This window comes from Magnetospirillum molischianum DSM 120 (assembly GCF_000294655.1).
GTDB lineage: Bacteria > Pseudomonadota > Alphaproteobacteria > Rhodospirillales > Magnetospirillaceae > Phaeospirillum > Phaeospirillum molischianum.
Window position 1 is genome coordinate 1 of sequence record NZ_CAHP01000010.1, and the last position, 57,332, is coordinate 57,332.

The 57,332-nt window shown below is 62.6% G+C and carries 54 protein-coding genes, 1 other RNA gene and 2 pseudogenes (1 of these 57 running past the window's edge); 17 read left to right on the forward strand and 40 right to left on the reverse strand.

Annotated elements, in window-relative coordinates:
* Positions 1-63 precede the first annotated feature (63 nt).
* Genes PHAMO_RS02165 through PHAMO_RS02175 form a run of 3 tightly spaced genes read left to right on the forward strand, consistent with a single transcriptional unit; the run spans position 64 to position 4,480 of the window.
* A complete protein-coding gene (locus PHAMO_RS02165) occupies positions 64-2,124 on the forward strand; it encodes a PAS-domain containing protein (protein ID WP_456085320.1) in 2,061 nt (686 codons plus the stop codon).
* A complete protein-coding gene (locus tag PHAMO_RS02170; RefSeq protein ID WP_002725970.1) occupies positions 2,121-3,335 on the forward strand; it encodes a response regulator in 1,215 nt (404 codons plus the stop codon). Before PHAMO_RS02165 ends, PHAMO_RS02170 begins: the two co-directional genes overlap by 4 nt.
* Positions 3,336-3,337: 2 nt before the next feature.
* Positions 3,338-4,480, forward strand: a complete 1,143-nt coding sequence (locus PHAMO_RS02175; protein ID WP_002725972.1) for an HD domain-containing phosphohydrolase — start codon at positions 3,338-3,340, stop codon at positions 4,478-4,480.
* Between the two features lie 20 nt (positions 4,481-4,500).
* On the opposite strand, the gene PHAMO_RS02180 is transcribed toward PHAMO_RS02175, so the two are convergent.
* The 18 genes from PHAMO_RS02180 to PHAMO_RS02265 form a co-directional block, all read right to left on the reverse strand.
* On the reverse strand, positions 4,501-7,059 hold the full coding sequence (locus PHAMO_RS02180) for a penicillin-binding protein 1A (protein WP_002725974.1): 2,559 nt from the start codon (positions 7,057-7,059) through the stop codon (positions 4,501-4,503).
* Positions 7,060-7,155: 96 nt separating this feature from the next.
* Positions 7,156-8,115 (reverse strand): tol-pal system protein YbgF, encoded by a 960-nt coding sequence (ybgF, locus tag PHAMO_RS02185; RefSeq protein ID WP_002725976.1) that lies wholly within the window; start codon positions 8,113-8,115, stop codon positions 7,156-7,158.
* Between the two features lie 191 nt (positions 8,116-8,306).
* Entirely contained in the window at positions 8,307-8,804 is a 498-nt protein-coding gene (gene pal, locus PHAMO_RS02190) for a peptidoglycan-associated lipoprotein Pal (protein WP_002725978.1), read from the reverse strand.
* A gap of 163 nt (positions 8,805-8,967) precedes the next feature.
* On the reverse strand, positions 8,968-10,314 hold the full coding sequence (gene tolB / locus PHAMO_RS02195; RefSeq protein WP_002725980.1) for a Tol-Pal system beta propeller repeat protein TolB: 1,347 nt from the start codon (positions 10,312-10,314) through the stop codon (positions 8,968-8,970).
* Entirely contained in the window at positions 10,311-11,291 is a 981-nt protein-coding gene (locus tag PHAMO_RS02200) for an energy transducer TonB (RefSeq protein ID WP_002725981.1), read from the reverse strand. The genes tolB and PHAMO_RS02200 overlap by 4 nt, the downstream gene beginning before the upstream one ends.
* Before the next feature lie 8 nt (positions 11,292-11,299).
* A complete protein-coding gene (gene tolR / locus PHAMO_RS02205; RefSeq protein WP_002725982.1) occupies positions 11,300-11,746 on the reverse strand; it encodes a protein TolR in 447 nt (148 codons plus the stop codon).
* Positions 11,746-12,471 carry a protein TolQ gene (tolQ, locus tag PHAMO_RS02210; protein WP_002725983.1) on the reverse strand — a complete coding sequence of 242 codons (726 nt, stop codon included), beginning with the start codon at positions 12,469-12,471 and terminating at the stop codon, positions 11,746-11,748. The genes tolR and tolQ overlap by 1 nt, the downstream gene beginning before the upstream one ends.
* A gap of 6 nt (positions 12,472-12,477) precedes the next feature.
* Positions 12,478-12,894, reverse strand: a complete 417-nt coding sequence (ybgC, locus tag PHAMO_RS02215; protein WP_002725985.1) for a tol-pal system-associated acyl-CoA thioesterase — start codon at positions 12,892-12,894, stop codon at positions 12,478-12,480.
* Positions 12,894-13,937 carry a Holliday junction branch migration DNA helicase RuvB gene (gene ruvB, locus PHAMO_RS02220; protein ID WP_040566080.1) on the reverse strand — a complete coding sequence of 348 codons (1,044 nt, stop codon included), beginning with the start codon at positions 13,935-13,937 and terminating at the stop codon, positions 12,894-12,896. Before ruvB ends, ybgC begins: the two co-directional genes overlap by 1 nt.
* A gap of 46 nt (positions 13,938-13,983) precedes the next feature.
* Positions 13,984-14,619 (reverse strand): Holliday junction branch migration protein RuvA, encoded by a 636-nt coding sequence (ruvA, locus tag PHAMO_RS02225; protein WP_002725989.1) that lies wholly within the window; start codon positions 14,617-14,619, stop codon positions 13,984-13,986.
* Positions 14,616-15,116 carry a crossover junction endodeoxyribonuclease RuvC gene (ruvC, locus tag PHAMO_RS02230; protein WP_002725991.1) on the reverse strand — a complete coding sequence of 167 codons (501 nt, stop codon included), beginning with the start codon at positions 15,114-15,116 and terminating at the stop codon, positions 14,616-14,618. The genes ruvA and ruvC overlap by 4 nt, the downstream gene beginning before the upstream one ends.
* 29 nt (positions 15,117-15,145) lie before the next feature.
* Complete coding sequence (locus PHAMO_RS02235; protein WP_002725993.1) at positions 15,146-15,898, reverse strand: YebC/PmpR family DNA-binding transcriptional regulator; 753 nt, start codon at positions 15,896-15,898, stop codon at positions 15,146-15,148.
* Between the two features lie 142 nt (positions 15,899-16,040).
* A complete protein-coding gene (locus PHAMO_RS02240; protein ID WP_002725995.1) occupies positions 16,041-16,856 on the reverse strand; it encodes a TIGR00282 family metallophosphoesterase in 816 nt (271 codons plus the stop codon).
* Positions 16,853-17,437 (reverse strand): 5-formyltetrahydrofolate cyclo-ligase, encoded by a 585-nt coding sequence (locus PHAMO_RS02245; protein ID WP_002725997.1) that lies wholly within the window; start codon positions 17,435-17,437, stop codon positions 16,853-16,855. The genes PHAMO_RS02240 and PHAMO_RS02245 overlap by 4 nt, the downstream gene beginning before the upstream one ends.
* 20 nt (positions 17,438-17,457) lie before the next feature.
* Positions 17,458-17,615: non-coding RNA, 6S RNA (ssrS, locus tag PHAMO_RS18825), on the reverse strand.
* 15 nt (positions 17,616-17,630) lie between these two features.
* On the reverse strand, positions 17,631-17,957 hold the full coding sequence (locus PHAMO_RS02250) for a cell division protein ZapA (protein WP_002726001.1): 327 nt from the start codon (positions 17,955-17,957) through the stop codon (positions 17,631-17,633).
* Between the two features lie 3 nt (positions 17,958-17,960).
* On the reverse strand, positions 17,961-18,197 hold the full coding sequence (locus PHAMO_RS02255) for a hypothetical protein (protein ID WP_235720771.1): 237 nt from the start codon (positions 18,195-18,197) through the stop codon (positions 17,961-17,963).
* Between the two features lie 440 nt (positions 18,198-18,637).
* Entirely contained in the window at positions 18,638-21,439 is a 2,802-nt protein-coding gene (locus PHAMO_RS02265) for an ATP-dependent DNA helicase (protein WP_002726004.1), read from the reverse strand.
* Positions 21,440-21,631: 192 nt separating this feature from the next.
* Between PHAMO_RS02265 and PHAMO_RS02270 the strand changes: the two genes are divergently transcribed.
* The 3 genes from PHAMO_RS02270 (at position 21,632) to PHAMO_RS02280 (ending at position 25,689) form a co-directional block, all read left to right on the forward strand.
* Positions 21,632-22,321 carry an ABC transporter ATP-binding protein gene (locus tag PHAMO_RS02270; RefSeq protein WP_002726005.1) on the forward strand — a complete coding sequence of 230 codons (690 nt, stop codon included), beginning with the start codon at positions 21,632-21,634 and terminating at the stop codon, positions 22,319-22,321.
* Positions 22,318-24,864 (forward strand): ABC transporter permease, encoded by a 2,547-nt coding sequence (locus PHAMO_RS02275; RefSeq protein WP_002726006.1) that lies wholly within the window; start codon positions 22,318-22,320, stop codon positions 24,862-24,864. Before PHAMO_RS02270 ends, PHAMO_RS02275 begins: the two co-directional genes overlap by 4 nt.
* 102 nt (positions 24,865-24,966) lie before the next feature.
* Positions 24,967-25,689, forward strand: a complete 723-nt coding sequence (locus tag PHAMO_RS02280; RefSeq protein WP_002726008.1) for a Bax inhibitor-1/YccA family protein — start codon at positions 24,967-24,969, stop codon at positions 25,687-25,689.
* 89 nt (positions 25,690-25,778) lie between these two features.
* On the opposite strand, the gene PHAMO_RS02285 is transcribed toward PHAMO_RS02280, so the two are convergent.
* Positions 25,779-26,774: an RluA family pseudouridine synthase gene (locus PHAMO_RS02285; RefSeq protein ID WP_002726010.1), complete on the reverse strand. Its 996-nt coding sequence runs from the start codon at positions 26,772-26,774 to the stop codon at positions 25,779-25,781.
* 196 nt (positions 26,775-26,970) lie between these two features.
* Between PHAMO_RS02285 and PHAMO_RS20345 the strand changes: the two are divergent.
* Positions 26,971-27,300, forward strand: a pseudogene (locus PHAMO_RS20345) (PAS domain-containing protein); the annotation flags it as partial.
* Between the two features lie 165 nt (positions 27,301-27,465).
* A pseudogene (locus tag PHAMO_RS02290) lies at positions 27,466-29,133 on the forward strand (methyl-accepting chemotaxis protein); the annotation flags it as partial.
* A 21-nt stretch (positions 29,134-29,154) separates the two neighbouring features.
* Here the strand turns inward: PHAMO_RS02290 and PHAMO_RS02295 are convergent.
* From PHAMO_RS02295 to PHAMO_RS02315, 5 genes are all read right to left on the reverse strand, one after another.
* Positions 29,155-30,057, reverse strand: a complete 903-nt coding sequence (locus tag PHAMO_RS02295) for a hypothetical protein (protein ID WP_002726014.1) — start codon at positions 30,055-30,057, stop codon at positions 29,155-29,157.
* 40 nt (positions 30,058-30,097) lie between these two features.
* A complete protein-coding gene (locus tag PHAMO_RS02300) occupies positions 30,098-30,916 on the reverse strand; it encodes a cell envelope integrity EipB family protein (protein WP_002726016.1) in 819 nt (272 codons plus the stop codon).
* 120 nt (positions 30,917-31,036) lie between these two features.
* Positions 31,037-31,498: a diheme cytochrome c gene (locus PHAMO_RS02305; RefSeq protein ID WP_002726018.1), complete on the reverse strand. Its 462-nt coding sequence runs from the start codon at positions 31,496-31,498 to the stop codon at positions 31,037-31,039.
* An 11-nt stretch (positions 31,499-31,509) separates the two neighbouring features.
* Entirely contained in the window at positions 31,510-32,367 is an 858-nt protein-coding gene (locus PHAMO_RS02310; protein WP_002726020.1) for a DUF1924 domain-containing protein, read from the reverse strand.
* A complete protein-coding gene (locus PHAMO_RS02315; RefSeq protein WP_002726022.1) occupies positions 32,364-32,654 on the reverse strand; it encodes a hypothetical protein in 291 nt (96 codons plus the stop codon). Before PHAMO_RS02315 ends, PHAMO_RS02310 begins: the two co-directional genes overlap by 4 nt.
* Before the next feature lie 115 nt (positions 32,655-32,769).
* Between PHAMO_RS02315 and PHAMO_RS02320 the strand changes: the two genes are divergently transcribed.
* From PHAMO_RS02320 to PHAMO_RS02330, 3 genes are read left to right on the forward strand one after another with little or no spacing between them, the layout of a single operon-like run.
* Positions 32,770-33,090 (forward strand): PepSY domain-containing protein, encoded by a 321-nt coding sequence (locus PHAMO_RS02320; RefSeq protein ID WP_002726024.1) that lies wholly within the window; start codon positions 32,770-32,772, stop codon positions 33,088-33,090.
* A complete protein-coding gene (locus tag PHAMO_RS02325; RefSeq protein WP_002726025.1) occupies positions 33,087-33,758 on the forward strand; it encodes a response regulator transcription factor in 672 nt (223 codons plus the stop codon). Before PHAMO_RS02320 ends, PHAMO_RS02325 begins: the two co-directional genes overlap by 4 nt.
* A gap of 7 nt (positions 33,759-33,765) precedes the next feature.
* Positions 33,766-35,109, forward strand: a complete 1,344-nt coding sequence (locus PHAMO_RS02330) for an ATP-binding protein (protein ID WP_002726027.1) — start codon at positions 33,766-33,768, stop codon at positions 35,107-35,109.
* Between the two features lie 66 nt (positions 35,110-35,175).
* Here the strand turns inward: PHAMO_RS02330 and PHAMO_RS02335 are convergent, their stop codons facing one another.
* From PHAMO_RS02335 to PHAMO_RS02375, 9 genes are all read right to left on the reverse strand, one after another.
* Positions 35,176-35,484: a hypothetical protein gene (locus PHAMO_RS02335; protein ID WP_002726028.1), complete on the reverse strand. Its 309-nt coding sequence runs from the start codon at positions 35,482-35,484 to the stop codon at positions 35,176-35,178.
* Between the two features lie 280 nt (positions 35,485-35,764).
* Positions 35,765-36,262, reverse strand: a complete 498-nt coding sequence (locus tag PHAMO_RS02340; protein ID WP_162136936.1) for a periplasmic heavy metal sensor — start codon at positions 36,260-36,262, stop codon at positions 35,765-35,767.
* Between the two features lie 8 nt (positions 36,263-36,270).
* Positions 36,271-36,573 (reverse strand): hypothetical protein, encoded by a 303-nt coding sequence (locus PHAMO_RS02345; RefSeq protein ID WP_002726032.1) that lies wholly within the window; start codon positions 36,571-36,573, stop codon positions 36,271-36,273.
* The gene (locus PHAMO_RS02350) at positions 36,570-37,172 is read right to left on the reverse strand and encodes an RNA polymerase sigma factor (protein WP_002726034.1); all 603 of its coding nucleotides are present in this window, start codon (positions 37,170-37,172) and stop codon (positions 36,570-36,572) included. Before PHAMO_RS02350 ends, PHAMO_RS02345 begins: the two co-directional genes overlap by 4 nt.
* Positions 37,173-37,327: 155 nt before the next feature.
* Positions 37,328-37,948 carry a hypothetical protein gene (locus tag PHAMO_RS02355; protein WP_002726036.1) on the reverse strand — a complete coding sequence of 207 codons (621 nt, stop codon included), beginning with the start codon at positions 37,946-37,948 and terminating at the stop codon, positions 37,328-37,330.
* A gap of 95 nt (positions 37,949-38,043) precedes the next feature.
* On the reverse strand, positions 38,044-38,658 hold the full coding sequence (locus PHAMO_RS02360) for an NUDIX domain-containing protein (protein WP_002726038.1): 615 nt from the start codon (positions 38,656-38,658) through the stop codon (positions 38,044-38,046).
* Positions 38,659-38,687: 29 nt separating this feature from the next.
* Positions 38,688-39,332: a ParA family partition ATPase gene (gene parA / locus PHAMO_RS02365; RefSeq protein ID WP_002726040.1), complete on the reverse strand. Its 645-nt coding sequence runs from the start codon at positions 39,330-39,332 to the stop codon at positions 38,688-38,690.
* Between the two features lie 81 nt (positions 39,333-39,413).
* Positions 39,414-40,202 (reverse strand): hypothetical protein, encoded by a 789-nt coding sequence (locus PHAMO_RS02370; RefSeq protein WP_002726042.1) that lies wholly within the window; start codon positions 40,200-40,202, stop codon positions 39,414-39,416.
* A gap of 113 nt (positions 40,203-40,315) precedes the next feature.
* Positions 40,316-41,488 (reverse strand): GNAT family N-acetyltransferase, encoded by a 1,173-nt coding sequence (locus PHAMO_RS02375; RefSeq protein ID WP_002726044.1) that lies wholly within the window; start codon positions 41,486-41,488, stop codon positions 40,316-40,318.
* Between the two features lie 98 nt (positions 41,489-41,586).
* Between PHAMO_RS02375 and PHAMO_RS02380 the strand changes: the two genes are divergently transcribed.
* Entirely contained in the window at positions 41,587-43,197 is a 1,611-nt protein-coding gene (locus PHAMO_RS02380; RefSeq protein ID WP_051002349.1) for an FAD-binding oxidoreductase, read from the forward strand.
* Between the two features lie 92 nt (positions 43,198-43,289).
* Here PHAMO_RS02380 and PHAMO_RS02385 read toward each other — a convergent pair whose 3' ends face one another.
* From PHAMO_RS02385 to ndk, 4 genes are all read right to left on the reverse strand, one after another.
* Complete coding sequence (locus PHAMO_RS02385; RefSeq protein ID WP_002726048.1) at positions 43,290-44,045, reverse strand: RNA methyltransferase; 756 nt, start codon at positions 44,043-44,045, stop codon at positions 43,290-43,292.
* Positions 44,042-45,691, reverse strand: coding sequence for a citramalate synthase (gene cimA, locus PHAMO_RS02390; RefSeq protein WP_155801501.1), 1,650 nt, complete (start codon positions 45,689-45,691; stop codon positions 44,042-44,044). Before cimA ends, PHAMO_RS02385 begins: the two co-directional genes overlap by 4 nt.
* A gap of 183 nt (positions 45,692-45,874) precedes the next feature.
* Complete coding sequence (gene rpoH / locus PHAMO_RS02395; protein ID WP_002726053.1) at positions 45,875-46,747, reverse strand: RNA polymerase sigma factor RpoH; 873 nt, start codon at positions 46,745-46,747, stop codon at positions 45,875-45,877.
* A 472-nt stretch (positions 46,748-47,219) separates the two neighbouring features.
* The gene (ndk, locus tag PHAMO_RS02400) at positions 47,220-47,642 is read right to left on the reverse strand and encodes a nucleoside-diphosphate kinase (RefSeq protein ID WP_002726056.1); all 423 of its coding nucleotides are present in this window, start codon (positions 47,640-47,642) and stop codon (positions 47,220-47,222) included.
* A gap of 177 nt (positions 47,643-47,819) precedes the next feature.
* Between ndk and PHAMO_RS02405 the strand changes: the two genes are divergently transcribed.
* Together PHAMO_RS02405 and PHAMO_RS02410 are read left to right on the forward strand one after the other, a co-directional pair.
* Entirely contained in the window at positions 47,820-49,700 is a 1,881-nt protein-coding gene (locus tag PHAMO_RS02405) for an ABC-F family ATP-binding cassette domain-containing protein (protein WP_002726058.1), read from the forward strand.
* A gap of 68 nt (positions 49,701-49,768) precedes the next feature.
* Positions 49,769-51,502 carry a sensor histidine kinase gene (locus PHAMO_RS02410; RefSeq protein ID WP_040566082.1) on the forward strand — a complete coding sequence of 578 codons (1,734 nt, stop codon included), beginning with the start codon at positions 49,769-49,771 and terminating at the stop codon, positions 51,500-51,502.
* Between the two features lie 66 nt (positions 51,503-51,568).
* Here PHAMO_RS02410 and PHAMO_RS02415 read toward each other — a convergent pair whose 3' ends face one another.
* The 3 genes from PHAMO_RS02415 to PHAMO_RS19225 all read right to left on the reverse strand — a co-directional run bounded on the left by PHAMO_RS02415 (position 51,569) and on the right by PHAMO_RS19225 (position 54,366).
* On the reverse strand, positions 51,569-52,036 hold the full coding sequence (locus PHAMO_RS02415) for a DNA polymerase III subunit chi (RefSeq protein WP_002726062.1): 468 nt from the start codon (positions 52,034-52,036) through the stop codon (positions 51,569-51,571).
* 261 nt (positions 52,037-52,297) lie between these two features.
* Complete coding sequence (locus PHAMO_RS02420) at positions 52,298-53,035, reverse strand: response regulator (protein ID WP_002726064.1); 738 nt, start codon at positions 53,033-53,035, stop codon at positions 52,298-52,300.
* Positions 53,032-54,366 carry an ATP-binding protein gene (locus PHAMO_RS19225; RefSeq protein WP_002726066.1) on the reverse strand — a complete coding sequence of 445 codons (1,335 nt, stop codon included), beginning with the start codon at positions 54,364-54,366 and terminating at the stop codon, positions 53,032-53,034. Before PHAMO_RS19225 ends, PHAMO_RS02420 begins: the two co-directional genes overlap by 4 nt.
* Positions 54,367-54,577: 211 nt before the next feature.
* Here PHAMO_RS19225 and PHAMO_RS02430 point away from each other — a divergent pair, with 211 nt between their 5' ends.
* The 3 genes in view from PHAMO_RS02430 to PHAMO_RS02440 are tightly spaced (at most 21 nt apart) and all read left to right on the forward strand, a layout consistent with a single transcriptional unit that may run on beyond the window.
* Positions 54,578-55,018 carry a FixH family protein gene (locus PHAMO_RS02430; RefSeq protein ID WP_002726068.1) on the forward strand — a complete coding sequence of 147 codons (441 nt, stop codon included), beginning with the start codon at positions 54,578-54,580 and terminating at the stop codon, positions 55,016-55,018.
* A 21-nt stretch (positions 55,019-55,039) separates the two neighbouring features.
* Complete coding sequence (locus PHAMO_RS02435; protein ID WP_002726070.1) at positions 55,040-56,350, forward strand: TolC family protein; 1,311 nt, start codon at positions 55,040-55,042, stop codon at positions 56,348-56,350.
* Positions 56,347-57,332 carry the 5' portion of an efflux RND transporter periplasmic adaptor subunit gene (locus PHAMO_RS02440; RefSeq protein ID WP_002726072.1) on the forward strand. It continues 412 nt past the right edge of the window, so 986 of the gene's 1,398 nt are visible here — the first part of the coding sequence; the start codon lies at positions 56,347-56,349; its stop codon lies beyond the right edge, outside the window. Before PHAMO_RS02435 ends, PHAMO_RS02440 begins: the two co-directional genes overlap by 4 nt.

Sequence of the window (57,332 nt, forward strand, 5' to 3'; positions counted from 1 at the left end):
GAGGCCCAGGCCGAATTCCGCGCCCAGCGNGCCCAGCAACAACTTGTCGATGCGCTGGAGAGTCTGGCTGACGCGATCGCGGTCTATGATTCCAACGATCATCTGGTGATTAGCAACGCTGCTTATCGCGGCTTGTTGAAGATCGACCAGGAAACGGCGGAAGGCGACGTAACCTTCCGCGACGTCATCACTTATGCCTACGATCACCGCTTGTTCAACATCGGCGGGCGGAGTTTCGATACCTGGATCGACGACCGGGTTCACCGCCACCGCGATGCCAACGGCGAGGCATTTATCATCCAGACCAACGATGGCCGCTGGTTCCAGAGCCGTGAATTTCCGACACGCGAGGGCGGCGTGGTTTCTGTTCGCACCGATATCACCGAGTTGAAGCGGCGCGAGGAGGAGCTCGACATATTGAGGCGGCGCTATGCCCTGATCCTGGGGGCCGCCGGTGAGGGGATTCTGGGGCTGGACCGCGATGGGATGGTGACCTTCGCCAATCCAGCGGCGACGTCCCTGCTCGGTTATCCAGACGAGACGATAGCCGGTTCCGGCCTGCTCGACCTGATGGGCGAGACCGCCCTTGCGGGCGAGACTGCCGCCGCCCCCGGCATCGTCGCTGCATGCCGCGACGGCCGCACCGAGACCGGATACGGCCACACCATTATACGGGGCGATTCCCACCCTCTCGCAATCGATTATTATGTCGGGCCGATCGTCGAGTCCGGGAGGATCGACGGGGCCGTTCTCCTGGTCCGCGATGCCACCCTTCGCCTGCAATACGAATGGACCCTGGCCAACCAGCAGAAAGAGCTGGAACGTCAGGTTGCCGAACGTACCGCTGAACTGGTCCGCGCCGTCGAGGTCCGAACCCTTGCCGAAGCCGCGTTGCGCTCCTCACGCGGACGGATGAAGGGAATCACCGATAGCCTAGTCGAAGGCGTGGTGGTAACCGACCGTCACGGACAGCTCGTCTTCGCCAATCCTTCGGCGCGGCTTTTGTTGGAATGCGGCGATGTCACCGACATCGAAGGCTATCCGCTCGATTCCTTCGTACGGCTGGGCACCGCCGAGGGCGTGGTCGATTTTTCTCAATCTCCGTTCCGCAATGTTCTGGACGGCGAAGTTGTTCCGTCGGACAACGACGCTCGCTTTGTCCTGGCCAGCGGTCGAACTCTGCCGGTCGCCTATTCCTGTGCCCCTCTGACCGATGACGAGATCGGACGCGGGGTGATCTTGTCGTTCCGCGATATCGGTGTCCTGAAACAGGCCCAACACGAGACGATGCAATCGGCTCGGTTGGCCAGTATTGGACAGCTTGCCGCCGGGATCGCCCACGAGATCAACACCCCTATCCAGTATATCGGCGACAATCTGCGCTATCTCGACAGCGCCCTGACAAAGCTGAAAAGTGTGGTCGAGGCCGGACGCGATCTGGCGACCCAGGCCGCCACCGCCCCCGGTCTCGCCGAGGCTGCGGAGCGGTTCGAGCAAACTGCGGCCCGCGTCAAAGTCACTCGGCTGCTGACCGAACTACCCGATGCGGTCTCGGAATCACTGGACGGCGTGGGACAAATCGGTCGCATCGTCCTGTCGATGAAGGAATTCTCTCATCCCGGAACATCGGCCAAGACCGCCACCGACATCAACCGCGCCCTGGAAAGTACCCTGACGGTCTGTCGCAACAACTGGAAACATGTGGCGAAGATCGAGCGGGATTTCGATGCCGATCTCCCCCCCGTCAACTGCCATGCCGGTGAAATCAATCAAGTCTTTCTCAACCTGATTCTGAATGCCGCTCAGGCGATTGAAAGCTCGGGCAAACCTCTGCCGGGACAGATCGTTATATCGACTCGCCGCGACGGCGACTGGATTGAAATCCGCATCGCCGACAGTGGCACGGGAATCCCCCTGACGATCCGCGACCGGCTTTTCGACCCGTTCTTTACGACCAAACCGGTTGGTAAGGGGACCGGGCAAGGTCTGGCGATCTGCCGCGACGTAGTAACGGTCAAGCATGGCGGCACCATCGAGGTCGGCGGCGACCCCGGCACCGGAGCGGTCTTCACCATCCGCCTGCCGCTCGGCGTCGCCTCGGTCGCCGAGGAGAGTGCGGCATGACCCTCCCACCAACCCGGATCGCTTTCGTCGATGACGACCCTCACGTCCTGCGCGGTATCCGCAGGGCGATGGCGGATCAAGAAGACTCTTGGGAAATGGAGTTCTTCGCCTCGGGTGAGGAAGCGCTGGTCGAAATCCGCCGCCAGCCCTTTGACGTCGTAGTCTCGGACATGAGAATGCCGGGAATGGATGGGGCCACCTTGCTTAGCCATGTCCGCGCCCTCAATCCGGCGACGATCCGGGTGATTCTATCGGGCTATGCCGATGCCGATGCAGTACTGCGAACGGTTGGGCCTGCCCACACCTACCTCGCCAAGCCCTGCGATGCCGAGACCTTGCTTAAGGCTCTGCACCGCCAGATCTCTTTGCGCTCGCTGCTTGATACCCCCGCCTTGCATGCCACCCTGGCCGGATTGACCAACCTGCCCAGCCTGCCCGAGATCTATGGGCGGCTCCAGGCGGAATTGATCTCTCCCGATTGTTCGCCAAAGACGGTCGCCGACATCATCGCCCAAGACATGGCGATGACGGCCCAGGTTCTGAAGGTAACCAACTCGGCCTATTTCTCTGCCGCGAGCAGAATCACCACGCCGTTGCACGCGGTTCGGATGCTGGGGATCGAAGTGATCCAGGCACTGGTGCTGCAAGCCGGGCTGTTCCGCCAGTTCGCGGGCAAACCGGATCTGGCGCCGCTCCTGGAGGCCTTGACCAAGCGCGGCCTTGAGATCTCGGCGCTGGCAGAGCGAATCGCCGCCACCGAGGGCGGTGATGTCGCCACGGCCAAATCAGCCCAGATTGCGGCAATGTTGGCCGATATCGGCGGCATCGTGCTGCTCGACGCTCACCCCGCCGAATATCAGGTGATGTTGGCTGGTCTGACACCGGATGAGACGCTCCACCAAGCCGAGATCGCGACCTTTGGAGCCAGTCACGCCGCAATCGGCGGCTATCTCCTTGGATTATGGGGATTTTCCGACCTCGTGGTCGAAGCCCTGGTTTATCATTGCGCCCCGTCGGCTTGTCCCGGTCGTGACAATCTTGCCCTGACAGCCCTTCACGCCGCCTCTGTCCTGGGGCCGCCCTCGCCGCTGCTCCCACCCGGCAGCCGAATCGACCGCAAACTCGACATGACCTATCTTATCGAGGCCAGACATGACGGCCACATCCCCTTGTGGCGAGATCTGGCAGGGAAAGATCATAACGGGGATTGAAAATGACAGAGCGCGTTCTTCTGATCGACGACGATTCCCATCTTTTATCGGCGCTCCGCCGCCAGTTCGACGATGAATTCGATCTCGTCACGGCAACGGAAGGAGCTGCCGCTATCGAAGCCGTGCGAACCGGGGCGCCATTCGCCGTAGCGATCTCTGACATGCGGATGCCTGGCATGGATGGGGTCGAAACACTGAAGGCGATCCGCGCCTTGGCCCCCGATACGGTGCGGATGATGCTAACCGGCAATGCCGACCAAACCACCGCGATTGATGCGATTAATCACGGCGCGATCCTGCGCTTTTACACCAAGCCCTGCCCCACCGATCAGTTGCGCGAAGGAATCCTGGCTGGTATCGAGCAGTACCGCCTTATTACCGCCGAGCGCGATCTGCTGGAAAAGACTCTAACCGGCAGCCTGAAGGTTCTGGTCGATGTGGTCTCGATGAACGACCCGGTTGGCCATCAATTGGCGGTGCGGCTGCGCGAATGGGTGCGATTGCTGGCGGTCGAGATGCGGATGTCAACCCGCTGGCAGCTTGAAATTGCCGCGACCCTGATCGGGATCGGTCAAGTAGCGATCCCGACCGAAATCACCGCCCGTCTGCGCGCAGGGGAGGATCTGAGCGAAATCGAACGTCAGATTGTCGAACGCGCCCCCGAGGCGGCGCGTAATCTCGTGTCAAACATCCCCCGCCTCGAAAAGGTAGCGGAAATTCTCTACTATCAGGATAAGGGCTTCGATGGCAGCGGATTCCCCCCCAACGGCCCGTCTGGCGATGAAATCCCCTTCGATGCACGGCTGTTGCGGGTCTTGAAGGATCTCGCCGTTGCCAGTGCCGGAGGACCGCTTTCCCGTGCCGCTTTCACGGCGCTGGAAGCCCATCGCGAACGCTACGATCCGCGCCTGCTGGCCGGAGTCCGGATGGCGCTGGAAAAGACTCTATCGACCGAAGCGCCGACAGTGATCGAAGTCCCTCTTGCCTCGTTGCGAGTGGGACAGACGATCCTCTCCGACATTCGTCAGACCAACGGGCATTTGATTCTTGCCGCGAACAGCCAGATTTCCAATCTCCAGCTTGAACGCCTGCGCAATCTGCGCCGGATCGTCACCTTCATCGAGCCGATCAAGGTCCGGGCTTAGGACAAGCCCGGACCTGAGTCTCAGTACAGACCGCCTGCGGACGGAGCCGCCGATGGCGCGGTCATAACGGGGGCCGATGGCTCAAGAGGAGACGCTGGAACAGTCGGGTCGGCTCCGGGAACAACTTCCATCGGCTCCGGACTGGCGCCTTCCTCGGCCCCAAGATAGGGGGCGAAGCTGAAGCCGCCATCGGCGGACCCATCGCCTTCCAAAACGCCTTCATCGTCGCCGGGCATGCGATCGGCGCCCTTGAACGCCTCATAGATCGATCTCGTGTCGCCCGGCATCGTCGGACGTCCGGTACGGGGATCGACCCGGACCAACCGAACGCCGGAAGGCATACGGAACGGAGTCGCGGGCTTGTCCTTCAGCGCTTCCATCATGAAGTCGCGGAAGATCGGCGCGGCGACCGAACCGCCGGTTTCCTTTGGCCCCAACGAAGCTGGATCGTCAAAGCCGACGAAGACACCGACAGCCAGATCGGGCGAGAAGCCGACGAACCAGACGTCGTTCGAATCGTTCGAGGTGCCGGTCTTGCCGGCCAGCGGCTTGCCGACCGCCTTGACCGAAGAGCCGGTGCCGCGCTGGACAACGCCTTCGAGGATGCTGACCATCTGATAGGCCGAAACCGGATCGACCATCTGTTCGCGGATATCCGGCAAAGATGGCATGTCCTGTCCCGAATAGCGCGGGGCCGAGCAGCCTTCGCAGAAACGCAAATCGTGGGAGAAGATGGTCTTGCCGTTACGGTCCTGGATACGGTCGATCAGGGTCGGGCGCAATTTCTTGCCGCCATTGACCAGCATCGCATAGGCGGCGGTCAGGCGGAGCGGCGTGGTCTCGCCCGCTCCAAGCGCCATCGCCAATTGATGCGGCAAATTGTCATAGATGCCGAAGCGCTCTGACATATTGGCGACTTTTTCCATCCCCAACGCCTGGGCAAGACGGACGGTCATCAGGTTTCGCGACTTTTCGAGACCAACGCGAAGAGTGGTCGGCCCCAGGTAATCGTTGTTGTAGTTCCTGGGCCGCCACATCGGAAGCCCCGGCCCTTGCGACAGGGCGACCGGGGCATCAAGCACCAGCGAAGACGGGGTGTATCCGCTTTCTAGCGCCGACAAATAGATGAACGGCTTGAACGACGAGCCGGGTTGGCGCATCGCCTGACTGGCGCGATTGAACTGGCTTTTCCCATAAGACCAGCCACCGATCATCGCCAGAACACGACCTGTATGAGGGTCGATCGCGACCAACGCGCCTTCGACCTTGGGCACTTGGCGCAGGGTATAGCTCGCCGCCCCATAGGGCCGACCGTCGTCGCTTTTGCCGACAGCTTCCACCAGGATGACGTCGCCTGGAGCCAGGATATCGCTCGGACGGCGCGGCACCGGCCCGAGGCTACGCTTGTCCAGAACTCGGCGGGCCCATTTGAGTTCGGTGATCGGCAAGTGACCGGCGTGACCGTCAGCCAGGGTCAGGACCGCCTCGGAATCGGTCACGGCGGTAACAACCGCCATCTCCCAATCCTCGGCCCCACCGGGGCGCGGGATCGTTGCCAATGCCCGCACCGGATCGGTTCCTGACGGGATACGGCCAAGCGGGCCGCGCCAGCCGTGGCGGCGGTCATACTGCAACAGCCCGCGCCGCAGAACCCGCGTGCCCATGGCCTGAAGCTCGGCATCCATCGAGGCGCGCACCACCAGCCCGCCACGATAGAGCGCGGCCTCGCCGTATTTGGCCTGAAGCTCGCGGCGAATATCCTCGGCGAAATAGTCCGCCCCTTGAGTCGCCTGCATCTCTTTGCGGGAGCGGACGTCAAGCGGCTGGGCCAGAGCGAGCTGATATTCCGACGCCGTGATCTTACCGTCCTCGGCCATTCGCCCCAGCACCCAGTCGCGGCGTTCCCGCGCGGCCTGGGGGTGACGGAACGGATTATAATTGTTAGGCGCTTTCGGCAATGCCGCCAGATAGGCGGCCTCGGCCGGGGTCAGTTCGTCCAACCCTTTGTCGAAATAATTAAGCGCCGCCGCCGCCACGCCATACGAGCCAGAACCTAGATAGATTTCATTGAGATAGAGTTCGAGGATGTGATCCTTGGTGAAAGCGCGTTCGATCCGAAGTGCGAGAATCGCCTCCTTGACCTTGCGCTCGATCGACACCTCGTTGGTCAACAAAAAGTTCTTGGCGACCTGCTGAGTGATCGTTGAGGCACCGACCGGACGACGGTCGGCCCCGATCCCCTTGTTCCGCACATTGACGACGATAGCACGGGCGATGCCGACCGGATCGATGCCGGGATGGGTATAGAAGCTCTTATCTTCCGCAGACAGGAAAGCGTCCTTCACCATCTGTGGAATCGCCGGAAGCGGCACGAACACACGCTTTTCGACCGCATATTCCGCCACCAGCCGACCGTCGCCGCCATAGACCCGCGTCGTCACCGGCGGATCGTAATTGGCCAATTGATGGTAGTCGGGCAGATCGCGTCCGAAATGCCAGAACGCGAACAGCACTCCCCCCGTCATCGTGATGGCAAGCAGCAAGACCAGACTGATGACGGCGAGCAGGAAACGGAACATCGGAAACGAAACCTCCGGCAGCCGGTCCGGACGGCCGGACCTCGCGGGTGGTGACACCTGGGGAACATACCCAACAGGCGCGGGGGCGCTGCCCCCTTACTTGCAGCCTAAACGCTGGCGGTCGGCACTGGCGGCCCGCTTGACCCGGTCGGGCATGGTGGGATGCTCGGCAAACAGCAGGGCATAAGCCCGGCAAGCCTGATCCTTCATGTCGAGCTGACCGAACGATGCGCCCAGCTTGTACAGCATGTCCGGAGCCTTGCTGTGCTTGGGATACTTCTTATAGGCTTCGCCGAACAGCCGCGCCGACTGGGCGAAATCCTTGCGCTGGGAAAAGGCGATATCGCCCAGCCAATATTGAGCGTTCCCAGCCAAGGCATGAGTGGGATAGGTCTTCAGGAAGGTCTGGAAGGCACGCTCGGCCTCGTCATACTCGCCCTTCTGCGCCAACCCATACGCCTCGTCATACGCGGATTGCGGATCTTTGGGAGCAGCCGGAGCCGGAGTGGCCGGAGTAGCAGCCGCCTTGGTGGCCGGCATCTGCCCCAGCAGCGCAGGACCGGGCGCAGGACCGGCATTGCTGGCCGCGTTGGTTCCCGGAGCCACGGCGCCCTTGGGCGGGATCAGAACGGGAGCGCCCGCGGCGGTCGTCGGGGGTAACGGCGGAGCCGCAGTCCCCGTGGCAGCCGGCATCGACATTTGGGCGCCCTTGTTACCTCCCTCTTGAAGCTCCTTAAAGCGCAAGTCAATATCGGCCTGCATCCGCTCCAGTTGCTTGGCGAGTTGTGCCGCCTTGAAATTGGCTTCCTCGACCTTGCCGGTCAGCTGGCGGTTAAGATCTTCAAGTTCATTGATACGGTCTTCCAACCGCGATGCCTGCCCACCCGACAAAGGCGCATCCGAACCGGACGACGAGATCACGCCCCCCCCCATCGCCGGGGAACGGATCACAGTGCCGCCATAGCCTCGGGTGTCGCTTTGCGCCAGGGCCACCGCCGGAACCACGCCGACGCAGATCAGAACGGACAAGGCGGAAAAAAGGATCTGACGTCGCAAGGGATCCGACCTTCGATAAGACGTTGCGCTCGCGGCAGGGCGAAGCCCGGGCCGGAACCGGGACAAACCACCGCGCGAAGAACGATGGCGGAACGGATAGATAAAAAAGGGAAGGCGCCCGTCCGACCCGCCGGTCCAGGACCAGACGGACGGCGGGCGCCCCCTTACTCACACGTCGTGAGATATCCTGATTAGTTCAGGACGGTCACGCCGCGACGGTTCTGAGACCAGGCCGCCTCGTTCGAGCCGAGGGCAACCGGGCGCTCCTTGCCGTAGCTGACGACCTTGATACGCGAAGCGGCAACGCCGTTCGCAATCAGGTATTCACGCACGGAATTCGCACGACGCTCGCCGAGGGCAAGGTTGTACTCACGAGTGCCGCGCTCATCAGCGTGGCCTTCGATGGTGAACGAGTAGTTCGGGTAGCTCTTCAGCCAGGCAGCCTGCTTGTCCAGGGTAGCCTTGGCATCGCCACGCACGGACGACTTGTCGAGATCAAAGAAAACCCGATCGCCGACATTGGCGATGAAGTCTTCCTTGGACCCCTTGACGAGACCAGCCGGAGCCGTACGAGCCGGCGGCGGAGCGGAAACGCCACCGCCAGAAGCGGCACCGGTGTTTTCAGGGGCGGATTCGCAAGCCGCGACCAGGGCGGCAGCGGCAACGATGCTGAGGAAACGCAGTTTCATATTTGAGGACTCCCCCTCAATGCGACGGGAATTGAATTCCAAGATTGAGCCTTAGAGAGCACTGCCGACGGGGGTCGGCAAGCTTCCAAAATGACGCCGACCACATTGGGCGCGGCGCCATGAGGAACAAACCCTAATCGGCGCGGACTATACAAACATAATCCTAGGGAATCAAGGGGGACCACGCAGGATCCGACCCATCTACAGGGGTAATCATCACCCGTTCGTTCACACCGGTTAGATCAATGGTGTACAGACGCACGGATTGACCGCGTCCCCGCTCATCCGAGGGAGAATCACGCCAAAACGCCAAGACACGACCATTGGGAGCCCAGGTTGGTCCTTCGACCAGGAAGCCTTCTGCCAGGAGCCGCTCGCCCGAACCATCGGGACGCATGACACCTATGAAGAAACGCCCTCCCTTCTGCTTGGTGAATGCAATCAGATCTCCACGCGGACTCCACACCGGAGTCGCATAGCGTCCGTCGCCAAAGCTGATGCGATTGGCTCCGCCGCCACCCACGCCCATGACATAGAGCTGCTGCCCACCGCCACGGTCGGACTCGAACACGATCTGCGAGCCATCGGGAGCATAGCTTGGCGCGGTATCGATCGCCGGATTGTTGGTAAGCCGGACCTTGCTCCGGGTCATCAGGTTCATCTCATAGATTTCGGTATTCCCGTCCTCGGCCATGCTAAAGATGACCTTGTTGCCATCGGGCGAGAAACGGGGCGCGAAGGTCATGCCGGGGAAATTGCCCAGGGCTTCGCGCCGTCCGGTATCGAGATTGAAGATATAGACCCGCGGCACTCCCCTGAAATAGGACAGGTAGGTGATTTCGCGGGCGCTGGGCGAGAAACGGGGCGTCAGGACCAACTCGCCACCTTCGGTCAGGAAGCGGTGATTCTCGCCGTCCTGATCCATGATCGCCAACCGCTTCTTGCGGTCGTTCTTCGGACCGGATTCGGCGACATAGACGATCTGGGTGTCGAAATATCCATCTTCGCCGGTCACACGCTTATAGATCGCGTCCGCGACCTTGTGCGACAGCCGCCGCCAATCCGCAGGCGAAGAAGACAGAGTCCAGCCGGTCATATAGGCTTCGGACATCACGTCCCACAGCCTGAATTCGACCCGGATACGGCCGTCTGGACCGATCTCGGCCTTACCCTGAACCAGGGCCTCGGCGTTGATCGCTTTCCAATCGGGGAAACGCGGCTGGATTTGCAGCGACGCTGGCGTCTGGATAAAGGCGCGAGGATCGATCGGCTTGAACAGACCGGATCGTTCCAGATCGGCGGAAACAACTCGGGCGATATCGCGCCCGACCTGCGTTTCCTGGCCGCTGCTCCCGGCGAAATCGGGGATAGCGATGGGCAAGGGACGCATCTGTCCATTGGTGATGTCGATGCGCACCTCGGCGAGGGTCGGACTGGCAAAAGCCGCCAGGCCGAGGATCAGGGTGACGGCCACTGCCGCCAGCAAGCGGATGCGAGACATGAATATCATCTTCCTGCCGCGAATTTCGGGTTGAAGGCGAGAGTGAAGTCTTTGAACTGGTCGTATTTGTTGGCCGGAATCGGCAACGGACTGGCGGCGCGCACGGCGCGGCGAGCGCTGTCGGCGGCGGCCTGATAATACGGGTTCAACATCTGGACGGCATCGAGAACGATCTGGGCATCCGTGACCGTTCCGTCAGGCAGCACCGAGACGCGAACCAGCACGATCAGCTTGTCGGCGTCCTTGGCTCCAGCCGGAACGTTCCAGAACCGCTCGACATGGGCGCGGATCGCGTCCTTCTCCGTCATAGAGACCGGCTCGTTGGGATTGTGCATACTGGACCCCCGCACCGATTGCGGCTGCGGTTGCGTCGCCGATTTGGCCTCTGGCGTCGAGGGTTTACTCAGCTTCTCGGCGGACTTCAAAAGCTTGTCCAGTTCGTCCTGCGGCTGTTGCGGCTTTTTCTTGTCAACCGACTTCAGCAGCGAATCAAGCTCGTCCTTGACATCCTTCTGCGGCTTGGGCGGTTCGGGACGAGGCTTCGGCGGCTCGGGCTTGGGCTCGGGACGCGGTTCGGGCTTGGGCACCGGCGCAGGCTCTGGCTCAGGTTTCGGCTCAGGCTTCGGCTCCGGTTTTGGTTCGGGCTTCGGCTCGGGCTTCGGGGGCGTCGGAGCAGGAGGAGGTGGTGCCGGAGCCGGAGCCGGTGTGGGCGGCGGCGGCGGCGTCGGTTTGGGTTCAGGCTTGACCGGCTCGGGCTTGGGCGGCTCGGGCGTCGGATCGGCGGTCTTCTGCGGTTCGGGTTGGGGCTTGTTGTCGCGCAACGGCGGCGGATTGGTCTTGGCCCCGATCGGCACGATGTCCACGACCATCGGAGTCTCCTCAATCGGCGGCTCACGCCAGAATTGAGGCAGCCCGAAAATCGCCAACAGCACTACCAAGAAGTGCAGAAGGCCGGAATAGATATAGCTTTCCCGCCGGATTTCCATGACGCGCCCTAGCGTTTCGCCTTGGCGCCGTCGGCGCCCCGGACCTCTGTGACCAGGGCAACCTTGGGGAAGCCGGCGGCACTCAATACCCCCATCACCTCCATCACCCGACCGTAATCGATGGTTTTATCGCCACGAACGAAGATGCGGGTCTCAGGCTTTTGCGAGGTGATCGCCTGCAAGCGGGGGGCAAGATCCTCCAGCTTGACCTCGGTTTCCTGAATCCAGATCTTGCCGTGGGCATCGACCGTGACCGACAGAGGCGTATCGTCACCTTTCAGCGGCGCCGCCTGGGTCTTGGGCAGATCGACCTGGACCCCGGCAGTCAGCAACGGTGCCGTCACCATGAAGATGATCAGCAGCACCAACATCACGTCGACCATCGGCGTCACGTTGATCTCGGCCATTGGCCGGAATTTGGCCTTGCCCCGGCGGTTGCCGACGGAAGCACCCATCAGATCTTCTCCTCCAGTTGACGCGACAGGATCGCGCCGAACTCGCCGGCGAAGTTTTCGAGCCGCTTACCGTAGCGGTCGAGATCGGTGGAGATTTTGTTATAGGCGATAACCGCGGGAATAGCGGCGACCAGCCCCAGCGCGGTGGCGAACAACGCCTCGGCAATGCCAGGAGCGACGACGGCAAGAGACGTGTTCTTCGTGGCTGCAATCGATTGGAAGCTGTTCATGATGCCCCAGACGGTGCCGAACAACCCAACGAACGGTGCGGTCGAACCAACCGAAGCCAGGAAGCCCAGTCGGCGTTCCAGCAAGTCCATCTCGCGGCCAAGCGTTACGTTCATCACGCGGTCGATCCGCTGGGGCAAACTGGCCCGAGTGGTATCGCGATCCGTCAGCCCCTTAGCTGCGGTTCGACGCCATTCCCGCATCGCGGCAACGAACACCGACGACATCGGGTCGAGCGGACGCGAACCGATTCTGTCGTACAATTCTTCGAGCGAGCCGCCCGACCAGAACGATTCCTCGAACTGATCGGCACGCTGAGTTAGCTGACGCACCTTCAAGATCTTGTCGAAGATGATCGCCCAGCACCAGAACGAGGCGCCGATCAGCGCCAGCATCACCATCTTGACGATAATGTCGGCGCGCATGAACAGCGCCCACATCGACAGGTCATGCTGCATGGCCGCACCCGCGACCGCCGCCGTCTGCGTTGGATCCATGATATCTTACTGCCTTTCGCTGATCCAAGTCCCGAACAGGTCGCGCATCGCGGCCGGAAGCCGCGTCGGCCTGCCCGACAGGGTGATATAGCCCAGGCGGACTTCGATGCGCACTAACTCCGTGCCATCGTCGTTGCGCCGGATTGTCTGAGCAAGGTCAAGACTGGCTCCGCCAACCGAGCATAATTCGGTCTCGACCGTCAGAAGGTCGTCCAGCCGCGCCGGGCGCAAAAAGTCAACAACAGCGCGGCGCACAGCGAAGGCAGTGCCCTCTTGCAACAGGCTCTGCTGACTGATTCCAAGGTCGCGCACCATCTCGGTGCGAGCGCGCTCTGCGAAATTCAGATAGCAGGAATGATAGACGATACCACCTGCGTCCGTGTCTTCATAATACACCCTGATCGGGTGGAGATGACGAGGCATCACTCGTCCTCCGATGGGATGGCCAGCAAATCGAGCTGCGCCGGGAGGTCGCGCGGCGGCGTCAGACCCAAATGACGATAGCCGCTTGCCGACAGCATCCGGCCACGCGGCGTGCGCTGAAGCAGGCCCTGTTGCAGCAGATAAGGCTCGACCACCTCCTCCAGCGTATCGCGACTTTCCGACAGCGCCGCCGCCAGGGTCTCCACCCCGACCGGCCCACCGGCATAATCGCTGGCGATTCGGCCGAGATAGCGGCGGTCCATCGCGTCCAAACCCATCCTATCGACTTCCAGCCGCCGCAACGCGGCGTCGGCGATCGCGGCATCGACGGGCAACCGCCCGGCGACGGTGGCGAAGTCGCGCACCCGGCGCAACAACCGCCCGGCCACCCGAGGCGTGCCGCGAGAACGCCGCGCCACCTCTCCGGCTCCATCCTCGGTCATCGCCAATCCCAACACTCCGGCACCGCGCCGCACGATCGCTTCCATTTCCTCAGGCAGATAAAAATTCATCCGGCACGGAATCCCGAACCGCTCGCGTAACGGAGTGGTCAGAAGACCCGAACGGGTCGTCGCTCCCACCAGGGTAAAACGGGGCAGATCGATCCGTACCGACCGGGCTGCCGGACCTTCGCCGATAATCAGGTCGAGCTGAAAGTCCTCCATTGCAGGATAGAGGACTTCCTCTATGGCAGGATTAAGGCGATGGATTTCATCGATGAACAGAACGTCGCGGGGTTCCAGGTTGGTCAGAAGCGCGGCCAGATCGCCCGCCCGCTGGATCACCGGCCCCGACGTCGCCCGGAATCCCACCCCCAATTCGCGCGCAACGATCTGCGCCAACGTCGTCTTGCCTAGTCCTGGCGGGCCATGGAACAGCACATGGTCCAACGCCTCGCCCCGCGCCCGCGCCGCGTCGATAAAGACCTTCAGATTATCGCAAACCCCGCGTTGGCCGATAAAATCGTCCAACACCAAAGGCCGCACCGACGCCTCGCTATCCTCGGGCGCGTGCTGAGGGGAAACAACGCGCGACTCGGTCATGCCGTCCTCGCCACGAAACCGATGCGGAGCCAGCAAAAGTCAGCGCTCATCGTAGCATGTCCCGGCCCAGCCGCTTCAGCGCCGTGCCGATCAGGGCAGGAACCTCGGCGGTTTCGCCCAACTCAGCCGCGACAATTCCAACCGCTTCGAATGCCTCAAGCCTGCGATAGCCAAGGTTGACCAGCGCCGACACCGCATCCTCGATCGGTCCCGATGCAGGAGGGGCGAAAGTTCCACTCCCACCCGCCGACGCGGTGACCGTTCCGGGGGGAACGCTGGCGATACCGCCCGCCTTGTCCTTCAACTCGGTCAGAATGCGAAGCGCCAGCTTTGGCCCGACGCCGTTGGCGCGGGTCAGCCCGGCTTTGTCCCCAGCGGCAAGAGTGCGCAGAAGTTGATCCGGGGGCAGCACCGATAGGATCGACAACGCGACCCGCGCCCCAACCCCTTGCACCGTGGTCAGCAAACGGAACCAGTCACGCTCGCCGCTTTCGGCAAAGCCGTAAAGCTGGATCGCATCCTCGCGCACATGGGTTTCGACCAACAGCACCACCCCGGTACCAAGAACCAGCCGGGCCAGAGTGCGCGCCGAGCAGGACACCAGATAACCGACGCCGCCGACATCGATCACCGCCCAATCCTCGCCGACCGAATCGACGGTTCCGCGTAGACGGGCGATCATGACCGCACCGCCTGGTCGAGACGGTTCCGGGTGCCGAGATGATGGGCGTGGCAGATCGCGACCGCCAGGGCATCGGCTGAGTCGGGCGTTTCGGCCAGGCAACCGGGCAACAAGGTGCGAACCATCATCCCGACCTGCTCCTTGGCGGCACGTCCTGTTCCCACCACTGCCTGCTTGATCCGGGTCGGCGCATATTCCCCCACCGCCAGACCGGCACGGGCCGGGACCAACAGAGCGATGCCGCGCGCCTGCCCCAGCTTCAGGGTACTTTCGGGGTTCTTGTTGACGAAGGTTTCCTCGACCGCCGCCGCCTCGGGCGAAAAGGTGGCAATGATCGCGGCGATACCGTCGTGGAGCTGGACCAAACGTTCGGCCAGACTGAGGGCGGCATCCGACCTGACAACACCGTCCGCGACGTGACGCAGGCGGTTATCGGTCATGTCGATGATGCCCCAGCCGGTCTGGCGCAAGCCCGGGTCGAGACCCAGCACTCTCATAAACTGAAGTCTCCCGTGGCCTCGACGGATCAGCCGCCCAGGCGCTCCATGATCGCGTCGGGAATCTCGAAATTAGCCTGAACCCGCTGGACATCGTCATTGTCCTCCAGCGCTTCAAGCAACTTCATCAGAGTCTTCGCGGTGTCCTCATCGCTCACCGGCACGGCCGTCTGAGCCTTCCAGTCCAACCGGGCGTATTCCGGCGTGCCGAAACGGGCTTCCAAAGCATCGCGAACCACCGCCAGCGCATCGGGAGCGCAAGTGATCTCGTGACCTTCGTCATCGGTCTCGACATTATCGGCTCCGGCATCCAGGGCGCCTTCAAACATCTGGTCCGCCGAAGCGGTCGAAAGCGGAAAGCGGATCGCGCCAACACGGTCGAACATGAACGACACCGAATTGGTCTCGCCCAGCGCACCGCCGTTCTTGGCGAAAGCCGAACGAACTTCCGAGGCCGTGCGGTTACGGTTGTCGGTCAGACCTTCAACGATGATCGCGACCGAGCCGGGGCCATAGCCCTCGTAACGCACTTCCTCGTAATTGGTATCGTCACCGCCGCCACTGCCGCGCTTAATCGCTCGGTCGATGGTGTCCTTGGACATATTGGCACCGCGTGCCGCCATCACCGCCGCCCGCAAACGCGGGTTCGACGCCGGGTCGGGCAGACCGGACCGCGCCGACACCGTCAACTCGCGGATCAGCTTGGTGAAGATCTTGGCGCGCTTGGCGTCCTGGGCACCCTTACGGTGCATGATATTCTTGAACTGCGAATGACCGGCCATGGTCCCGTGCGAGTCCTCTGATGAAATGGAGAATGGGCCGTGCCCAGGCCACAAACGGTGGCGGGCGACGGCCGAGATGCCCCGATTACGCCAAAGCCGACGACATGGCAAGACCCGCGCATGCGCCGACCCTCTGTTTTGTTTATCCCGGCCAACACTCCTGTAGCCGTGGTCCCAGCCGTAACGGCGCGACGCGAACCGCCTGCCCGCTACGGTCGTCGGTATCGACCATCACCCCGCAGATCGTGCCGGGGCCTTCGGACGGCGACAACCGTTCGCCCGGCACCTTGCGGACGAATTTGTGGATCGCCGGCCCCTTTTTCATCCCGATCACCGAATCGTAATCGCCACACATCCCGGCATCGGTCAGATAGGCGGTACCGCCCGGCAAGATCTGAGCGTCGGCGGTGGGGATATGGGAATGAGTGCCGACCACCAAACTGACTCTGCCATCGAGAACGTGGCCCAGAGCCATCTTCTCGCTGCTGGCCTCGGCATGAACGTCAACGATGATGGCGTCAACGCCGCCCGGCCCCATTCGCAGCCGGGTCAACTCGCGCTCCAACCCGGCAAAGGGGCAATCGAGCGGGTCCATGAACAGCCGCCCCATCACCTGGATCACCGCGACCCGCCGCCCGCGCGCCAGGGCATAGACCCCACTGCCCCGACCCGGCGTTCCGGCGGGAAAGTTCAGCGCCCGCAGCAAGCGGGGTTCGGAATCGATATAGGGCAGAATCTCGCGGTGATCCCAGGCATGGTTGCCCAGTGTCACCACATCAACTCCGGCGGCATAGAATTCGTCGCAGACCTTCGGTGTCAGTCCGAAGCCGTGTGCGGCATTCTCGCCATTCAACACGACGAAATCGGGCGATAGACGGGTCCGAATATCCTTCATCCGCGCCAGAACGGCGTCACGGCCGGCGCGGCCGACCACGTCACCCAGGAAAAGCAATCTCATGCGCGCACCACGGTGAGCAATCCCTCCTCGGTGAAAACCATGTCTAGCGGCTGATCCCACGGCTCCGACGGTAAAGCAGGAGACTGCTGGGCGGCAAAAGCCAGACCGGCGGCAACCACGCCGCCGCCCCGACGCAGGGCGTCCAGGGTGCGGTCATAGTAGCCGCCGCCGAAGCCGAGACGGAATCCTTTTGCATCGAAAGCCAGCAAAGGCACCAACACCAGGGTCGGCGATAAGAGAGGTGCGGCGGCGGCAGGATGAAACGTGCCGTGCGGACCAGACTCCAACGGATCGCCGGGGCACCAGGCGCGAAAGATCAAGGGGGCGTCGGGCGCGGTCACCATCGGCAGAGCCAGGGACGCGCCGCGTGCCGCCAGTGTCGCCATCAGCGGACGGGGATCGACTTCGCCGGGCAGAGGCCAATAACCACCGACAATCGTTTGCGGCCCGACCTCCAATGCGTCGGCGCGCGCAGCCAGCGCCAGGGACGCCGCCACCCCCAGCCGGGCGGATTCGCCACGGCGGAGTTGCAGCGCCTCGCGGCGTAGGGTCTGTTTCAGCAAAGCGGGGGAAGACGTCATATAAAAAAGCTTCAAGCGGGAGCGGCGCCACCTCGGCCGTTGACGTGCATGTCCTCTGTGGCCTGCTTACGCAGGTGGGTGGCCATATGCCGGAACCACGATTCCGGCAGGGACAGCCCCCGAGAGGTCGTTATTGGCCCCAGGGACGTAGGCTGTCTGACGCACCGCGCAGCAAACCGCTCCCATTGGCAGACTAGGCTCTTTCCAGGCGGGTCGCAATGGACTCGATTCGATCCGCCAGTTGCCCGACAACCGCGGCCAGACTGGCGTCACAATCATCACTTACGGTCGGAGCCGGAGGCGTCACGGATTGGTTATTATGGGCCTCGGACAGTTCGTCGGCCAGCAACAGACACAGCATCACCAGCAGACGGGAATCGCTGACCACACCGACAGCGGACAACAAAGCTTGAGCACGGGTATCGATTTCGCGTCCCAAAGCCTGGACCCGGCTGGATTGATCGTCCTCACAGGCAATATCGTACAAACGGCCATTGATAGTGATGGTAACGACGGCCAAACTCTATTCCTCCAACAGGCCGCGCAAACGGTCGATGGTGTCGTCGAGACGACCGGCGACGATGCGGACGGTTTCGTCCAGACGCTCGAAATCCTCACGGGATTCGCGCAACTCGCCAGCCAGCAAAAGATCGCCTGCCCCGACCCGCGCCGCAGCACCTTCAAGACGGTCGATAGCCGCCCCCAGACGCTGCATCGCTTCTTCCGTTCGCTGCAAGCCAATGGCCCGACGTTGTTCCACGCCCGGTTTCCCTTTCCGTTCGGATTTGCCTCGAGGGTATGGCCGAAGTCCGGGCAAGTCAACGCGCCTTGCTCGACCGCGCCACCCTCTATCCGGTGTGAGCAGGCATCACCGGCTAAACTGACGCCCATATTCACTCAACAAAGCCGCGCCGAGAATAGTGCAGCAATCGGCGTCTCTACATTCACGCCGTCTGCAACAACCAAGCAGATCGTGCGCAAAACCAGCCATCTTGGAGATATCTCCCGTCGCGACCAGCCCACGTTCGACCTCCGACACGACTCGGAAAGAGCATGCCTCGCTTGTCAACACCATGATCGCAAACGCCAGACCAGCGCCCCACAGCATCCAGCTCCATTTCGGAACTTTTCTGAAAAGAAGGTAGAAATATATTGGGAGTTACTTCAACAAAATAAATAGGGCGAAATCAAAAAATCGTCTCACCCCTGGCGAAAGAGGAAGGCGGCAGTACGTCTGACCGCCTCGGCCAGACCAACCCGCTCGGGAATAACGCCCTTGGGGAACGCACCGAACAGTCGGGACGGCATCATCGGATCGAGCAGCACGAACACGCCGTGATCGTCGGCGCGACGAACCAAACGGCCAAACGCCTGCTTCAGCCGCAGACGGGTAATGCGGTCGTCATAGAACCGCCCGCCGAAACAATCGCGCCGGGCACGGTGCAGGATATCGGGACGCGGCCAGGGCACCCGGTCGAACACGATCAGCCGCAGCGAACGGCCGGGCACGTCAACACCATCGCGCATCGCGTCGGTGCCCAACAGACAGGATTCCTGTTCGGCGCGGAAGATATCGACCAAGGTGGCGGTGTCCATCGCATCGACATGCTGGGCCAGCAGCGGCAGACCGGCATCTTCCAGCGGCCCACCGATGCGGCGATGCACCTCGCGCAGGCGCGAGATCGCGGTGAATAGGCCGAGACCGCCACCGCCCGCGGCCAGAAACAATTCGCGATAGGCCGCCGCGACCTGATCCATGTCATCCTTGCGGACATCGGTGACAATCAGGACGCGGGTGCTGGCGGGGTAATCGAAGGGCGAAGTCACCGCCGCCCGCAGCGGCGCAGAAGACAGATGAGAACCGCCGATCCGCCGTTCGGCGGCACGCCAATCGGCCTCTGGCTCGCCCGAGCCGTCGCGCAGCGTCGCCGAGGTGATCACGACCCCATGTGCCGGAGCCATCACGGCACGGGCAAAGGGAAAAGACGGGTCAAGCCAGTGGCGATGAAGTCCGATATCGACCTCGCGCCCCTCGATCCGCTCGACCGCCAGCCAATCGACATAACGGTCGGGATAAACAACGGGGTCCGCCTCATTCTTCGCCGTGTCCTGACTCGCTTCGGCGGCCTCTGGCGCACCGGCAAGAGTCGCCAGCATGTTCTTCCAACCGCCAAGCGGCATCACGACCCGGCGTTGGATGCCTCGACAAATCCCTTCGATCCGCGAGCGGGTCGAACTGTCCAGTTCAGCCGCCTCGTCGTCCAGCAGCGCGGCCAGAGCCTTCGCCAGCACTTGCAACGGCTGCTCCAACCCGACCAGCGCCGCCGCCAGTTGCTGCGCCGCAACCGCCAGCCCCTCGACCGGCGGCTGCGTCGCTGTCTCCAGGCTATAAGCGGAATCGGGAGCTTCGGAACGGGCCATCACCTGACGACGGACCTGAGCCAGGAAAATCTCGGCCGGGCCTTGCGGCTCCTCGACCGACAACCGCTGTACCCAGCCAGGGCCGGGCAGAAGACGAGCTGCGGCCAAAGCCTGATCCAGCGCCAAAGCCGCCTCTTCCGAACCACCGACCAGATCCTCGGCGCGGCGAGATAGACCTCGTGCCCGCGACCGCCCACCGTCACCTTCCGGTCCCAGCAGCCAGCGGCGCATTTCGACACCCTCCAGCCCGGTCAGGTGCATCGAAAAAGCCGAATCGGCAACATCGAAGACATGATGGCCTTCGTCGAAGACCAACCGGGTTGGCACCGCTCCGTCGTCCAGCCCGCCCAGCGCCGCCTGAATCATCACCAAAGCGTGGTTCGCGACCACGATGTCGGCACGACGGGCACGGCGCACCGCCCGCTCGATAAAGCATTTGCGATAATGAAAGCAGGCCGAGAACACACACTCGCCCCGCCGGTCGGTCAGCCCCAGCGTCGAGCCACGCCCCAACAAATCGACCAGCCATCCGGGAAAATCGCCCCCCACCATGTCGCCATCGCGAGTCGACCCGATCCAACGCGCCACCAAACCGACGGCAACAGCGGCACGAACATTGTCGCGCAGTGCGAATTCCTCGTAATTCAGCAGGCAGACGTAATTTTCGCGGCCTTTGCGGATCACCACCTTCCGGGCTTTCTCCACCGGATCGGGATAAAGCCGATCCAACTCGACATCGAGCTGGCGTTGCAGATTGCGGGTATGGGTCGAGATCCACACCGGCGCGCCGTTGCGCTCCGCCCACAGGCTGGCCGGAGCGATATAGCCCAGGGTCTTGCCGGTGCCGGTTCCCGCCTCGGCCAGAACCAGATGCGGCTCTCCCGCATCGTCACGGGGCAGGAACGCCTGCGATACCGCCGAAGCGTAATCGGCCTGCCCCGAACGCTGCTCTGCCCCCTCGCCCAGCATCGCCGCCAGCCGCGCCCGCGCCTCTGCCGGAGCGACCGGCAGCGATCCGGCCGGAGGCTCGGGAGCGGACTCGTTCCATTCCGGCAGTCGCTCCCACACCCGGATCGCGGCAATGCCGCGCCCGCCTTCCCCCTCAACCCCCAGAGCCGCCAGCACCGGCGCCCCCCAATTCCAACCGCCGCGCGCCATCATCCAGGCCAGACCGCGCACCTCGGCCACCCGGCGCGCCGAAGCGACAGCCAGACCGGCGGACAAATCCTCCAGCAGGCGGCGACAGGCGACCCGAAGCGTCTCGGCCTCGTCCTCGGGAGCGAGCGGTGTCAGCAACCCCAACGCCTCGGCCACGCCACGCGGGGTCGGCAAACAGAACCGAGCCGGACGGACGAAGGCGAACAGTTCCAGAATGTCATAGCGGTCGAAACGGTCGATCCGCAGCCGCGCCGCCACCGCCGGTCCATGACAAACCAACGGCATATCGCTCCGCGCCCGCTGTGCCGCCTGCGACGGTGAAAGGCGGAGACATTCCCCGTCGGTTTCAAGCAAAACGGATCCGCGCAGCCCGGCGACCAGCACCGGAACCTGGGGCATGAGGATACGGGGAGAGGCTGTCATCCCCCGAGATTACCCGGATGTTCCTGGTTTGTCACCTGAACCTCGGTCGCTCCGCTTCGGTTCATAGCCTCAATCGCCGGCGCTCACTCCGTTCGCTTGGCTTTCGCGCGGATGGCCGCGTTGATTGACTCCCGACAAGCATTCCCCATATCGCAATCTCCATCTTCCCGTTCAGAAAGTCCCCTCCCCGCCATGACCGACGCCGCCACTCCCGACCAACCGCTTGTCGTTCTGGACTCGGTCACCCTCAGCCTGAACGGGGCTGCTGGAAGGGTCGATATTCTGCGCGGGATCGATTTATCGGTCGCCGCGGGGGAAACCCTTGGCATTGTCGGCCCGTCCGGCTCGGGCAAATCGACCCTGCTGATGATCCTGGCCGGGCTGGAACGCCCAACCTCTGGACGTATCGCCGTCGCCGGGCAGGATTTCGCCGAACTGGACGAAGACGGACTGGCCCGGCTTCGTCGCGACCACATCGGCATCGTTTTCCAGGCGTTTCACCTGATCCCAACAATGACCGCGCTGGAAAACGTCGCGGTTCCCCTTGAACTGGCCGGACGCGCAGATGCCTTCGAAGTCGCCGCCGAGGCACTGGGGACGGTTGGGCTGGCGGCCAGACAGGGCCATTATCCTGGCCAGATGTCAGGCGGCGAGCAGCAGCGGGTTGCACTGGCCCGCGCCATCGTCGCCCGGCCCCGCCTCCTGCTGGCCGACGAACCGACCGGCAATCTTGACGGCGCGACTGGACGCGGCATCGTCGAACTAATGTTCGATCTGAACACCCGCCTCGGCACCACTCTCATTCTGGTCACCCACGATGACGGACTGGCGGCACGTTGCCATCGCACGGTTCGGGTCGAAGACGGTCGGATCGGCTCATGAGTACCCTCCGCCTCGCCATCCGGTTCGCGCTGCGTGAAATACGAGGCGGCCTGAAGGGTTTCCGCCTTCTAGTTGCCTGTCTGGCCCTCGGGGTAGCGGCGATCGCCGCCGCAGGCAGCCTGCGCGCCGCATTCGAAACCGCCCTTTCCGAGCAATCCCGCACCCTGATCGGTGGCGACCTTGCCTTTGCCCAACCAGCCCAGCCGCCTGGACCGGAACAGATGGCAATGCTGTCCTCGATGGGGGCGGTCACCAGTGGAATCGAGATGCGAGGAATGGCCTCGCTCGATGGCAACCGCGACCGCACCCTGGTCGAAGTCAAGGGCGTCGATTCCGCCTATCCCCTGATCGGACAGGTCGAACTGTCGCCCGCGCTGCCGCTGGCCGAAGCCCTGGCCCTCCGCAATGGCCGGTGGGGTGCCGTTGCCGATCCCAACCTTCTCAGCCGGTTGGGACTATCGCCCGGAGACCGGCTTCACCTGGGCGATGCCGAACTTGAAGTCCGCGCCATTCTGGTGCGCGAACCCGACCGTATCGCCAACGCGATGGGCTTTGGTCCACGCCTGATGGTCGCCGACGATGCCTTGACCGAAACCGGACTTGTCCGCCCCGGCAGTCTGATCCGCCACACCGTGCGGGTAGCGCTATTCCCAGGAAACGATGCCGCCGACGTGCGCCATTTGTTGGCAGAGCGCTTTCCCGACGCACCCTGGCAGATCCGCGACACGGCGGAACCGGCACCGGGTCTCGGCCGCTTTCTCGACACCGTGGCGGCATTCATGACTCTGGTTGGGCTGACCGCATTGCTGGTCGGAGGCATCGGCGTCGCCAATGCCGTTCGCGCTTATCTCGACAGCCGCACCGACACCATCGCCACCCTGAAATGCCTGGGCGCTCCCGCACGGCTGATCCTTGCCACCTATCTTCTGCTGGTCGGCCTGATGGCGGGACTCGGCATCCTGATCGGACTGACCCTGGGCGCGGCTCTGGTGCCGCTGGCGATCGCCTTCGCCGGAGACGCCCTCCCCCTTCCCGCCAAAGCCGGACTGTTCCCCGCCCCTCTGGCCGTCGCCGCTGGATTCGGTGTGCTGTCGGCGCTGGTGTTCACCCTGGCTCCATTGGGCCGTGCCCGTCGTGTCCCCGCCGCGATGCTGTTTCGCCAGCGGATCGCGCCGAACGGCTCTGTCGCCGGATTATGGTCCGACCGCCCCACATTGCTGGCGCTGGGGCTGGCCTCGGCAGGGCTGGCTGCGTTGACAGTGCTGTCCTCGGGCAGCAAGCCGCTGGCCGCCGGGTTCGTCGTCGTCGCCATCGCCGTCCTCGCGCTGTTCCGCGCTCTGGCCTGGGCATTATCGTATGTCGCCGCGCTGGCGACCACCCGCCACGGCAGACTGATCGGGCCGGAATGGCGAATGGCGTTAGCCAACCTCCACCGCCCAGGCTCGGCAGTGGTGGGAATGGTGCTGTCGCTGGGATTGGGATTGTCGGTGCTGGTGACAATCGCGCTGGTCGAAGGCAATCTGGCCGACCAGTTTGGCCGCCGCCTGCCCCACGTCGCCCCCAGTTATTTCTTCATCGACGTTCAGCCCGATCAGGTCGAACCTTTACGGCAGACCGTCGCCGCTACCGATCCCTCCGCGATATTAGAGACCGCGCCGATGGTGCGGGGCCGGATCAGCGCAATCAAGGGCGTCCCGATCGAGGCCGCTCATGTTGCTCCCGATGTCGCCTGGGCAGCACGGGGCGATCGCGGCCTGTCCACCGCGATCGTGCCGCCGCCGGGCACCCGGCTGGCCAAGGGAACGTGGTGGCCTGCCGATTATAACGGCCCACCGCTGGTTTCGGTTGATCGCACCGTGGCAAAAGGATTTGGCATCTCGGTCGGCGACCGCGTTGGGCTGAACGTATTGGGGCGAGAGATCGAGGCCGAAGTCGCCTCATTGCGAGACATCGATTGGAGCAGCCTGTCGATGAATTTCGCGTTCCTGATCTCGCCGGGGGCGCTGGACGGCGCTCCCTATACCGTGATCGCCACCTTGCGCGGCGGCAGTGGCAACGATCTTGCCATTGAAAAGGCGGTCACCGACCGCCTGCCTAACATCTCGGCGATCCGGGTCAAGGAAGCGCTGGAGACGGCGCGGAACGTCATCAATCAGGCCGATCTGGCGGTACGAGCCGCAGCAGCGGTTACCCTGGCCGCCGGAGCGATGGTTCTGGCCGGAGCGGTGATGGCCGGTCACCGCCGCCGGGTCTGGGAATCTGTGGTGTTGAAAGTACTGGGAGCCTCCCGTGCCCAAATCCGCCGCGCCTATCTGATCGAATTCGGCCTGATCGGTTTAGGAACCGGGCTGGCGGCGGCGGCGGTCGCTCAGGGCGCATCTTGGGCGTTGCTGTCGCTGGTGATGAAGATGAACTGGGTCTTCCTGCCCGGCCTGACGATCTCCACCCTGGCCGGATGCATGGTCGCCGCCTTGATCGCAGGCTATGCTGGAACTTGGCAGGCATTGCGGGTCAAGGCCGCGCCGCTCCTGCGAGAGGAATAGTGCCGACGATGTAAACGGTGTATGCAATTACCGTAACTTGATTCGTTTTGAGACTCGCCCATATTTAGGCCAGGATCAACCTCACCCGTCAAAGGAACGACAATGTCCTTCGGAACAGACCGCAGATATATGACCCCCGCCCAGGCCCAGGCGGCCCAGATCGATGTGGGCCTGCGGCAGTACATGCTCCGGGTCTACAATTACATGGCCTCGGGGCTGGCCTTGACCGGTATCGTCGCCTTGTTGGTGGCCTCGACCCCCGTGTTGACCCAGGCCATCTTCGGCACCCCGCTGAAGTGGGTGGTGATGCTGGCCCCGATCGGCTTCGTGTTCTTCCTCAGCGCCCGAATCGAACACATTCGGGGGACGACCGCCTCGGCCCTGTTCTGGGTCTTCGCGGCGCTGATGGGTGCCTCGCTGTCGTCGGTGTTCCTGATCTACACCGGCGCCTCGGTGGCGCGGACCTTCTTCATCACCGCTGCCGCTTTCGCCGCCCTTAGCCTGTACGGCTACACGACCAAGAAGGATCTGTCGGGCCTCGGCAGCTTCCTGTTCATGGGTGTGATCGGCCTGCTGATCGCTGGCATCGTCAACATCTTCCTGCAAAGCACGATGATGCAGTTCGTCATCTCGGCCGCAGGCGTGCTGATCTTCGCCGGTCTGACGGCCTTCGACACCCAGCGCATCAAGGAAATGTATTGGGAAGGCGCTAATTACGGCGACGCTGGCACCAAGACGGCGGTGATGGGTGCTCTGTCCCTGTACATGGACTTCATCAACATGTTCACCTTCCTGCTCCAGCTGTTCGGCGAACGTCGCGAGTAGCCGGAGACCGGGCAACCGGACATAACGAAGGCCCCTCCCGCACGGGAGGGGCCTTTTTTATTTGGTCGCACCCAGGATAGAAGCGTGGATCAGTCTACTTCAAACGCATCGAAAGGAGCGCCGGCGCTGACCTCGGTAAAACCGAACAGGTCGAACCCGGTCTTGAAATGAGCTGGCAATGGCGCGACCACCTCCAGCCGTTTGCCGGTGCGGGGATGGGGCAGCCGCAACGCTCTTGCGTGCAGATGCAGCTTGCGCGACAGGCCGAAGCCCTCGATCATCGCGTCCTTGCCGCCATATTTGCCGTCGCCCAGAATAGGGGTGCCAAGCAGCAGGCAATGCGCCCGCAGTTGGTGGGTCCGGCCGGTACGGGGTTCCATCTCCAGCCACGCGGCACGCTTCAGCGCAGAATCGACGATTCGGTAATACGTGACGGCGTGACGACCATCTTCCTCGTCCACCCCCATCTTCTCGACGCCTTTTCCGCCCAGCTTGCCCAGCGGCGCGTCGATACGACCCTGGCGCAACTTGGGCACGCCCGCGACCAATGCCCAATAGCATTTCTGGGCCGAACGGCTTTTGAACAGGGCTGCCAGCTTGGCGGTGGCTCCGACCGAGCGGCCAAGCAGCAATACGCCCGAAGTGTCCTTGTCGAGGCGATGGACCAGACGCGGCCGGTCGGGCGCGTCGAAGCGCAACACATCCAACATCGCGTCGAGATGGTTGTCGGCCATGCCGGTGCCGCCCTGAACAGCCAGACCCGGCGGCTTATTGAGAACGATAACGTCGTCATCGATATACAGAACGGCGTCGCGCAGCGCACGGGCGGTGCGCTCATCGACCGTCGGACGCGGAGCCTGAACCACCGGCGCCGGTCCAACCGGCAGCGGCGGCACGCGCACCTTCTGTCCGGTGCTCAGGCGCTGGCTGGCCTTAACCCGGCCCCCATCGACCCGCACCTGCCCGGTGCGCAGCCACTTTTCCAGCAGCCCATGGCTGACGGTGGGGAAATGGCGTTTAAACCAGCGATCGACGCGGATATCCGCGTCGTCGGGTGATACGGTGAGGATGCTAACTTCGGTCATGGCTGCGAGCTATATCAGGCGGCGGCCGCGCCGCCAAGGCAGTCACAATGTTGACCGCTGATTTCGAGAATGGCATTGATTTTCATACTAACCAAGGTCATATGCAAGGTGCTTATGCAGAGGGTCTCCCGTATGCCCTTGCCGGGAACCTCATTGAAACGTCCCCCTCTAATGACACGACGGAAGGTTCTTTCCGATGCGCGATAATGGTCCCGTGACGAATCATGAGATCGAGCTGAACGAAGACGATCTCCTCGTGTCAAAGACCGATCCCGGCGGACGGATCACCTTCGTCAACAAGGCCTTCGTCGATATCAGCGGCTTTACCGAAGACGAGTTGATCGGCTCGCCTCATAATCTTGTCCGCCACCCCCACATGCCGAAAGAAGCCTTTGCCGACATGTGGCAGACGATCAAGTCCGGGCGGCCATGGGAAAGCTTCGTCAAGAACCGGACCAAGACCGGCGATTTCTATTGGGTCCGCGCCAACATCACGCCGATCGTCGAGCGGAATCAGGTAACCGGTTTTATCTCGATTCGCTCGAAACCATCGCGCCAACAGGTCGCTGCCGCCGAACGCGCCTATGAAATGTTCCGCACCGGCAACGCCAAAGGAATGGCGATTCAGGACGGGCGGGTTGTGTCCCGTCGCTTGTCCGGGCGAATCGATCGTCTGCGCAACAGCATTGCCGGACGCCTGGGGGCGGTACTGGGAACCCTGGGACTGCTGATTTTGCTGATCGGCGGGATGGGCACTTTTGGGATGCGGAGCAATCACCTCGACCTCGAAGAAGTCTATCACGGCAATACAGAAACCGCGATCGCCCTGGCCGATCTGGCCAATCAGATGCAAGACAGCCATGTCCAACTGACCCTGGCCACGATGGAGCTTCTGAGCGGCTATCAGCAAGCCCCGGTCGGTAACCGGCTTGCCAAGATTGAAGCCAACATCGCCGATAACACCAATCGCTGGAACAGCGTCACTGCAAAAATGAATTCTTCGGCAGAGGAAAAGCGGCTGATCGTCAAATTCGCCCAAGCCCGCGAAGATTTACGGCGGGAAGCCGTTGCCCCCGCTTTGGCTCTGGCCGCCAAAGGCGACAGTCAGGCCCTGGCCGAAGTAATGGTCTCGAAACTGGTTCCCAAATTCAATGCGACCCGAGACGTTCTGACCGAACTGATTGACTACCAGAAGATCGATGCCGCCTCGGCCTATGCCGCCGCAGACATCCGCTCCACCCGGCTCGGTCTGGCAGTTATAATTGCAATGATTGTATCTATTGGACTGTCGGTCGTACTGGGACTCTGGCTGATACGCACCGTACGACGGCCGATGACCGAGATGGAGCGTCATTTCGACGCCATCGCAGGCGGTAATCTCACCCACAACATCCCTCCGGCCAGCGTCGAGGAATTCAACCAGTTGAGTTCGCTACTGCGGGCGCTAAAGGCCAAGCTGGGCTATAGCCAACTGGAAAAAGCCGAGCTTGACCGCCAATCAGAAGAAATTCGTCATGCCGAGTTGAATCGCGTCGCCAACTCGCTGGAAGAACGGGTCAAGGGTGTGGTCGATCTGATCGAGATCTCGTCCGGGTCTTTGCTCGGCAATGCCCAAACCCTGTCCCACAATGCCGAGCAGACGATGGTCCAGTCTGGCAACGTTACCTCAATGACCAATCAGGTCACGTCGAACGTCCAGGCGGTTTCGGCCGCCACCCATGAACTTTCGTCCTCGGTCTCAGAGATTTCCCGCCAGGTCACCCACGCCGCCAGCATCGCCAGCGATGCCGTGCGTCAGGCCAGCGAGACCGACCAGATGGTCCAAGGACTGGCCGAAGCCGCACAGAAGATCGGCGAAGTGGTCAAGCTGATCAACGACATTGCGGCCCAGACTAATCTGCTCGCGCTGAACGCCACGATCGAGGCGGCTCGGGCCGGAGAAGCGGGCAAGGGCTTTGCCGTCGTCGCGGGCGAGGTCAAGCACCTCGCCAACCAGACATCGCGCGCCACCGAGGATATCGGGCTTCAGGTCACCGAAATCCAGAACGAGACCAAGGCGGCAGTGTCGGCCATCCGCTCGATCTCTGGAACAATCGAGAATATTAGTGAATTGTCGTCGGCCATCGCCGCCGCCGTCGAGGAACAGGGTGCCGCCACCAGCGAAATCGCTCGCTCGGTCCAGCAGGCAGCCCAAGGCACCGCCGCCGCCGCCGAAAATGTCGAGCAGGTCGCGGCCGCCGCCGAAGAAACCAAGCTGATGTCCGATCAGGTGTTCGGTGCCGCCACCGGCCTACAGCAGGCGTCCGACCAACTCGCCCGCGAAGTGGCTGGGTTCATCTCGGAAATCCGCACCGCATAAGAGTAAAGGCTCGTCTTCCCCCTATGCGGGGGGCAGACGAGCCAGACTGTCACGCAGAACCTCAAGTTGGGCCTCAACCGAGGCGGCCTGATCTGTCAGGCCGAGGCTGGTCAGGATTGCCGACAGGCTTTCCAGGGTCAGCACCAGAGACGGCACCGCCGCCAGTGGGTTGTCAGGGACCAAGGCGTGGAGCAGATCGACCGCCTCCAACGCTGAGGCCAACCCCTCCTCCGCCTTACCGACACGATGCCGACAACCGGCCAAATTGCCTAGGGACTGGGCGAGCAGCAGGCGGAAGCCGCCAGCTTCGGTCTGGGTCAGCAAACGGGCCAGACCGACCGCTTCCTCGGCCAGAACCAGAGCCAACGCCGCCTCGTCACGCCCGGCCGCCGCGTTCGACGCCTGCACCAGGGTCAAAGATAGAATCTGCACCGCGGGAGCTGGCGGCGCCTCGCCGAACAGGTCCAGCGTCAACCGGCGCATCCGCACCGCCAGATCCCAGTGCCCAATCTCGGAGAACGCCAGCGCCGCGCGGTGCAGCGCCTCGATCATCGGGCCGAGATAAGGCTGCCCGGCCGCGCCGCCCTGGCGGAAGATATCGGCGGCCTCCGCCAACCCTTCCCCCGCCTGAACGACATCGCCTTGCCGCAGCCACCCCCCGGCGCGGTTGATCTGAGCCGACACCAGCACATAGCGGGCGGAATCGGGAGAATCGACCATCGCCAGTTTGGCGGCCTCGACCGCTTCGTCGGAAACCACCAGCGCCTCGTCTAGCCGATCAAGCCCGTACAGCCGCCCGGCCAGATCGTTCAAAGCCGAAGCCAGCGTTTTCGGTGCCGCCGTCGGATCGGCACGACAGGAGGCTACGGCTGTACGCAGAAACTCGATATCCGCTTCTGCGGACCCGTTGGGAGAAGAGACCACCGGACAGACTCCTTAATTTCTCGGACGATGGAGGCGGCCCTCAGCAATGCGGGCGCGGCAACGACTCGATCGATTCGAGCTGGCCGCGCAGGCTGAAGGTCCGGAATATCTGCTCGATATCCTGGGCCACTCCATTGGCGTGATAGGTCAGCGACATTTCGAATTCCGGCAAGGGGTCGTGGCTGCCGGTGGGGAAGAACGCCATCCGCATCGGCCATGCCGGAGAATTCAACAACGGGCTGGACGCTACCGCCGGTGGCGACGGTGGCGTCGCCACCACCCGCCCGATACGAGCGCTGGTCTCGAACGGCCCTTCGTCGCCCTGACCATCGAACAGCGGCCGCGTCAACGACAGCCCTCCCCGTTCGGCCAAGGCCAACAGGTTAATGGTGTGCGCGGTCGGGAACAGCGTGCCCTTCGGCAGGCGAACGACATGAGCCTCGGGCCGGGTGAAGCGGGCCGTGCCGCCTTGGCCGCGCCCGTTCAGTTTCGCGGTGCCTTCGACTTCCTCGACGACCTGACCATCCCGGATCTGACGGACGCGGAAGCGATAGCGCAGCCCATCCTTGGACTCCCATCCCAGGAAATCGGTGGTGGTCTCGACCTGACCACCCTCGGAATAGGAATAGGTGATCGCCAACCGAAATTCAGTTACCCAGCCGTCGCAGGTGTTATTGAACTGATAGGTCCACACACCCCCGGCATTGGCCATGCCGCTACCGGAACGGGCGGTGGACAGCCCCATCCGATAGGTCGCGCGGTGGGATTCCAACTCGGCTGGAAACGCTTGCGCCACCGAGGCAAACGGCAACACCCCGGCGACCATACCCGCCAAGACCAATCCACGACACCGTCTCATCCGTGCCCTCCGGGGGAAAACAGGCCTCAGTATACACTGCCGGCGTCCGGGAGCCAGAACGGTCACTCTGTATTTGCGCGCAACCCTGCCCCTCTCCAGGCAGAATCGCACGCAACCGAATCAGTCTTCCTCATAATCGCCACGCTCGGCCCGCTTATGGCAGGCGGGGCAGTTGGATTTCGCCTTCACCTCGGGCCTGGCCCACTCCGATTCCGGGAAATCGTGCTTACGCAAAAACGCCGGATTCTCGGTAATTCGCTGCGGTGTCCCCCCCGGTGCGACCCAGCGGAGAAAGCGTCCGGCGACCTTGCCGCCAACACGATCGGCCGCTCCGTCTTCCAGTACCCGGCGGATATGAGCGGCTTTGTCGGGAGCCATCGCGGCGGATTCACCGAAATGGTTGTCCAGGGTATCCATCATCCGCGCCCATGACCGAGCCGGAAGGAAATCGGGCTGAAAGGCCATATGGCACTCTCCACACGCTTTAAGAGTTACCGGGTCGGTCAGGGGCGCAACCCGGTCGGCCAAGGCCGGGGCAGTCAGCGACAAGAGCAGCCCCGCCCCCACGACGATCGATCTCATGGTCTAATTCCTTATTTAGAGGCCAGAAAGGTGATGAAGTCGCCCCGGTCGCGGGCAGAGCATTCGCGACCCAACACCGTCTTGCAATCGCGGTTGAAACGCTCCTCGACCTTTTCGGCATCGGTAAAACGCTTCGGGTTGGCCGACACCGCCGCCGGGGCGATCTCACGTCCGGTCTTGGCATGGCGGCCGGGCCGGGTCGGATCGTCGGTGTGGCAGGTGGCGCAGGACGGGAAATCTGGATTGACGGTATTGCGCGCCCGGTAGATCTGTTCACCCCGCGCCGCCGAAAAGCCGCCGAAAGTCCCGTCTGCTGCCTTTGCCGCAGCGGCATAGGTCGCCAGGATCGCATCGCGGGCAGGATCGACGGCATAAGCCGGCGAAGCCGCCACAAGTCCAAGCAGAACCAGCATCGGCACGACTGAAGGACGGATCGTACTCAGCACCTTCTCGCGCAGCCGCTTCCCCTGGAAGACCCAGGCGACCAGCACGGCATGGGCAGGGATCAGCCACAAACCGCCCTCGGATAGTCCTTCGTGCAGATCCTCGACTGAGGTCACCGCATCGGCGACCACTCCAGACAAGGCGGCGGCTCCAACCATCGTCATCAAGATACCTCCCATCCAGATCATCAGGCGCGACCGCCCAGGACGCACCAGGGCCAACGGCCCGCGCGGTGTTCCGATCGCTGCCAGTCCCAGCCGCAGCGCCACGGCGATCAACACCCAGTAGCCCGCGAAGACATGCATGCGGTACGTATCTTCGTCAGCGGTAAGCCAGGCGACCAGGAAGCCCCCGGCCAGGGCGGCGTGCCACAGCCGGAGCGCGGGCAATTCCCAACGTCCGGGACCGGAGCGGGGGGCGTTCATTTACGCCCGTCCCGGTCGCCCGAGTCGCGGCGGTCGTGGTGACGCCCGTGGTGATCGTCGTCATCATCGTCATCGTCATGATGCGAGCGGCGAGATTTGGTCTGGTCCGACGCCTTGCCGCCGCGATCGGCCGGAAGATAGCCGGTATCGACCGAAGCTAAGGGAGCCGACTGAATCGTGGCGGGAGCGGCACCGCTTCCGGTCTGGGCCGAAGCGGAATAGACAGAGGCGGCAGTCGCGACGATCGCCGCCGCACCCAGTCCTTGCAGGATCATCTTGCCAAGCATTGCGGTTCTCCTTGTCCGCGGTGTGAACTAGAGCGACCATAGGCTTGGCAGGCTGAACCATCGGTGACGGATCGGTTCATGCCTGGTTCATGGCGAGGAGCTTAAGGGTTGGTCCATGAAAGCAATTTTTGCCCTTCTGCTGGCGATGACGCTACTGACGGCCTCGCCGGTTCGCGCAGAGGGTCACGGCCGCGACCACGACGATGAGCATGATTGGGTTCGCCGCTCGGTCCTGGCCGGAGAAATCATGCCACTGGCGAAGATTCTCGACCGCGTTGACCGCGAGTTCGGGGGCGAGTTGATCGAAGCCGAACTGGACGACCACCATGGCCGCCCGGTTTACGAGATCAAGCTGATCGGCCGCGACGGGAGGATGCGCAAGCTGCTCTATGACGCTGCGGACGGCACTTTGTTGAAGAGCAAGGAGCGGCGATGAGGGTCCTGGTGGTCGAGGACGAACCGCAATTAACGCTGCGACTGGAACAGGCGCTGGAAGCTGCCGGTCTGGTCGTCGATACCGCCTATGACGGAGAAGAGGGGTGGTTCCTCGGCGATACAGAACCCTATGACGCTGCCGTGCTCGATCTCGGCCTGCCCAAGCTCGATGGGGTCAGTATCCTAAGCCGCTGGCGAGGTGCCGGGCGGACCCTGCCGGTCCTGGTGCTGACCGCCCGCAACCGCTGGGCCGAAAAAGCAGCCGCCTTCGCCGCCGGAGCCGACGATTACGTCACCAAACCATTCGAGATGGAAGAGGTGGTGGCCCGCATCCGCGCTCTGATCCGCCGCGCCGCCGGTCACGCATCCCCCGAAATCGTATGCGGGCCGCTGCGGCTCGATACTTTGGGCGGACGGGTCAGCCTGGACGGTATGCCGGTCACGTTGACGGCGCAGGAATTCCGTATCCTCTCCTACCTCGCCCATCACCAGGGCCGGGTGGTTGGGCGCTCCGAATTGTCCGAACATGTTTATGATCGCGACGCCGACCCTGAATCCAACGTCATCGACGTTCTGGTCGCACGGATCAGACGCAAGCTGGGAATCGAGCTGATCCATACCTTGCGTGGCCAGGGCTGGCGGCTGCAACCTCCCGCCGATGCCGGATAAGCCGGAGATGAGCAGTTCCCGGTCGCTCCGGTCACGCCTGATCCTGGGGGCGGCGCTATGGCTGGTTCTGGCGATGGCGCTGGGGGGCTGGATTCTCGGCAACGCCTTCAGCAACGCCGTCGAAGCCAGCTTCCACGAACGGCTAAGAGCGCATTTGCGAGCGCTGGCGGCGGTGGTAGAGATCAACTCCGCCGGCACGGTCGGCGTCGGGCGCCCCGTCGGCGAGCCTCGATTCGACCTGCCTTATTCCGGCTGGTATTGGCAGGTCTCGGACGGAGAGACGGTGCGGGCACGCTCCCGTTCGTTGTGGGATTTCGCCCTGCCCGTCTCCACTCCCGCCACCGAGGGCGTGGTCCTGTTCCGCCAAGACATCGGCCCACGGGGCGAGGCGCTGGAAACCGCCGAGCGCGATCTGGTCTTTCCCGGCAGCGAGCGCCTGCTTCACCTGTCAGTTTCGGCCAGCCGCCAAGAAGTCGATAACGAGGTGCGCGGCTTCAATCTGCTGTTGACCCTGGCGCTGGGAGGGTTGGGGGTAGGATTGATTGCGGCGGTCGCGCTTCAGGTCGGCTACGGGCTGCGCCCACTCGGACAATTGGCCCTGGCGTTGGACAACCTGCGCCAGCGCGGCGGACGGCTGCACGGGCACTATCCGCGCGAAGTCGCGCCCCTGGTCGCGGCAGTGAACGAAGTGCTCGATCACGACGAACGGATGATCGCCCGCGCCCGCACCCATGTCGGCAACCTTGCCCATGGGCTGAAGACCCCGCTGGCGGTGATCGAGGCCGAACTGGGAGCCTCCCAGCCCGACCGCGCCGTTCTGTCAGGCCAGATCGCACGGGTCAACCGGCTGATCGATGTCCATCTGTCGCGTGCCCGCGCCGAGGCGGCTCCGTCCGGCAGTCTCGCCGCCCGTGTCGCGGTGGCCGAGGTCGCCGCCGAGATCAAAGCGGCGCTGGTGCGGATTCACGCCGGACGCGACCTTTCCATCGAATTGGAATGCGCCGCCGACGCTCTGGCTCCGATCGCTCGCGACGATCTCGCCGAAATCCTCGGCAATCTGATGGATAATGCCTGCAAGTGGACAACACGGCGGGTAAAGGTCACTGCTACCGCGACCTCTCTGACCGTCGAGGATGACGGGCGCGGTCTCTCGCCAGAAGAAAGCGAGATCGCGACCCAACGCGGTGCCCGCCTCGACGAATCGGCTCCCGGCTCGGGCCTGGGGCTGGCGATTGTCGCCGATCTGGCGGCATTGTCCGGCCTGGAATTGGGATTTGGACGGTCGGATTGGGGGGGGCTGAAAGTTACGTTGAGTTGGGCCGACCGCCGCCGCAATGGCAGCCGGTCATGATGCCCCGGTCCTCTCCGGCGCGACAGCCCTTCCCCAGGGCACCGCGCCGGAACGGACCTTATGGGACTACTTGCGCTCGGCCCCGTCTTTCGCAACCTTGGCCTGAACGTTCGCCAGGGTGCCCTTCAGGCTCTCGATCGCCGGCGGCAAAGCGTCAACCGCCTTCTGCCCAAGCTCGACAGCCTTCAACGTACCTGCGTTCAGAGCGTCTTTGACTGCCGGAGCCTTCTTCGACAGTTCATCCGCGGCTTTCTGACCCAGGGCCTGAAGTTCTCCGGCCGCCTTCACCGCCCGCTCCTTGTACTCCGGATGCTCGACCAACGCCTGGTTCAGGGCGTCGGACGCCTTCTTCTTGAGATCCGAAAACAGACCCATCTGATTCCCCTCTTGATGAACCCAAATCCCCGATGTGTGGAAAACCCGCACATCTCCATTGTCACCATAGCGCCAGCGCCCGGCTTCAGGCAATGGTTGGCACGACCTGATCGGCGGGGTTCTGTCAAGATGAAGTCGTTTTCGCCTCTCCGGGCGACGATTTCATCTGCATTGGCAGGCAGCTCCCGCCCAAACTTGTTCCGAATCCGAAACAAGGCCCGATGGAACGTCGATTATTACGTTTCTTAGTCGAAACGAAGAAGGAGGAAACGCCCGGACATCACCTTTCTGGCGGAGGCGGCGGAGGTGGTCCATTGCCGCCAAAAGGCGACGGACCGTTGTGACCGAACGGTGGCGGCGGAGGCGGGGGCGGGTTCCAACGCGAAATCGCGGCGCGGCCCTCGTGCGACATTCGGGTCGCTGCCTCGATCACCAAAGCCGCCAAGGCATCGTCCATCCGCTGACGAGCGGCCGAGAACTCGGTGAACAGCTGACGCAGTGCGCCCGGTTCAAAATCGCTCATCCCCAGCACGGCGCGAACCTGGTCGGGAAAAGCACGCAAGGTACGATGGCCGCTCTCGATCTCGGGAGCGCGCACGGCAACAACCTCGCGCAGGATGGCCGCATCGGCAGACGGCAGAGTCACAGCGATCCGCTCTGCTATCTCGGTGATTCCGGGGGGCGGCGGGTGGTTGGGACGATAGACCACCACCAACACGGTCCCCAGAAAGACGTTGAGCGCCAGAGACGCCGTTAGAACCCATTTCGTCGGAATCACGATCCCCATCATAACCCTGCTATGTCAACCGACGCTGTGGTCAGCATCTCGGCAAAACGGATCGGCGTCTGAGCGGCAAGAAGATCCTGACCGACGATCACCCCTAACACCGCCGCGGCGGCCATTGGCACGGCCAAGCGAGTGAATGGTGCCAGGATCGCCAGACATAAGGACAGAAAGGAAGGGCGCAACGGAGCGCGGTCTGGCAACCGGGCAAGCACTCCGGCGACGACCTTGCTGGCGCGGGCAGACGAGGCTTCGAAGCGAGCCGCATCGCTGCGCATCAGCCTATCAATGTCGAATTCGTTCATGTCACGTCTCCGATCCCGGTAATGCCGCGCCGAGCCAGGGCCGATCGCAGAGCCCGTTTTCCCCGGACCAGCAAAGATTCGACTGCGGGTACCGTTAATTCCATGATCTTTGCGGCCTGCGGCGCACTCATTCCGGCATAGTAATGAAGCGACAAGGCCGCGCGCTGACGGTTTGGAATATCGTCCAATGCCTGAGAGACCAAGCGGTCGCGCTGGTGAGCAACGGCAAGGTCAAGCCCGCCAGGGGCCGTGTCAACCGGATCGCCGGCCTCCTCCAGCGGAGCGTAGCGAGCGCGCCGTCGGACATCCAGGCTGGCGTTCAGCACCACCCGATAGAGCCACGTAGAGAATTTTGCCTCTCGATCAGGTTCCCAGCGCGGAGCCATCTTCCAGACTTTCAGAAACGCGTCCTGTACGATTTCGTCGGCCTCGTCCGCATTACGGGTAACACGGGTGGCCAGGGTCAGCATCGGGCGTGCATGGCGCTCCATCAATACCGCGAACGCCCCCCGATCCCCCAGGGAAGCGGCACGGAGAAGATCATCGTCGCCAGCGGCGTCGATCCCAATCGTCGGGTTCCCGCCGTTCTGCTCCAACACATCTCCCTCGACCGTACATTCCTCACTGGGCTTGTACGGAAGATATGGGGCATCCCATGCGTTAAAAATTGCCCCGATGAGAAAAAAGCCCGCCTTCAGAGACGATGGCGGGCGAAAGGGCCGGACTCATGGAAGGAAAACAGCCCAGGCGTCCGTCATACCCCGACAAGCTTGCGGATCGAAGCGAGGTTCCACCCCTTGGCCACCTCGACCAGTTGCTCGCCCGACGCGATGCCGTCACCTTCGATCTGCAACAAAACACGCGATCCCAGCACCAGGGTGATTTCGCCCGAACGGGTCGCGGAATCCCACCGCAGCAGCGCCTCCTCCTGGCCAAGATGCAGACGGCGAACATTGGTCGGCAATGCCGTCGCCGGATGAAACTGAGCGGCGGCGGCAACGACAGCCGGGCTGTCGAGAATCAGCAGGGCGTTGAAGCTGGCATCTTCGCGGGCATAGGCCCGGCTGACCGACAGCCCGCCCCCCGCATTGAACAACCCTTGAGTCTCTGGTTGCTCGGCTGTCCAGCCCGATGGCGGCGGCGGCAGACACTCGGCCAGCGCTGCCCCGACACGGGCATGAAGATCGACGATCGCCGCTTCCAGCTCGACGGCGGCGCGAGCCAAATCGCCACGGGCATGGGCCGCGCGGGCAGCCTCTAGCCGCGCAGGAACGGTATCACCCGGACGAGGGGAATCCCCGGCCAAAGCCGCCATCGAAAAAGACAGCAGCAACAACGGCAGCACAAAGAGGAAACCCGGCAAAGCCCGAAACATGGTCCGAACGTCCCTTTCTGAGAAAGCGTTCACAGACCTTAGCGGTCCGGCAGACACGCGGCAAGGGGAGGGCTGAGAGAATAGGGGCGCGTTTCCTACGTGCCTGAAGGCCCCCACTCGCGACGCAGCCGGTCCTTTTCCATCGCCAGCCATTGCAGCGCGATCACCGCCATCGCATTGTTGATGCGGCCGTCACGAACCATCGCCAGCGCTTCGGCGGAAGAAACGACATGGGTGCGGATATCCTCACCCTCGGCTTCCAGACCATGCAGGCCCGAGATCGTGCGGCTATCGACGCGAGCGCAATACAGGCGACAAGTCTCGGACGCCCCGCCCGCCGTCATCAGATAGTCACCGACATGGACCATCGCGCTGGGTTCCGCTCCGGCCTCCTCCCGCGTTTCGCGCCGGGCCACGTCGTCGGGATGCTCGCCCTCCTCGATGATTCCGGCAACGCATTCGATCAGCCAGGGGTTCCATCCCGCGGCCAGTGCGCCGGGGCGGAATTGCTCGATCAACCCCACTTCGTCACGGTCGGGATCGTACAGCAGCACAGCGACGGCATGACCGCGCTCGAACACCTCGCGGACCAGTTCGGCCGACCAATCTCCTTTGAAGGTACGATGGCGCAGACGATAGCGGTCAATCTGGAAATAGCCCTTGAACACGGTCTCACGGGAAATAATCTCGACATCGTTGACGGCATCCAAAGTGACTTCTCCTGTCAGAGGGAAAACGATCAGGCCAGCCCTAGCCGTCCCGCGATCTCGTCGGCCAAAGCCGTCACTTCTCGCGACGCGACGTGGCGGGGATGGCTTTCGAGCACCCCTCGCCCTTCCATCATTGCGCTGGCGAAAGCAACCCGGTTTCCCAGAACCGAATCGGCAACGGGGACAGAGGTCTCGGCGATTTTACGCCGCACCGCCTCGACCAGCTTACTCTTGGCCGGAGTTCGGTTGAACACCACCACGGCCGGAGTTTTCTCGCGCCGGGCAATCTCAAGCGTTGGCCCGGTCGCCCACAAATCCATCGGCGAAGGCTGTACCGGCACCAGGATCAGATCGGCGGCCCGCACCGCCAACCGCACCTCGGTCTCTGCGTGGGGCGGGCTATCGATCAGCACCAGATCAAGATCGCGGCGCAGCCGCTCTAATTCCGTCGCCAACCGCCATCCGGCAGCCTGGACGAAAGCGATCCCGCCACCATCGGGACCGACCAGGGCACGGCGGACTTCAAACCATGCCGCCAGCGACCCTTGTGGATCGATATCAAGCAACCCCACCCTTCGCCCAGAACGGGCATAGGCGACAGCGAGTTGTGCGGCGATGGTGGTCTTTCCGGCGCCCCCTTTTTGCTGGGCGATGGTGAGAATCCTGGCTGGCATGAGACACCCTCGCAGCGAACGGGAGGCAAGGCTACCCCCTCGCGCCTTTTTTGCAAGTCCCTGTCGGTGGTGGCCTTCGATTCACCCCTCATCGAGATGGAAGAGGAACTGGGCGATGGTGGTAAAGGCCGCACTGCCCCAAAAAGCACGGGCGGCAGCGGGATCGGCCTGAAGCCGTCGGGCAAAATCGCTGAACATCGCCCGCATCAGCACGATGAAGCCGCCCTGCCCCAGTGTCCAATGCGCATCGGGAGCTGCGGGATCGGCAGGAGCGAGATGAGAGTCGATCAGGTCGATCATCCAGGTTCGCCGCCGCTCGAAATCGGTGAAGGTCTGAGCCACCGTTCCCAATATATAATCAATCAGCGCGATTGTTTCGGAATCGGTATAAACCGCATTCCAATCGCATCGGCCATCGGCCGAGGAATGGCGAACCAGAATATCGGTACAAATCCGTTCACCCCGTTCGCGCAGGGTCGGGCCAATCATTTTGTCGATCGCTAGGACGAAGCCGGGGATCATCCGCCGTGACAGCACTCCATCACGCCCCTCGTCGAATAGACGCGGCGGGTACAGATAGGAAAAACGCCGCATCAGAATCCGGTCGAACGGACGCTTGCGGGTGTGCTCGAACTGAAGCGCCTCCCGAAGATGGGAGCAGTCGTCCCACGCGCGCTGATAATAGGTTCCGAAACAATCCTGCTCGGCGGTGAGGAAATGCTGCGCCAGGGCGCGGATTTCAGCCGCACTCAACGAGCCTCCGACCTTGGCCGCCTCCACCTCCAGCCGTGTGACGAAATGACTGATCATTGTCGTCCCCACATCGCGACAAGAGGACGATTGTGGAGAACAGGGGGTACGGTCGGTCATTCGCGCCACTCCCAGGAGCCAGTCATGAAACAATACATGCAAAAAGTCACAAACCGTCACAAAGAAATCGACTCAAGGCCATCCGCTCGATGCGTCATTTGCCGCTAGGTCGATCACTCTGGAGCAGAGCAACGAAACGGACCATCGGCGCATTGTTCGGCAATATGCCGCTCGACAACGGCCCGCTCATGATCGAGGAAACGACTGATCGCCCGGCGCAGATCGGGGGCGGCAATCCAATGAGCCGAACGGGTTAGGGTTGGCAGATAACCCCGAGCAATCTTGTGCTCGCCCTGAGCGCCCGCCTCGACCCGCGCTAACCGATGCGAAATCGCAAAATCGATGGCACGATAATAACAAGCTTCGAAATGCAGGAACGGGACTTCGACCGCCGCGCCGCCCCAGTTCCGGCCGAACAGACACTCGTCGCCGACCATGTTAAAGGCCGCCCCCACGGCCTCGCCACCATCGACCGCCAGAATCAGGACCGCCTGCTCTCCCACCGCCGACCCCGACAGGCATTCGAAGAAGGAGCGGTTAAGATACGCTTCACCCCATTTGCGGTTGCACGTCGCCTGATAAAGCCGGTGAAAGGAATCCCAGTGATGCGGCTTAATATCGTCGCCGACCAGGGTGGAAAGGGTAACTCCGCTGGCGGCCACGGCGTCCCGTTCCTTGCGGATCGCTTTACGCCGCCGCGACGACAAGGCGGCAAGAAAAGCGTCGAAGCTGTCGTACCCATTGTTATGCCAGTGATATTGCCACCCCAGCCGGATCAGAAATCCGGCTTCGGCCAACGCGGTGGCGTCGTCTTGTTCCGCGAAGGTAACGTGGACCGAACTGGCCTCGACCTGCCCGGTCAACGCGATCATCGATTGGGCCAGGATGCGCCTCGCCGCGTCCGCCGCAATACCGGAACCGATCAGCAATCGAGGACCGGGAACCGGCGTGAAGGGAACCGCGCCTTGTAACTTGGGGTAATAACGCCTCCCGGCACGGTGGCTGGCCTCGGCCCAGGCGTGGTCGAAGACATATTCTCCCATCGAATGCGATTTCAGATAAAGCGGCGCGACCGCCAGCACCCGTCCATCGCCGTCGCGCACGGCAAGGTGACAGGGTTGCCATCCGGTCGCCGCCGCCACCGCGCCCGATTGTTCGAGCGCATCGAGAAAATCGTGCCTGACAAAAGGATTGGCGGAGCCGGCGCAAGCATTCCACGCGGCGGCGGGAATCTCGGCGATCGCGGTGTGGATGGTGACGGAGGGGGCGGCGTCTGAATTGCTCATGCCCTAAACATGGCGTTGCCGCCCTAAAGGGTTCAAGAGGGCGACAGTTGGTGCTATGGTCCGCCGCTTCCCCCCATGACCATGCGGCCTGCCTCGTTATGACCACGGCTTCCATAGACTTTTCCGCCCTGCCCGAGGCAGAGTTGACCGACGACAGCGGTCGTCGCCTCGTCGCCCGATTGTGCGTCTCCGCCGACATCGCCCACGCCGTGGCCGAAGCGGTCCGCCAAAACTGGGCGGTGATGCCCGCAGGCGGGCTGACCAGCGCCATCGGCTCCTATGAATATGCAGTCGAGGCAACCAGCCGCTTCGCCGGTGTCGTGGCAATTCGACCCCGCGCCGCCGCGATGCCTGAAATCGTCGCCGCCGATATCCCACTCGACCGCCTCGCTTCGCATCAAATCGCGATCGATGCCGCCGCCGGATTGATTTCGGCCGGAGCCGGACTGACTTTTGCCCAGGTCAATGCCGCCCTGGCCGAACAGATCGGGCCGAACGTCCGGGTGCTGATCGATCTGACCAGCGTGGCCTCGGCCTTTGTCGGCGGCGTCGTCGCCACCGGAGGCATGGGACCGATGCGGTTGCTGCCGTCGCAGATCATCGACGCCATAAGCCTTGCCGAGGGCGGTGACCTGCCCCGCCTGATCACGGGCGACGATCTTGATCTGGTCGAAGGAATGCAGGGGTGGACCGGGATGGTCACCGCTGTCCGGCTGCGCTTTTTCGAGGTGCCCTCGGGCGAGTTCGGACTGGTGCTGCCGGTCCAAGGCTCGGACGTCGATACGATGGCGGGTCTGCTGGTCTATCTGCGCCGCTGGACCCAGATCGCCCTGCCCGCTCCGGGAGGACGGATTGCGGGCGAAGGCGGAGAAACGGTGCTGAATGGCATCGAACTGGTCAGCCGCGATTCGCTGTCCGCCTTCGTTACCCTGGCTGAGGAACCGGCACGGTCGAAAGCCGAAGGGCTGCTGCAATCTTGCGATTATGCCGGTGCCGATATGCTGGCCTGCCTGACCGGCTGGTCAGAACTGTCGATCGACGACGTGCTGATGAGCCTGCTCGATCCCGAGACCGAGACGATCGGCGGCGTGATGATCGATTTCGGTGTCGGCTTCTCATCGGGTGCCGAAATGGAAACGTTTCGCGCCATCCGCGAGGGAGCGCCAGATCTGGCCCGCACGCGCGCCCGCGTTGCCCGCCCCGGCAAGCTGAAGCCGTGGAGCAGTTCGACCGACGTCAATATTGCCTTCCCTGCCGACAGCTCCGCCGCCGCGGCCATTCTGGATTCTTATGCCGATTACCGCCAGGCGATCCGCGCCCTGTCGCGGGAGTTGGATGGCGCGGTCGAGGTCGAACTGTCCGCCTATGGTCATCTGTCGCCGGTGGGAATCGATCCTCACCACCGGGTCACCCTGGTCGCACCCGAAGGGGCCAAGGCGGCACTGGCGGCCGCCCGTCTTGCCGTTGCCGCCAACAAGCGAACCTTGATTCACGATCTGCTGTTCGCCGCCCAGCGCCATGGCGCCACCATCACCGGCGGTGAAAAAGGCGTGCCTTCTCTGGTCGAGATCGCGCGTGCCGCTGGCGGCGAAGGCCGCCTGCCCCCCGACCTTAAGGCACGGCTGAACCGGGCCAGGAAAGCGGTGATGGCCGCCCCCGCCAATTTCTCGTTCCGCGCTCCGGCTGAATTACGGTCAGACCACCATTAGACAGCACGTCTAAGGAAAAGGCAGATGCGTCCTCGGCTTCATCCCTCCTCTCAAGGGAAAGGGGTGGAGCCGAGGAGGTCGGTCGAACGCCCTTAGCCCTGTGCCTCACCCTTCTTGCGGCGATAGGTCGCCAGTTCGTGCACAACGCCGTGCAAAGTCTGGATTTCCTGGCCGGTCAAGTGAGCGCGCTGGAAGATATTCCGAATATTGCGAATCATCCCCGGCCGCTTGTCCGCCACCCGCAGAAAGCCGCACTCGTCTAACTCGCGTTCAAGATGGGCAAAGAAAGTCAGCAGCTTTTCCTTGGCGACGGGGCCGCAATCGTCCGCCCCCTTGGTCATCGCGGGCAACGTGGCAGGCGCGGCGCACTGATACCATTCATAGGAAATCAGCAGCACCGCCTGGGCCAGATTCAGTGAACAATAATCGGGATTAAGCGGGACCGTCATAACCGTGTCGGCGATGGTAACATCGTCATTTTCCAGCCCGGTGCGCTCGGGACCGAACAACACGCCGCAGGTGCCGCCCTCGGCAATCACGGTACGCATTGCCGCGGCGGCCTCGCGCGGGGTATCGACCGGCTTGACCATATAGCGATCGCGGCCGGTGGTCGCCCACACCCGGTTCAAATCGGCCACCGCCGAAGCGGTATCGTCGAAGCAGCGCGCGGCCATCAGCACCCGGTCGGCACCGGAAGCGGCGGCGATGGCGCGATCCGACAGCCATTCCTCACGCGGGCCGACCAAGCGCAAGTCTGACAGGCCGCAATTCAGCATCGCCCGCGCCGTGGTACCGATATTTTCGGAAAGCTGGGGCCGGACCAGGATGATGGCGGGACCGGCGCTCACGATGCCGTCCCCAGACGGAACAGCATGAAGGTGATGCTGTCCTGCAACGCTTCCAGCGAGGCTTCCAACACGTTGGTATGGACGCCGACGGTGGTCCAGCGGCTGCCGCACCCATCCTCGCTTTCAATGGTAACGCGGGTCTTGGCGGAAGTTCCAACCGTCGATTCGGTAATCCGCACACGATAATCCTTCAGCTCCAGCGCCGTCAGTTCGGGATAGACCCCGGTCAGCACCTTGCGTAACGCGACATCGAAAGCATGCACCGGGCCAGTACCTTCGCCGACTTCCATATATTCGTTACCGCCGACCTCGACCTTGACGGTGGCCTCGGACAGGGTGATCCAGTCGCCCTGAGCATTACGGCGGCGTTCGTCGATAACGCGGTACCGCTCCAGAGAGAAGTAATCGGGCACCTCGCCCAGCGCCCGACGCACCAGCAATTCAAAGCTGGCGGCGGCTTGGTCGTAGGTGTAGCCCTCGCCTTCCAGCTTCTTGACCAGATCGACCAGATCGGTCACCGAATGCGGGTCGAAGCCGACCTGCATCTGCCCGACCACCCGGACCAGCGCCTCGCGCTTGACCGCATCGAGATCGACGCCGATCTCGTTCATCCGCGCCACGATATTCGAGCGCCCGGCCTGATCCGAGACGACGAAGTGGCGGACATTCCCAACCAAAGCCGGGTCGATATGCTCGTAACAGCGCGGATCGCGCGCCACCGCCGAAACGTGCAGCCCGCCTTTATGGGCAAAGGCAGAGGCTCCGACATAAGGCTGACCGCGTTGCGGCACCCGGTCCAACACGTCGTCGAGCGCCCGCGACACCGCCTTGAGCGAGGCCAGATCCTCAAGCGAGACACCGGTGGTAAAGCCCATCTTCAGCATCAATGCCGGAATCACCGATACCAGATTGGCATTGCCGCAACGCTCGCCCAGGCCATTCAGTGTGCCCTGAACCTGACGCGCTCCGGCGGCGACGGCGGCCAGGGTGTTGGCAACCGCCGTCTCGGAATCGTTATGACAGTGGATGCCGATATGACTGCCGGGGATACCGGCGGCGATCACCTCGCCGACGATACGCGCCACCTCGTGCGGCAGAGTGCCGCCATTGGTGTCACACAGCACTACCCAGCGGGCACCCGCCTGATAGGCAGCGCGAACCGCGGCCAGGGCATAGGCTGGATTGGCCTTGTAACCGTCGAAGAAATGCTCGGCGTCGAACAAGGCCTCGTCAACCTTCGAAGCCGCATGGGCGATCGAATCCGCGATCATCCGCAGATTCTCTTCCAGTTCGATTCCCAGGGCGACCGTCACCTGGAAGTCCCAGCTTTTGCCGACCATGGTCACCACGCGCGCCGGGGTAACCAGCAGAGCGCCCAGTCCCGGATCGTTATCGGCCGAACGTCCGGCCCGGCGGGTCATGCCGAAGGCGGCCAGACGCGACCGGCTCAGTTCGGGCGGAGCGGCAAAAANGGCATCGTCGGTAGCATTGGCCTTCGGCCAGCCGCCTTCAATGTAATCAATACCAATTCGGTCAAGCTCACGAGCAATCCGCACCTTGTCGGTGGCGGAGAAGTCAACGCCTTGGGTCTGCGCGCCGTCGCGCAGGGTGGTGTCATAGACATAGACGCGGTTGCTGGTGATCATGTCTCGCTGCTTCATGGTCGAAAAGGCGCGCCCCAGGCGCGCGGGGACGAGAAGCATAGTGGATGGAGACAGCGAAGCCAACCGAAACGGGTTGGGGCGACCTTACATCGGCTTGATCAACGAAGAGAGAAATCGCTGCGCCGCCCGGTCGAAAGCTGGACTTCGACCGGGCGGGAAAGGGCTTTAGGCGGCGACCGGAATGAACCCGGCCTTGACCAGATCTTTGACCTTCTCGAAGGCTTTGACCTCGATCTGTCGGATACGCTCGCGCGAGACTCCATAGCGCAGCCCCAGTTCCTCAAGGGTGGCGGGATCATCACGCAGACGGCGCTCGACGAAGATTTCGCGTTCGCGCTCGGTCAACCCGTCAAGCGCCTGACTAATCAACTGACGCCCCTTGTCCAGTTCCTCGCGCCGAGCGTAGGAGGTTTCCTGATTGTCGGCCTCGTCAGCCAACAAATCCTGAATCTCGGTCCCACCTTCGCCGACCTGAATGTTGAGCGAGCCGTCACGAGCCGCCATCCGGCGATTCATCGAGATGACATCGCTTTCATCGACCGACAATTCGCGGGCGATCGCGGTGACGTGCTCGGGGGCCAGATCGCCGCTTTCGAGCAGGCGCAGCCGCGACTTGATCCGACGCAGATTGAAGAACAGCTTCTTCTGAGCGGCCAGGGTGCCGATCTTGACCATCGACCACGAATTCAGAACGAACTCGTTCAGCGATGCCTTGATCCACCACATCGCATAGGTGGCGAGACGGAAGCCGCGATCGGGATCGAACTTCTTGACCGCACGCATCAGGCCGATATTCCCTTCGGAAATCAGATCGGCGACGGGCAGGCCGTAGTGGCGATAGCCAATCGCGATCTTCGCCACCAGACGCAGGTGCGACGTAACAAGGCGATGAGCGGCATCGGTGTCTTCATAATCGACCCAACGCCGGGCCAACATGAACTCCTCCTCGGCCTCAAGGAGCGGAAACGCGCGTATATCGCGGAGATATTTGGCCAAGCCGTCGTCGCCATCGACAACGGGAAGAGCTGCTACCGACATGATCATCCTCCTGGATTTCTGTCATCGTCTGGTCCCGCGCCAGTCAAAGGCGGCGGGCAATGGCGGAAAGGTGAAGAGGCAATCAGTCGCGGCTCGGGCACATCATGGTCATCATGTCATATCCTCCCAAGAGCAACATGACCCCGGACCCGTCGAAAGCGACAGCATCCCTGCCTCGACGGTTCCAGTCGGCCACCGTCAAGAGCGATCCCACACATTATGCTGAACGCACCGATTGAAATCAACAACGCCTCCCCAAGGGGGTGGAAATACGGAGACAGCATGGCTGCCCCAAGGCGTATTTGAACGGAGGAAGATGGCAAGATCAGGGCAGGCATTAAGAAAAGTCGTGGCAAATCATCGCCGAAACGCAAAACACCCCCCAGAGCAGAACTCTGGAGGGTGAATGACGTCGGTTCCGGGTCGGCACACGCCTGAAAAGCGGCACCGAGACCGAACAAGTCGGATCGACTTAGCCGACCAGCTCGGTTCCGGCGAAGAAGTAGGCGATCTCGATCGCGGCGTTCTCGGCGGAGTCCGAACCGTGGACCGAGTTGGCTTCAACCGACTCGGCGAAATCGGCGCGGATCGTTCCCGGAGCGGCATTGGCCGGGTTGGTGGCGCCCATGATCTCGCGGTTGCGGGCGACGGCGTTCTCGCCTTCGAGAACCTGGACCACGACCGGGCCGGAAATCATGAAGGCAACCAGTTCGCCGAAGAACGAGCGCTCGGCATGCACCGAGTAGAACTGCTCGGCCTGCTCTTTGGTGAGGCGGATCCGCTTCTGCGCCACGAAGCGCAGGCCGGCTTCCTCGAATCGGGCGTTGATCTTGCCGGTCAGGCTGCGGCGGGTGGCGTCCGGCTTAATGATCGACAGGGTACGTTCGATAGCCATGAATGAGATTCCTTGGTCGGCGGTTGCTTGCGCCGCGCCTTCGTCCCCCCACGGACGAGCAGCAGCGATCCCTCTCCCCACGGCCGGCGTGGGGGAGCGGGCGCGTTATAGCGCCATCGCGCCCAGGGAGCAACGGAAGCTTTGGCCCCTGGCATCATCCGTGTTAAGCAACGCTCCATGCTGCGTATCACCGATCTGACTTTCCGCTACGGCGGCCGCGCTCTGTTCGAGCAGGCTGGCGTTCACATTGCCGCAGGCCAGCGCGTTGGCCTTGTCGGGCGCAACGGCACCGGCAAATCGACCCTGTTCAAGCTGATCCTGGGCGAATTGCACCCTGATGGTGGCGACATTTCCTTGCGCGCACGCGCACGGATTGGCCGCTTGGCTCAGGAAGCGCCAGAGGGCGAAACCTGCCTGATCGACTGCGTTCTGGCCGCCGACACCGAACGCGCCACCCTGCTGGACGAAGCCGAGACCACCACCGACGGCCACCGCATCGCCGAAATTCACGAGCGTCTGAACACTATCGACGCCCATTCCGCCCCGGCACGAGCGGCGGCGATTCTGTCCGGCCTGGGCTTTTCCGCCGAAGCGCAGATGCGCCCGGTCTCGGATTTTTCCGGCGGCTGGCGGATGCGTGTCGCCCTGGCGGCGGCGCTGTTCGCGAATCCCGACCTGTTGCTGCTTGACGAACCGACCAACCACCTTGATCTCGAAGCAACCCTGTGGCTGCAAAACCACCTCGCCTCGTGGCCCGGCACACTGTTGGTGATCAGCCACGACCGTGAATTGCTGAACGAAGTTGCGACCCGCATCGTCCATCTCGACGGCGGCAAGTTGGTTGCCTATGGCGGCAATTACGACCAGTTCGAGGCAACCCGTCGCGCCCGGATGGAATTGCAGGCCAAAGCCTTCACCAAGCAGGCTGAACAACGCCGTAAAATTCAGGCCTTCATCGACCGATTCCGCGCCAAGGCAACCAAGGCGACCCAGGCGCAAAGCCGGGTCAAGATGCTGGAACGGATGGAGATGGTGGTTCCGGTGGTCGAGGATCGCGCCGTCAGCTTCGACTTCCCCGATCCAGAGCCGATGAGCCCGCCGATCCTGGCAATCGACGACGGCATCGCCGGGTATGGCGACAAAGCGATTCTGAAGGGCCTCGACCTGCGAATCGACATGGACGACCGCATCGCTCTGCTGGGTGCCAACGGCAACGGAAAATCGACCCTGGCCAAGGTGCTGTCGGGACGACTGAAGCTGTTGAAAGGCAGCCTGCGCAAGCCGCCGAAGCTGCGGATCGGCTATTTCGCCCAGCATCAGACCGAAGAATTGCGCGCCGAGCGAACCGCCTTCGAGCACATGGCCGAACTGATGAAGGGCCAACTCGATTCCAAGGTCCGGGCCCAGCTTGGCCGGTTCGGCTTCGAGCAGGAGCGCGCCGACGTCAAGGTCGCCAACCTGTCCGGTGGCGAGAAGTCGCGGTTGTTGTTTGCCCTGATGAGCCGCGACGCCCCCCATCTGATGATCCTCGACGAACCAACCAACCATCTCGATATCGACGCACGCGAAGCGCTGGTGTCGGCGCTAAACGCCTATGACGGCGCGGTGGTCCTGATCAGCCACGACCCTCACCTGATCGAACTGGCCGCCGACCGTCTGTGGCTGGTCGGCGATGGCTGCGTTACCGCCTTCGACGGCGACTTGGCTGGCTACCGCCGCCTGCTGCTCGACCGTGCCCGTGAAGCGCGCCGCGAGGCCAAGCCGGAACGCGCCACCGACGTCATCGACCGCAAGGCCGACCGCCGTGCCGCCGCCGAAGCCCGCGCCCAGCTTGCCCCCCTGCGCAAGGCGGCTCAGGCGGCGGAAAAGACCTTGGAAAACCTGCATCGCCAGCAGGCCGAAATCACCAACCAACTGGCCGACCCTCAATTGTACCAAGGCCCACCGGCCCGCCTGACCGAGTTGCGTCTGCGCGAAGCCGAGTTGGCCCGCAAGGTCGCCGCTGCCGAATCGGCTTGGCTGGAAGCCCATGAGGCGCTTGAACAAACCTCGACATAAGTCTAGGGCTTCCCCTGCCCTTGCCAGAGGTATAGAATCTATTTCGAGGTGCAACCAAGGGGGCAGCGGTGAGTGAAGTCAAGCCGAATTCCCCACGACCATCATCAGCGAAGCAAGCCCGCCCTCCTGACGAACTGAGGGTTATTCTTCGCCTTTTGGTCATGCTGGTGGTCCTCTTGATGATCGTCGGCTCGGCTGGCTTTTCAGTTCACCTTCGGCAAGCCGCAATTGAAGATGCCGAGTCAAATACCGTCGGCGTCGCCCGGTTGCTGGACGAAACTCTAACCCGCACGCTCGGCACCACCGACATGTTGCTACGGCGGATGGCCGAAATTGCCCGCGCCCATCATCACGGCCGAATTTCCGCCGAGCAGCAACGAACTGAACTGGGTGATCTCCAGGCCAGCCTGCCGGAACGCGGCAGCATTGTCGTGATCGACGCCCAGGGCAATACCGTCGCCGCGCAGGTTCCATCGACTCTTGGAACGACAGTCAATCTGTCCGACCGGCCGTGGTTCAAGGCCCACGCCGAGGGAACCGAACTGGTCGTCGCGCCGATGGTCTTCGCCCGCTACAGCAATAATCTGATCTTCACCGTCAGCCGCCGGGTCTCGGACGATCAGGGCAACTTCATCGGCGTCGTTGCCTGCGGTATCCACGCCATCTACTTCACCAATTTCTATAACAGCCTGGTCCTGGGGCAGGACGGCGTGATCGCTGCCGCCAGCACCGAGGGGCTGATCCTGCGTCAGCCCAACCCGGAACTTTACGTCGGTCGATCGGTTCAGAGCGGGCCGATTTTCGAGGCCGCAGTAAACAAGCCGGCCGGAACCGTCATCGGCCCGTCCCTGTCCGATGGAATCGACCGGATCAGTGCCTATCGCCGCTTGAAGGATTACGACATCGTGGTGGTCGCCGGCATGGCGCTCGACGAAGTGCTCGCACCGTGGTGGTCAACCGTGGGTGCCCTGCTCATCGCCCTGTTTCTGGCGGGAACCGCCGTGGCCGGGTTGGCGGTGATGGCTTTTCGCGGCATCGGGCGCGAGCAGGCGATCCTGGCCGGGCTGGAACAGCGGGTGCAAGAGCGAACCGAAGAGGCTGAACACCGCGCCGAGGAAGCCCGCCTCGCCAACGAAAGCAAGACCCGCTTTCTTGCCGCCGCCAGCCACGATCTGCGCCAACCGCTTCAGGCCGCAGGCATGTTCGCCGAAGTTTTATCCTCCCGGATCACCGATCCCAGCACCGCCACCGTCGTCGATAAACTGCGCCGGAGCATCGAGGCAACCAACTCGCTGCTGGGGTCTCTGCTCGACGTCTCGGCCCTGGAAGCAGGCAAAATCACCCCCAATCTAAGCACGTTCCGGCTGATGCCGCTGCTGGCTGCCCTGGTTGACCAGATCGAGCCGGAAGCGACCAGCCGGGGACTGTCGATCGGCGCGGTCCCGACCGAGGCCCGGATCGTCAGCGACCCGGTCCTGCTGGAACGGTTGTTGCGCAACCTGCTGGTCAACGCCGTCCGCTACACCGAAACAGGCGGCATTCTGATCGGATGCCGCCATCGTGGCGACCATGTTGCGATCCAGGTTTGGGATACAGGCATCGGCATCCCCGCCAGCAAAGTCGCCAAAGTGTTCGACGACTTCACCCGAATCGACCGGCCAGGAACAACAGCCGATTCACGCGGCCTTGGCCTTGGTCTTGGCGTGGTGCGACGGATGGCGGGGCTGCTCGATCATCCTCTGGAGGTCCGCACCCTCACCGGCCGGGGATCGTGTTTCGGCGTCCTGGTACCCAGAGGGTAGGCGAGTCAAATTCGCGCGATGCACCGTGAGGACATCACGCGAGAACTCGCCGTCCTGGCAAACGCCCTAGGAACTCGTTTCGGTACTGGCCTTTTCAACCCAGCCGCCGCTTTCGCCTTGCTGGTAGTAGGTCAGAACGTGACCGGCCTCCTTCCACTGCTTCCAGCGAATCCGTGCCGCCGCCACCGCGTCGGGGTCGGTTCCGTCGAACAGATCGAGGCAACGATCGAATTCCCCGACCGCCGCGGGCGTCACCCCGTCGCAAGCGACCAGAACCTTCGCTCCATTGGGGTTCTCTTCCTCGGCGGTTAGCCAAACCGGCTGGAGAGCGGCCTCGCCATCGCTGGCACTGCCATGCGGTAGCCACGAATCCGACTGATAGGTCCACAGGCGATCCGACAGCACCTGGACCCGTTCGGTCGAACCGGCCAGAACCACTACCCGCAGCCCCGCTGCCAGAACTTTTTCCAACAGACGCGGCAAGGCATGTTCAAGCGGCCAACGGGTGAGGTGATAAAAGCCAATCCTGCTCATAACCAAACACTTAGCACGACGCCTTCGGCACGGCTAGAATTGGCCGCCCGTTACGGTCATCATACCGATGGGCCAATCCGATGACGCTCGTTAGCACAAAACGTCGAACGGAGGTCACTCCCCCCTCTCGTCAAGGACATTACACGCCTGGACGAATCACAAACCATCCGAAATTCATGACGACACATTCTGTCAGATAGAAATAAAACTATCAGATGCGTCACATGAACAAAACTTCACTGCTGAAAAATTAACTTTTAACTACTTGATATCAACATTCACCGCCAAGACATACCCTCCCCCACGGACTGTCTTGAGCAGGTCTGGAGATTTGGGGTCGTCCTCCATTTTCCTCCGCAAACGCCCAACCTGGACATCGATGGTACGATCGAGAGGACCGGACACCCTCCCTCGGGCCAAGTCGAGCAACTGGTCGCGACTCAATACCTGATGCGGGTGTCTGAGAAAGGCAAGCAGGAGGTCGAACTCGCCGCTGGTCATCTCGACGAGCACACCATCGGATGACGTGAGGCGGCGGCGCTTGGCGTCCAACGTCCATCCCGAAAAGACAAAGACTTCGCCGGTTCTCCCCTCCGTGTTCACGTCTTGCGGATTGGTAGGAACTGTCGGAAAAGACGGCCCCGACCGGCGCAGAACCGCCCGGATGCGGGCAAGCAATTCCCTGGTGCTGAATGGTTTCGCGAGGTAGTCGTCAGCCCCCATTTCCAGCCCCACCACCCGGTCGATCTCGGAACCCATGGCGGTCAGCATTATGATCGGCGTGGCCGTGGTTGCGCGCAGGTGACGACAGAGGGACAGACCATCCTCGCCCGGCAGCATCAGGTCGAGGATGATCAGGTCGATAACCTCCCCCTCCAGGGCACACCGCATCGCAGTCCCATCGCCGACACTCGTCACCTGGTAGCCCTGGGCGCTCAGGGCCTGGCTCACCAGATCGCAAATTTCAGCATCGTCATCGACGACCAGGATGCTCGTCATACCTCTTTCTCCTGCGGCAAAATGACGACCACACGCATCCCTCCCCCCTGGCGATCTTCTAGATGGATGTCTCCCCCATGAGCGCGAATGATGTCACGCGCCACCGTCATCCCCAGGCCAATGCCACCCATCTGGCGATTGCGCGACCCGTCGAGACGGTAAAATGGATTGAAAACCTTTTCTCGCTCCGCGACGGGTATCCCAGCCCCCCGATCTTCGACAATCACCTCGACAGTTGAACCGATGCGCCGGGCTTGAACCTTCGCCTCGCGACCATAGCGGGCGGCATTCTCGATCAGGTTGGTGAGGGCGCGCTTCATCGCTGTCGGGCGGCAGGCACAGACCAGACGCGTGCTCCATTCAAAATCCGCGATCAGACCGATGTCGGTAATGTCGTCGCAGATCACCGCGAGCGTCGCCGCGAGATCAATGCTCTGGGTCGCCTCGTTTACGGCTTCGTCACGGGCGAATTCCAGGCTGGACGCCACCATCGCTTCCATTTCCGTCAAGTCATGCAACATCTTGTCTCGGCCGTCCCCCTCGGGCAGCAGATCCATCCGCAACCGCATGCGGGTGATCGGGCTTCGCAGATCGTGGCTGATCGCCGCCAGCATCTGAGTGCGATCCTCGACGAAACGGCGGATTCGATCCTGCATTTCGTTAAAGGCAGCAACGGCACGACGGACCTCCCAAGGCCCATCCTCGGGCAGACGGGGGGCATTGACGTCTCGACCGAGGCGGTCGGCGGCGGCGGCGAAGGTCGCCAAGGGTCGGCCGACCCAACTCGTTGCCAGGGACCCAAATACCAGAATGGCGACCATCATCGCCAAAGTGGACAAGGCCGCATGGGGCGACCACCACGAGGCGTCGCGAACCATCGTCATCTCGAAATTGACCCAGCGCCCGTCATTTAACAGGAAAGACACCTGCATCGCCCGATCATGGGGAAACCCGGTCAACAGGTTAATCCAGAGTCCCCGACCTTGGTCGGAAGACGTCTGGTGATGGGCGACGCGAAGACGAGAATGATCGACAGTTGCGAAATAGGGCTTGAGGGCAGCCTGCACCATTGACAGCTCGTCTTCGTCGGAATGGCGTCCCTCAACTTTCGGGTGATCCGACAACGAAATCGCTGTGATCGCACCGCCCAATTCGCCAACCAGGGCGGCCCTCTCTTGTGGCGGGGTTTTATCGAGCAGATGGGTGATGACGGCGATGTGGTCGGCGCAAAGCCGTTCACTGGTTTCGATGAGGCTATCTCGCCGGTCATTAGACAGGAAATAGGTACCGGCGACGTGCGAGATCGTCAATCCGACCAGCAGAACGATCATGGTTCTGCCTGCGACAGAATCTGGAAGGAATGACGTCATCTCACGACAGCCTCGCCGATCAGAACGGGAATGTACTTTTACCAAATACTAATCGGCAATGAAAAAACATATGTAAATAACTGTTCATTACAATTTTTACAAAACTTTACACGTCAGATCGACGTAAATCACACAAGATAATCACCACTCTTCTCTGCTTCTGGATCAAAAGATGAAGGTGGAACCGCACCGGATGACAATGGCCGCCATTCTCGGGATGGCGATGGCCTTAGGCTCGGAGACGGCCAAGGCCGATCCAAGGGATTACCAATTCGAAGCGGCGCAGCCCCAGATCGCTGTGTCACCCAGTGCCCCCCTGGCAATCCGGCTGATCCATGTTCCTTCGGGAAAGGCGTTGACCGACGCCATCTTGTTCCAGCCGAAACTGGAAATGCCGATGGGCGCGGCGACGATGCCGACCAAGATCACGCCGTCCACTCCCGACGGCAAGGGACTCTATCCTTTCGTCGCCGATGTCGCGATGGCTGGGCCGTGGACCTTGACTGTCTCGGCCAAGGTTCAAGGGGAAGCCGCCACCCTCACCGGCAAGGTTCTGTTCACCGCCGTCGCCTCCGATCCGGCCGGTTCAAGGGATCACGGACACGGGCATTAAACCGGAGTGACAGGAGGCAGCATGACGATGAAGGCAAGACGAACCGTCGTGACCATGGCGTTGCTCGCGGCGTTTGCCTCGTGCCCCCCGGCCTGGGCAGAGGAGGCGGGAAGCGGTCCTGAGCTTACCTCGATGTCCTCGTCTGGCGGTTCGGTCGATAGCCTCCTCAATCGTGCGCGCCAGATGAGTCTCGAGCTTCAAGTGGCCGCTCTGGAGGCGGAAGCGGCTACCGCCAGGATCGAAGGAGCGGGTTCCCTGGCCGACCCCAAACTGTCGTTGTCGGTCGAGGACTGGAACACCAACCGCAATGGCGGCTTCTTTCCCGGCAACCCGGCGGCCAGCACCATGAAGAAGCTTCGTTTATCCCAGGAACTACCGTTCTGGGGGAAACGTGACCTCAAGCGCGAGATCGCCGCCGCCGGAGCCCGCAAGGCAGCCGTGCTCAAGCGTCAGGTCGAGAACGACCTGATCGCACGGGTGAAGTTCGCCTACGCCGACTATCACTCGGCTCATCTGGTGATCGAGGCGGCAAAGGATTTGCGGACCCGTCTCGACACGCTGGCTCGGCTGGCTCGTGTCCGTTACGCCCAAGCTCTGGGGCGCTTGCAGGATGTGACGCGGGCCGAGGTTGAGAAGTCCTCTCTCGATGCCGAGATCGTTCGTGTCGAGGGGGAACGCCGCAAGGCGCGAGCCAGGATCAATCGGTTGCTGGCCCGCCCCCTCGACACCCCCCTACTCGAAACGCCGATTGCCCGTCCGATCCCGGTGTTGGAGAGCTTGGATCTTGCGGTTTTGAGCGAACGGGCACAATCGGAGAACCCCGATATCCTGGCACAGATCGCCACTATCGAAGGTTCGGACAAGGCACTCAGCCTCGCCGAACGCAGTTGGTATCCCGATTTCGAGGTCGGCGTCAGCGCAGTCAAACGGGAGGGCGATTGGCGCGGTTACGAGGCCATGGTCAGCATGAACCTGCCCTTGCAGTGGGGGCTGCGGGAGTCCGACATCGGTGAAGCCAAGGCAATGACCGCCGCCGCCCGCGCGAAACGCGAAGTGCGATCTCGGGAATTGGACAACGAGGTCGCCGACGCCTGGATCAGCCTCAAATCCGCACATGAGGTGGAAATGCTACTGCGCGAAAGCCAGTTGCCCCAAGCCGAAATCGGCTTCCAGGCCGCCTTGCGCAGTTACGAATTCGGACGGAGTGAGATGGTTGACGTGTTCCAGAGCGAACAGCAGGTGTGGAAATCGCATATCGACCTCGTGAAGGTCGTGTTCGAGCAACAAGTCCGCCTCGCCGAGTTGGAGAAATTGGTGGGACGCGACCTATGAAACAGCCTTCCCCCTTCGTCATCGGCGGAATTGCCGTCCTTGCCGCGCTGGGGGGTGGCTACTGGATCGGTCGCTCCAGCCATGGTGACGTCCAGCCGCCCGTTGCTACCGGCAGGACGATGGAACGCCAGATCCTGTTTTACCAGAATCCAGACGCCACCCCGGATTACTCGCCCGTTCCCAAGAGGGATGTCCAGGGGCGCGACTACACTCCGGTCTACGCCGATCCCGATCCCAATCCTGTTCCGGCCACCAAACCGCAGGAGCATGGCAAGATTCTCTATTACCGCAATCCGATGGGCCTGCCCGACAGATCACCCGTGCCGAAACAGGACAGCATGGGGATGGATTACGTTCCGGTCTACGAAGGGGACGACAACGGGACCACGATCCGAATCAGCCCCGAGAAGGTACAGAAACTAGGTGTCCGGACGGAAACGGCACGGATGAACACGCTTACCCGCTCGGTCCGCGCCGTCGGTTCGGTTCAGATCGACGAACGCAACTTGCATGTCGTTACTGCGAAATTTGAAGGCTATATCGAACGCCTGCATGTCAACCAGACGGGCCAGATGGTTAGGCGAGGCCAACCCTTGATGGAGGTCTACAGCCCCGACTTGGTTCTGGCCGAGCAGGAATATCAGGTAGCCATGACGGGAGCGCAGGCCCTGAACCAAGCCAGCCGGGATGCACAGGAGTCCGCGCGGTCGCTGGCCGAGGGGGCCTTGACCCGTCTCCGAAACCTCGACGTGTCCGCCGCCCAGATCGAGCGGTTGCGGCAGGGAGGGGCGGCCAGCCGAACCCTGACCCTTGCCGCTCCCGCTTCGGGGATCGTCGTGGAGAAGCGGGCGATCCAAGGAATGCGGTTCATGCCCGGCGAGATGCTGTATCAGATCGCCGACCTATCTCGAATCTGGGTGGTTGCCGATGTGTTCGAACAAGACTTAGCTCAGGTCAGAGTTGGCCTGACCGCCAAGGCCAG

Coding starts and splice junctions, on each gene's coding strand:
- PHAMO_RS02170 (WP_002725970.1), top strand. CDS start 2,121: ATGACCCTCCCACCAACCCGGATCGCTTTCGTCGATGACGACCCTCAC.
- PHAMO_RS02175 (WP_002725972.1), top strand. CDS start 3,338: ATGACAGAGCGCGTTCTTCTGATCGACGACGATTCCCATCTTTTATCG.
- PHAMO_RS02180 (WP_002725974.1), bottom strand. CDS start 7,059: ATGTTCCGTTTCCTGCTCGCCGTCATCAGTCTGGTCTTGCTGCTTGCC.
- pal (WP_002725978.1), bottom strand. CDS start 8,804: ATGAAACTGCGTTTCCTCAGCATCGTTGCCGCTGCCGCCCTGGTCGCG.
- tolB (WP_002725980.1), bottom strand. CDS start 10,314: ATGATATTCATGTCTCGCATCCGCTTGCTGGCGGCAGTGGCCGTCACC.
- PHAMO_RS02200 (WP_002725981.1), bottom strand. CDS start 11,291: ATGGAAATCCGGCGGGAAAGCTATATCTATTCCGGCCTTCTGCACTTC.
- tolR (WP_002725982.1), bottom strand. CDS start 11,746: ATGGGTGCTTCCGTCGGCAACCGCCGGGGCAAGGCCAAATTCCGGCCA.
- tolQ (WP_002725983.1), bottom strand. CDS start 12,471: ATGGATCCAACGCAGACGGCGGCGGTCGCGGGTGCGGCCATGCAGCAT.
- ybgC (WP_002725985.1), bottom strand. CDS start 12,894: ATGCCTCGTCATCTCCACCCGATCAGGGTGTATTATGAAGACACGGAC.
- ruvB (WP_040566080.1), bottom strand. CDS start 13,937: ATGACCGAGTCGCGCGTTGTTTCCCCTCAGCACGCGCCCGAGGATAGC.
- ruvA (WP_002725989.1), bottom strand. CDS start 14,619: ATGATCGCCCGTCTACGCGGAACCGTCGATTCGGTCGGCGAGGATTGG.
- ruvC (WP_002725991.1), bottom strand. CDS start 15,116: ATGAGAGTGCTGGGTCTCGACCCGGGCTTGCGCCAGACCGGCTGGGGC.
- PHAMO_RS02235 (WP_002725993.1), bottom strand. CDS start 15,898: ATGGCCGGTCATTCGCAGTTCAAGAATATCATGCACCGTAAGGGTGCC.
- PHAMO_RS02240 (WP_002725995.1), bottom strand. CDS start 16,856: ATGAGATTGCTTTTCCTGGGTGACGTGGTCGGCCGCGCCGGCCGTGAC.
- PHAMO_RS02245 (WP_002725997.1), bottom strand. CDS start 17,437: ATGACGTCTTCCCCCGCTTTGCTGAAACAGACCCTACGCCGCGAGGCG.
- PHAMO_RS02265 (WP_002726004.1), bottom strand. CDS start 21,439: ATGACAGCCTCTCCCCGTATCCTCATGCCCCAGGTTCCGGTGCTGGTC.
- PHAMO_RS02270 (WP_002726005.1), top strand. CDS start 21,632: ATGACCGACGCCGCCACTCCCGACCAACCGCTTGTCGTTCTGGACTCG.
- PHAMO_RS02275 (WP_002726006.1), top strand. CDS start 22,318: ATGAGTACCCTCCGCCTCGCCATCCGGTTCGCGCTGCGTGAAATACGA.
- PHAMO_RS02280 (WP_002726008.1), top strand. CDS start 24,967: ATGTCCTTCGGAACAGACCGCAGATATATGACCCCCGCCCAGGCCCAG.
- PHAMO_RS02285 (WP_002726010.1), bottom strand. CDS start 26,774: ATGACCGAAGTTAGCATCCTCACCGTATCACCCGACGACGCGGATATC.
- PHAMO_RS02300 (WP_002726016.1), bottom strand. CDS start 30,916: ATGAGACGGTGTCGTGGATTGGTCTTGGCGGGTATGGTCGCCGGGGTG.
- PHAMO_RS02305 (WP_002726018.1), bottom strand. CDS start 31,498: ATGAGATCGATCGTCGTGGGGGCGGGGCTGCTCTTGTCGCTGACTGCC.
- PHAMO_RS02310 (WP_002726020.1), bottom strand. CDS start 32,367: ATGAACGCCCCCCGCTCCGGTCCCGGACGTTGGGAATTGCCCGCGCTC.
- PHAMO_RS02315 (WP_002726022.1), bottom strand. CDS start 32,654: ATGCTTGGCAAGATGATCCTGCAAGGACTGGGTGCGGCGGCGATCGTC.
- PHAMO_RS02320 (WP_002726024.1), top strand. CDS start 32,770: ATGAAAGCAATTTTTGCCCTTCTGCTGGCGATGACGCTACTGACGGCC.
- PHAMO_RS02325 (WP_002726025.1), top strand. CDS start 33,087: ATGAGGGTCCTGGTGGTCGAGGACGAACCGCAATTAACGCTGCGACTG.
- PHAMO_RS02330 (WP_002726027.1), top strand. CDS start 33,766: ATGAGCAGTTCCCGGTCGCTCCGGTCACGCCTGATCCTGGGGGCGGCG.
- PHAMO_RS02335 (WP_002726028.1), bottom strand. CDS start 35,484: ATGGGTCTGTTTTCGGATCTCAAGAAGAAGGCGTCCGACGCCCTGAAC.
- PHAMO_RS02345 (WP_002726032.1), bottom strand. CDS start 36,573: ATGAACGAATTCGACATTGATAGGCTGATGCGCAGCGATGCGGCTCGC.
- PHAMO_RS02355 (WP_002726036.1), bottom strand. CDS start 37,948: ATGTTTCGGGCTTTGCCGGGTTTCCTCTTTGTGCTGCCGTTGTTGCTG.
- parA (WP_002726040.1), bottom strand. CDS start 39,332: ATGCCAGCCAGGATTCTCACCATCGCCCAGCAAAAAGGGGGCGCCGGA.
- PHAMO_RS02370 (WP_002726042.1), bottom strand. CDS start 40,202: ATGACCGACCGTACCCCCTGTTCTCCACAATCGTCCTCTTGTCGCGAT.
- PHAMO_RS02375 (WP_002726044.1), bottom strand. CDS start 41,488: ATGAGCAATTCAGACGCCGCCCCCTCCGTCACCATCCACACCGCGATC.
- PHAMO_RS02380 (WP_051002349.1), top strand. CDS start 41,587: ATGACCACGGCTTCCATAGACTTTTCCGCCCTGCCCGAGGCAGAGTTG.
- rpoH (WP_002726053.1), bottom strand. CDS start 46,747: ATGTCGGTAGCAGCTCTTCCCGTTGTCGATGGCGACGACGGCTTGGCC.
- ndk (WP_002726056.1), bottom strand. CDS start 47,642: ATGGCTATCGAACGTACCCTGTCGATCATTAAGCCGGACGCCACCCGC.
- PHAMO_RS02405 (WP_002726058.1), top strand. CDS start 47,820: ATGCTGCGTATCACCGATCTGACTTTCCGCTACGGCGGCCGCGCTCTG.
- PHAMO_RS02415 (WP_002726062.1), bottom strand. CDS start 52,036: ATGAGCAGGATTGGCTTTTATCACCTCACCCGTTGGCCGCTTGAACAT.
- PHAMO_RS02420 (WP_002726064.1), bottom strand. CDS start 53,035: ATGACGAGCATCCTGGTCGTCGATGACGATGCTGAAATTTGCGATCTG.
- PHAMO_RS19225 (WP_002726066.1), bottom strand. CDS start 54,366: ATGATCGTTCTGCTGGTCGGATTGACGATCTCGCACGTCGCCGGTACC.
- PHAMO_RS02430 (WP_002726068.1), top strand. CDS start 54,578: ATGAAGGTGGAACCGCACCGGATGACAATGGCCGCCATTCTCGGGATG.
- PHAMO_RS02435 (WP_002726070.1), top strand. CDS start 55,040: ATGACGATGAAGGCAAGACGAACCGTCGTGACCATGGCGTTGCTCGCG.